This window comes from Sphingomonas sp. CFBP 13714, assembly GCF_014842205.1.
In the GTDB taxonomy this organism is placed as follows: Bacteria; Pseudomonadota; Alphaproteobacteria; order Sphingomonadales; family Sphingomonadaceae; genus Sphingomonas; species Sphingomonas aerolata.
In genome coordinates, this window is sequence record NZ_JACYVG010000006.1 from 1 (window position 1) to 56,542 (window position 56,542).

Below are 56,542 nucleotides of genomic sequence, written 5' to 3' on the forward strand. Positions count from 1 at the left end.
ATCTAAACCTACAATGTCAAATAGCCGACAAAAATACCGACACTCGCATAACCTCCCTCGCGGAAGGCTTGGAGCATCTGGTTGTTTGCGACCGCAGCAACCAGACCGTGTGGCCGTTCGCTGCGGTGACACCCCTCTAGGGCCACTCCCCAATCCCGTCAAACGCAAATTTCACTTTTATGGCAATTTTTGCGCCCTGACGCGTTCTGCGCTCCCAACGGCGCGGAACAGGGTTCGGTCGGCGATAATCGTACGAGCCCGGCCGCAGGAACGACGTGATCCAAGTGCGTTGCCACTGAGCGGGATCAGGATATTCCATAAGTCGAGCGATTCGAACGGTGAGCCGAGCGCATCACATACTTCCCCGGTCATCCCCCGCCGAGGCGTTCTCGTTCCTACTTGATGACCAGCGCCTTATCCGAACATCGCCCCGGCAGCACATCAGGCCCACGCACGTCTTTTGCGACGCGGAGTGCCGCGGCGGATAAGCTCGTCCGGAAGCTGCGCGACCGGCACCCCCTGTCGGTTGCCGAGGAGGTCGCGCTTAACACGTTGCTTGCGGCCAAGGCCGGGCCGATTTCCGGACGAACGGTGTTGCTCGACCGGGGGATGCAGCCAAGCGGGATCCACGTCCTGCTTGACGGCTGGGCGTGCCGCTACACAATGCTCGTCGATGGGCGCCGCCGGATCGTCGCCTTTTATCTCCCGGGCGATGTCTGTGATTTCGACGTCTTCCTGCTGGCGGGGATGGACCAGACGATCGCCGCGATCACCCCTGCACGCGTTGCGGTGGTCGATGCCCCGATGCTGGCCGGGCTTGCCATCGACCACCCGCCCCTGACGCAGGCCCTGTGGTGGGAATCGCTGACCGCCGCCGCGATCCAGCGCGCCTGGACGCTCAATGTCGGGCAACGCAGTGCCAAACAGCGGATCGCACATCTGTTGTGCGAGCTATATCTGCGAATGGACCGGGTTGGGCTCGTACAGAACGGCAGTTGTGCGCTGCCGTTGACCCAGTTTCATCTGGGGGATGCCTGTGCGCTGACGTCCATCCACACCAATCGTACGCTTCAAGAGCTGCGACGTGACGGCTTGCTGTTACTCGAGGCCCGACGCCTGACGATCCACGACTGGCCGGCGCTGGTCCACCTGGCCGCGTTCGACCCCGCCTATCTCCAACTGTCCAAGCAGCCCGGTACCTCGTGATAGTGCGGCCCTTGGCTGAACAGCGGCCCGGGTGGTGGTCTGCTTCTTCATAGACGTCCAGCTAAGGCGGCGTTACCGCTCTAGCGTGCCACGCCACCCCGTTAAGCCATTAACGCCCGCTCGCCACAGAGCCGTCTGCAGACAGGCGGTCTCCGGGCGAGCGAGACTAGACGCGGCCTATTTAACGGCCGCCAGACCTACAGCCGGAAGGACAGCGACGCGACATAGGTCCGCCCGTTCTTGTAGAAGGCCGTGGGCCGATCGGGCGTCGCGTTATACTGGCGATAGGTCTCGTCGAGCAGGTTCTGCGCGTTGAGCGACAACGTAACCTGCTTGGTCAGGTTGAACCCTGCCGACAGATCGAGCTGGTTATACGCGGCGACCATTTCGCGCGAGCCGAGACGGCCAATCGTGCGGAAATACTTCGTCCGGTAATTGTAGCTCAACCGCGCCTGGAACGGTCCGCTTTCGAAATAGGGGATCACGTTGACGGTGTGCTTCGACAGATAGGGAAGGTTGAGATCGACGCCCGACGCGTCGGTCGAGGAGGTCGTGCTGTACTGATAGGTATAATTCGCCTGGAGCCCAAACCCGCCCCATATCTCGCTCTGCCCAGACACGAGTATGCCGTTCACCTTCGCCTTGCCGCCGTTGATCGGCTGCGAAACGCTGTAATTGTTCTCCAGCCGCCCGGTCAGCGAATTGAACAAAGTCACCCCCTCGGTCCGGGTGGTAATGATGTAGTTGCTGATGTCGCGACGGAAGGCCTCGACCGCGAGCAGGCTGCCCGGACGCGGGTAGAATTCCGCGGTCAGCTCGTAATTGGTCGACTCATACGGCTTCAGATTGGGATTGCCGCCACCCGCATCGCGCGTCGTATCGTTTTGCGAGATCGATGCCGCCAGATCCTGATAGCGTGGCCGCGAGATCACCTTGGCGACCGCACCGCGGAAGATGAGCGACGAACTCGCCTCATAGGCGATATTGAAGCTCGGCAGGAACTTAAGATAGTCGGTCGATGTCGTCGTCGGGGTCGGCACGGGGTTGGGGTTGGCCGCGGTCGACAGCGTCAGCGCATAGTCCGAAACGTCCTTGGTATAGACCAGCCGGCCACCGATATTGCCGCGAAAGCCGCTCTGCTCGAAATTGAGCTGCGCATAGCTCGCCGCGACGGTTTCCTTGACCCGGGTCGACGCGCCGATCTTGCGGATCAGCGGCGAATTGATCGCATTCGCCAGGATATCGATCACCGACTGTTCGGACAGGTTCAGATACTGCGTCGCGTTGCCCAACCCGCCGCTGCCGCTGAATGTGCCGTCCGGAGTCGACGCGGTCGGCACGTTGAGCTGCGATGCAAGCTGCGACGTGGTGAGATAGGTGTTGATGCCGCGACCGTCGATGCGGTTGACATGGTCGGTGACGCGTGCGCCGAGCATCAGCTGCGTGAACGGCCCGAACGAAACCGGGATCGTCGCATCATAGCCGCCGAAGATGTCGCGATCGGTCGTCACGCTGTAATCGAGGCCGCCGATCTGCGCGGCGTTCAGCTGCGTGCCGCCGACCAGCACCGGGCTGCCCTCGATCTGTGCGGGATTGTTGTTCGGGTTGGTGAAGTAGTTTGCGGGGTTGGTCGGGTCGCCGGTGAAGTTGACCGTCGCCGTGTCGTTGGTGAAGGCATAGCTGAACGGCAGTCTGGTCTGCACGTTGAACAGATATTCGGGATTGCGCCCGCCCCTTGCCCGGCTCCAGCCACCCGCGAACGACACCTTGGCGCCGTCATCGCCTTCCCAATCCGCGAACAGGTTCAGATTATCGGTTGTCAGCTTGGTCTTGCGGACGAGCGTGTCGAGCTGTGCACTCTGACTCGTGGCAGCACCGAAGGTCGCGGCGTTGACGACCCCGTTGCTGATATTGGCCGACTGCAGCACGTTACCCGTCCAGGCCCCGGGAATGGTGTACATCGACTGGCTGTAATTGTCGTAATTGCCGTTGATGTGCAGGCCGTTGAGCGTCAGCGTCAGCTCCGAGCTGGGGCGGTACTGAACGGTGCCCGATACGCTCTTGCGCTCGCGCGTCTGCTGGAAATAGGCGTAGTTGATGCCGAACGGCGACGCGGCCTTGTAGAGATCCGCAATCGTTCCGCCAGTGATGGTCGCACCCGGACTCTTCAGGCTAAGCGTGCCGTCCTGCGCGCGGTTGACGAACGGGCTGTTATAGGTGCCGTCCGCATTCGCCGCGGCATTGTCATAGCCGAAGAATTCCACGCCGGCGCGCGTCAGGCTCTGCTTGTCATAGGTCGCGGCGACCAGCACACCGAACGTCTCCGCATCATTCTTCCAGCTGTACAGCCCCGAGCCGCGGACATTGCCCTTGTCCGAACGGTCGTTGTACGAATAGCCGCCCGACGCGAAGATCGAATTGGCCTTGAGCTCGAGCGGCCGGCGGGTGCGGACGATGACCGTGCCCCCGAGGCTCCCCTCCTCGATCCGCGGTTCGGGCGACTTGTACACCTCGAGCCGGTCGACGAGTTCGGGCGCGAGCAACGAATAGTTGAAGGTGCGGCTCGACGGGTCATTGTCGTTACCGCCCCAATCCGCCGATGCGAGCGCATGACCGTCGAGCAGCATCCGGTTGAGCGCGGGATCGGTACCAAGGATGGCGACCTTCTCGCCCTCGCCGAAGCGCCGATCGATGCTCACGCCGGGGATGTGCGACAGCGATTCGGCGACGTTGCGGTCAGGAAACTTGCCGATCGCTTCGGCGCTGATCACGTCGACCACGGCATTGGCCTCGCGCTTGACCGCGATCGCGCTGCGCAGGCTGCCGCGGATACCGGTGACGACGATGTCGCTGTCCGCGTCCCCCGAGGGGGCGGCCTGCGTGGGAGGTGTCTGAGCGGATACGGGCTGCTCGGCGGCGGCTGGCGGGGCGGATGACGGCGCGGTTTGTGCGCCCGCAGGCGCGATCAGCCCGGCGATCGCGCTGGCGACCATTGCGGTGGATGCGAGCAACATCTGCTTAGGAAAAACCATTGGTCAAAGCCCCTTTTCATAGGCGCCATCGCGCCATCCCGATGCAGCCCATGCCTGCACCCGTAAATCCCGCGAATCGCCCGGTATTCTTTTGGTAGCCAGGTCGATGTCTAGGCGCCGCTACCTATATCAAATTCATTTTCCGAATCTAATGCGAAAATTACCTTTTTATTACCAATTCTGGGAGGGACGCATTCCAGTCCGGCGGTTGCCCCGTGGCTGCGGACCTGACGCCAGCAAGGCCCGGGCCGAGTTCGTTCGACAAGGCAAGACGCGTCAGCGCATCAATTTGCCAAGGTACTCCACGTTTCGGAAGATGGTGTCAGTCGCGAGCCGAAGACACATTCCTTTGCCCGTCGAGGGACTTGCCCACGCTTACTGACAGGCGCTAGCGCATCATGACCCCGGCAGCTGACGCCAAGATCGACCGCAGCGGATCTAATACTCGCTTAGGCTCGCGAGGCATCCGTTGGCGAACCCCGAATAAGGGCAACACTCCGTACCAATATAGGATGTTTGCGGCGTCCACTGAGCCATGCGGTTTGTGCGCGGCGGGTGTCGCTACCAGCCCCAGCGAAAGCGCTGATCAGGCGAGCGCAAAATATCCTCGTAGCGCAATGCTGCGCGCGGCAGCGCCCTGTCCATGGCGCCGGAGCCCCTGCCCATGGCATAGGGCCTGACCAACCCCATGGTCGCGCAATTCCTCCGTGCGGGGGGCGTGCCTACGATTCCCCCGTACCTGCGCCACTCGCGGGGCAGATCGCTCGCCCTATCGCAGGATCGGCAGTGTTGCGGGCTTCCCGGGGAACCGCTCGCATGACAAGGGGTTTCTGAAATTGGCCGTTTTGGCCGTATCCCGGGAGACGATACACAATGACTGATTTTGCCGATCTTGTAGATGGATACCAGCGGTTTCGGACGTCCGACTGGCGCCGTCAGCATGACCGTTGGGAGAAATTGAAAGTCGGACAGGAACCGCGCGTCATGGTGATCGCCTGTTCGGACAGCCGGGTCGAACCCGCGCAGATCTTCGACACGTTGCCTGGTGAGATGTTCGTCGTCCGCAACGTCGCCAACCTCGTTCCGCCGTTCGAGACGGGCGGCGGCTATCACGGCGTTTCTGCCGCGGTGGAATTTGCGGTCACGCAGCTCAAGGTCGGCGAGATCGTCGTACTCGGCCATGGCCAGTGCGGCGGCTGCAAGGCGGCGCTCGCAGGCACGTTCGACAAGGCAGAGCGCGGCCAGGGTGGCTTCATCAGTGACTGGGTGCATCTGCTCGATGGCGCACGCGAGTCCGTCGCCAAGGATCATGCCGATCTGAAGTCTGAAGAGGCTCGCGAGGCGATGGAGCAGGCTGCCGTTCGGACGTCGATTGAAAATCTGCGGACCTTCCCGTTCGTCCGCGATGCAGAGGCTGCCGGCGATCTCGAGATCCGCGGCGCGGTGTTTGCGATCGACGACGGCATTCTGCGCGTGATGGACGAGGATGGCGGGTTCACGCCGGCTCAGCCCCGCGCGGACTGATGCCGAGGCCGGGCCGGCGAAAGCGTCGTCGGCCCGGCGGATTCTTAGTTTAAACCTCACCTGCTGGTCGTCGCGCCTCCTCGCAAATAGTCACGGGAAACCGAGACTGTACGCGGGTTGCGGCCCGTCAGATTAGGGCGCTATGTTGCTGGCTTCTGACTGGAGGTCCTATGACTCGCCTTGCCTTGGTTATTGCTGCCGGCCTGTTGGCCGCCACGGCGGCATATGCCGCACCCGATCCCGCGCCGAGCGCCGCCCTGGTCGCGGCAACCAAGGCCGGGACGCGAACGCCCGCGACGATCGCGCGCGACGCTTTCCGCCACCCCGCCCAGACGCTCGCGTTTTTCGGTGTGAAGCCCGGTGACACGGTCGTCGAGATCTGGCCCAGCGGCGGCTGGTATACCGAGATCCTCGCGCCCTATCTCGCAGCCCGCGGCACGCTTTATGCCGCTGCGCCGAGCGAGAAGGGTCTCGCAGCTGTCCGCGCCAAGCGCCAGACGATGCCCGAAGCCTATCGCGCGCTGCGCTATGCCATGTTCCCGGCGGTCGCTGGCCAGCCGACCGTGCCCGCAGGCTCGGCGGACGTCGTGCTGACCTTCCGCAACGTGCACAACTGGCGGTTCGGGGCCGCCGATCAGACCCAGGCCGCGTTCGACCAGATGTTCGCGATGCTCAAGCCCGGCGGCACGCTTGGCCTTGTCGAACACCATCTGCCCGAAGCGTCGGGCAAGATCGAGGAAGGCAAGAGCGGCTATATGAAGCGGTCGTCGGTCATCGCCTATGCCACCAACGCAGGATTCAAGCTGGCAGCCGAGAGTGCGGTCAATGCGAACCCGAAGGATACGCATGACTATCCCAAGGGCGTGTGGACCCTGCCGCCCAATTACGCCGAGGGCGATGTTGGCCGCGCGCGCTATGCCGCGATCGGCGAAAGCGACCGGATGACGCTCAAGTTCGTCAAACCCCGTTGATTGCCGCGCAGAGTGTAACCCGCCGCATCCAAGATTTGGAAGCGGCGGGTTACGCTGTTACGACACCCGTGTGACCGCCACCCCACTCCGTTTCCTCGAACGTCTGCCGCTGCTATGGGATCGCCGCGCCATCGCGTACGGCGTTGCGGTCGCCCTCTCCATCGCTGCCTGCGCGATCCGGATCGGCGTCGATCACCTGCTGCCGCCCGGTTTTCCGTTCCTGACCTTCTTCCCGGCGGTCATCATCTCGTCCTTCCTGCTCGGGCGCGGTCCCGGATCGGCGGCTGCGCTGCTGTGCGGCGTGCTGGCCTGGTATTATTTCATCGCGCCACGCCAAGGGTTCACACTCGGCGTCGATACCGCGGTGGCACTGCTCTTCTATGCCGCAGTCGCTGCCGTCGACATCGCGCTGGTCCACTGGATGCAGCAGGCCAATCACCGGCTGCGCGACGAGCGCGAACGCAACGCCGACCTTGCGCTGCGCAGCGGGCTGCTGGCTGATCGGACCGAGGTGCTGTTCCGCGAACTGCAGCACCGCGTATCGAATAACCTCCAGATGATCGGGGCAGTCCTGGCGTTGCAGAAGCGCGGTATCGCCGACCCTGCCGCGGCTCTCGCGCTCGACAATGCAGCGACCAAAATTACGCTGATCGGCCGGATCCAGCGGCAGCTCTACGATACCAGCGGATCGCTGATCGCGCTTGACCAGTTCCTCCACCAACTGACTGCCGACGTGATCGAGGCGGGCGGCAATCCCGGTATCGTCCACTCGGTTTCCGCACCGCCCGGCGTCATGCTCCCCCCTGACGCGCTGATCCCCGTTGCGCTGATCATGGCGGAGGCGATCGCCAACGCGATCGAGCATGGTCTGGTCGGACGCGACCATGGCAGCATCCGGGTCGATCTCGTCCAGACCGCCACCGGGTTGCAGCTCTGCGTGACCGACGACGGCGCCGGATTGCCCGAGGGATTCGATACGCGCGGCTCGACGAGCCTCGGCCTGAAGATCGCCACCACGCTAGCGCGACAGCTCGGTGGCAGCTTCGACGTCAGAAGCGCCGATCCGGTCGGCGCACAAAGCGTGCTGACCATTCCCCATTCCCCCGCAGGACAGCCCCCTACCCCATGATCATCCGCAGCGACGAATTCATCGATATCCCTCGCATCGCCAGCGGCACTCCTTCGGATGATGCCATGCCGTCACCAGGCGGCGTCATGCGCACGCACCTGTTCCGCCCCGCGGTTGAGGGACGCTATCCCGGCGTTCTACTGTTCTCGGAAATCTACCAGGTCACGGATCCGATCCGCCGACTCGCCGCCTATGTCGCCGGCCACGGCTTCTGTGTCGCGGTGCCCGAGGTCTATCATGAGTATGAGCGACCCGGGACGGTTCTGCGCTACGACGCGGCCGGCACCGATCGCGGCAACGCGCTGAAGGTCACGAAACCTGTTCATGCCTTTGACGCGGATGCGGTCGCAGCGCTCGACAGCCTCGCCGCGCACCCCGCCTGTACCGGTCGGCTTGCGACGATGGGCGTCTGCCTGGGGGGCCATCTCGCCTACCGCGCCGCGCTCGATCCCCGCGTCGCAGCGGCCGCGTGCTTCTACGCGACCGACATCCACGGCGGAACGCTCGGTGCGGGCAAGCAGGATGATAGTCTGGCGCGCATGGCAGAGCTGAAGGCGGAAACGCTGTTCATCTGGGGGCGGCAGGACCCGCATGTCCCGTTTGCCGCGCGCGAGACGATCCGCGCGCGACTGGAGGCGGTCGGTGCCACTTATGGCTGGCTCGAGGTCAACGGCCAGCACGCGTTTTTGCGTGACGAGGGACCACGCTATGATCCCGCCCTGTTCGCCCAGACGCTGAACGCGGTCATCGCTCTATTTAACCGCACCCTAGCCGGATGACGGCCCACCGCCGGTCAGCCGGCTAGGCGCCTCGCGGGCTCCGACGCAGGAGGCTCAGCGCGGCCACAACCGCGCTGCGCCGCGCACGCCCGAGGAATCACCCCAACGGGCCGGCACCACCTGCCCCTTCCAGTCGCCACCGAAGCTGTAGCGATCGATCACCGCGGGAAGCCGGGCGTAGATCGCTTCGACATTCGACATGCCGCCGCCGAACACGAAGACGTCCGGGTCGACGATATTGGCGATCATCGCCAGCGCGCGTCCAAGCCGATCGACATAGGCGTCGAGCGATGCGACCGCGTCGGCTTCGCCGTGTCGCGCGGCCTCGACGATCGCGGCGCCGTCGAGCATCTGCCCGGACCGGGCGGCATGATCCTGCCGGAAACCAGTCCCCGATATCAGCATGTCGAGACACCCGCTTTGTCCGCACCAGCATGACGGACCGGGATATTCCGCCGCGGTCATCCACGGAAGCGGGACATGGCCCCATTCGCCCCCCATGCCGTTCGCGCCCTCGACGATGTGGCCGTCGACGACCAGTCCGCCTCCGACGCCGGTCCCGACGATCACCGCAAAGGCGGACCGCGCGCCGGCTGCCGCACCGTCAACCGCTTCGGACAGTGCCATGCAATTCGCGTCATTGGCCATCCGGACCTGACGGCCGAGCGCAGTCTCCAGATCCTCGCGAAAGGCGCGGCCGTTGAGGAAGGTGGCGTTGGAGTTGCGCATCAGCCCGTCGCGCGGACTGATCGATCCGGGCGTACCGACCCCGATCGAGCCCATGGCGCCCGCCTCGCTCTCGGCGCGAGCGATCAGGTCGCCGATCGTCCCGATGGCGTCGCCGTAATTTCCCGGGTTCGGGCTGCGCACGCGGGCAAGGAACTGACCGTCGGCGTCGAGGGCCGCTGCCTCGATCTTCGTGCCGCCGACATCGATACCGATCTGGATCACTGCATCTCTCTCTGACTTTGGTTTGGAGGCACCCTGCCCGCGAGAAAGATAAAGTCAATTTGCTTTAACAATCAGCCCTTAATCAGGATGGCGTCCGACGGCAGGATCCGGTCGAGAAACGGCAGGATCGCAGCGCCCACGGCGGGCGCATCGCGCGACAGTGTGGCGCGCCGGATCGGTGCACGCGCCGGGATCGTCGGCGCCGCCGCGATCAGCTTGCGCGTCGTTTCCGACGCCAGTCGGTCGAGCACCAGGTCGGGGAGACGTCCGCCGATCAGCACCGCGGCCGGGTTGATCAGGCAGTTGACGGCGGTCAGCGCAGGCACGAGGGCGCTCGCGCACTCGTCGACCCATGCATCCAATGTGCTGCCGAACTGCTCGGCAAGCTCCAGCGCCGGGTCGAACGGCGTGGTCAGGCCCGCCTGTTCGAGCCGCGCGGCAAGTGCGGACAAGGACACCACGTCCTGAAGTACCTGTCCCGGCATACCCGTCAGCGGCAGAAAGCCAAGCTCGCCGCTCCGCGCATCGGCACCGCGATAATAGGATCCGTCAATGACGACCCCGCCCCCCAGTCCTGCGCTGACCAGAATGTAGAAAAAGCTCGCATGATCGAGCCCGCCGCCGAACTGCGCCTCGCCGATCGCCGCCGCCGCCGCGTCATTATCGATATGGACCGACCAGGGAACGACACCGGCGAGCAGTGCCTGGAGGTCGACAGCACCCCAGCATTCATAGCCCGCCGGACGATGCGGCAACGCCACCTGCCCCAGATCGTCGGGCAGTGCCACGCCGACGCCGAGGATCCGGTCGGCGCGCAACACGTCCGATCGCCGGATCTCGGCAATCTCCTTGCCGACGATACCAATGATGTCGTCGGGCATCGCGAACGCGATCTGCTGTGTGAACCGGGACCGGACCTGCCCCGCCAGATCGAGCGATACGAGCGTGACGTGATCACGGTCGATGTTCAGCCCGATCGCGAAGCATCCATCGGGGTTGATCCGCAATCGTACCGCCGGCTGGCCACGTCCGCCCTTGCGGCGCCCGGCATCGACGATGAGATCAGCCTCGAACAGGCGCCCCGTGATATTCGCGATCGTCGGCGCGGTGAGGTTGGTCATCGTCGCGATCTCGGTCCGGGTGATGTCCGGATTTCGACGGATGACCTGGAGCACGACGCGCTGGTTATAGTCGCCCGCCCGTTCGAGATTCGTGCCCGACAGGCTCGGGCCGAGCCGCACCGCGCGTTCCTCCGCAGTCACCCCGCCACCGGCATGCGGCTCGAAATCCGAGAAATCCACGGCTTGCTCCCTCCCCGGAACGTCGAGGTGCGCATCGATGTGACTTCGCGCGCCGCCCCGTCAGTCGCGCGTGCCGACGGCCCCAAATGCGATCCTATAGTCCGACATCCACCCCAGCCGGTCAATTGAATATGCCAAGTTGGTTATATCTCCGCACAGGAAACCACTGCGGGTTGGCACGACGCCGTGCACACGGCCGCGAACAAGCCACGTCGCGCGGTTGCAAAGCCTGTGGTATCGCGCCGCAATTCAACCATTTGGAAAGATCGACATCGATGATTACACGGCTCGAAGATCTGGAGCGGGTCCGCGCCGAAAGCCGGTCGCTTGTCACCCGGCGATCCTTGATGTCGGCGGGCGCCGCGGTCGTACCGGTCCCGGGCGTCGACCTGGTCGCGGATGTCGGCCTGTTGACGACCCTGCTGCCGAAGATCAGCGAGATGTTCGAGCTCGATCACGAGCAGGTCCAAAAGCTCGAGCCGCATCTTGCGCAGCAGGTGCTGGTGATGGCGTCGAGCATGGGCAATAACGTGATCGGGCGCATGGTCACCAAGCGGGTCGTCGCGGCGCTGCTGCGGCGGGTCGGCACGCGGATGGCGGCGGGATCGCTTGCCAAATACGTACCGTTCGTCGGTTCTGCCTTCGCAGCCACGATCAGCTTCGGGGCGATGAAGCTGGTCGGCAACGCGCATATCGAGGATTGCTACAAGACGGCACTGGCGTTGCTGCCGGCGTCGGGGCAAATCGCTCCGGTCTCGCCCCCGGCGGGCGGTATCGCACGCTGACCCGGCGCACGCAGCGCTCCACGAAGAGGACCGACACATGGCGAAACAATATTGGGCACAGCTGATCGATTTCGAAGAGGAGATGCAGTCCGCGTGCATCTCCGGCGCGACCGATCACGAGGATGCCGCCGAGACGCTCATCTCCGACTTCGTCGGGCAGATGGGTGGAGAAATCACCAAGGGCGCGGTGCGCGTCTGGGTACAGGGCGAAAACCGCGAGAAGGTCTATGACTGGACCGTCGACCTGATCATCCCAGAGGATGACGGCACGCACGGCGGCGGCGAGGATGACGAGATCGAGGTCGAAGCCGAGATCGAATTGATCGAACGCACCTGACGCCCTCGCGCCAATCAGGCACCCCGTACGCCGTGGCGTACAGAGTGCCCTGGCTTGAGCCGCAACAGATTAGCTCGGGGCGCCCTCGCCGCCGTTGAACCCGCGCTCGAGAATCTGCGCGACCAGCCGATCGCGTGAGCGCGCGGTTCGCTCTCCCAGGACGACGGCAATCAGTCGGCGGTTGCCGCGCTTGGCCGATGCCGCCAGATTGAACCCGGCCTCGACCGTATAGCCGGTCTTGATGCCGTCGAGCCCGTCAAAGGCGCCGAGCATGTGATTGTGGTTCTGCAACTGCCGTCCCGCCCAGCGAAACGACCGGGTGCTGAAATAGGCATAGCGATCCGCATGCTGGTCGATCAGTGCCTTGGACAACATGGCCATGTCGGTCGCGGTCGTGAGATTGGCGCCGGGCAATCCGGTGACGTTGGTGAACGACGTCCGCCGCATGCCGAGCGTTCGCGCCTTTGCGGTCATCCGCCGCGCGAAGCCGGCTTCGCTGCCACCCAGTTTTTCGGAAAGCGCTACCGCCACGTCATTGGCCGAACTCACCGCGATCGCCCGGATGGCTTCGCCGACGGTCAGCCCGGCACCGGGTCGCAGACCGAGCCGTGACGGCGGCTGGTTTGCCGCAGCGCGTGAGAATTTGACGGTGTCGGACAGCTGCAGCTTGTTCGCGTCGAGCGCGTCGAACGCCAGGAACAGCGTCATCATCTTGGTCAGCGACGCGGGTCGACGGACCAGATTAGCCCCTTGCGCATATAATACCCGGCCGTCGCGCGCGTCGATCAGGATGGCCGACACGGTCCGCGCCGCCGCGGGCGATGGCGCGGCGAGCACAGGTTCAGCCAAAGCCGGAACCGCCATCGCCGTCCCGGGAATCGCCGCCAGCGGAACCGGCGCGGCGCGGCTCGCCACCCCGGCGGGCGACGCCGTCGATACCGCAGACGACATGGGCAGAACCAGCGTGGCCAGCGCCGCCAGCACGGCGGGGATACGGCGCTGATAGGCGCCGGTCGGCATCAGCCTCACTGCGGCTCCATCTCGTTCGTGGCGGGCACGTCATCGGTGGGTTCGTTCGCGCTGCTGCCGTCGCGGCGGACGCGCGCAGTCATGCCCGTCGCATCGGCATCGTCCTGCATCTGAACGTCCGGCGCGATTTCCGGAGCGGGCGGGGCCTCGGCTTTCACCTCTGCAGGGGCGGGCGCAGGCGCTTCCTCGGCCACCGCCGGCGCCTCGGCTTCGGCGGGGGCCTCTTCCTCATACGCGCTGTTTTCGGTCACGGGTGCGGTGTCCGGCTCGGACGGGGAACAGCCGCCGAGCGCGGTCGCCAACAGGCTCGCGCCGAGCGCGAAGCGGATCGCATATGCCTTGGTCATCATGGTCATGTCCCTCATCGTGCTGCCATCGCCTGCGCCGCCGACCGCGCCTCGATCTTGGAGGCCAGTGTCGAATCCCAGCTATAGGGATCCGCGCGGAAGTTCATCTGGCCGTTACCACTGGCGAATGCCGTCCAATAGAGCAGATAGACCGACACGGGCTTGCTGAGCCGCGCCCGGACCGTCGCGCCTTTGTCGACCGTCGCCGCGACCATCTCGGGGGTCCATTGCGGATCACCCGCGAGCAGGAGGTTGGCAAGCTCGGCAGGCTTTTCGAGCCGGACGCACCCGTGGCTCGCCAGACGGCTGAAGCTCGCAAACTTCGCGCGTGACGGGGTGTCGTGCAGATACACCGAATAGGGATTGTCGAAATCGAACTTGTACCGCCCCAGCGCGCTCTGCGTACCAGCGGCCTGCTGCAGCCGCGTGCCGCCGATCACCTTGAAGCCGTTGCGCTTCAGGTATCCCGGATTGGCCTTTTCCTTCGGCCACAGCTCGCGCGTCGCGATCGAGGTCGGGACGTTCCAGGGCGGGTTGATCACGACGCTGTGGATCGTCGAGGTCAGCATTGGCGTCTCGTCGCCGGGGCGCCCGGTGACCGCGCGCATCGAAGTGATCGGCCGGTCGCCGTCGAATACCGTCAGGACCGCGGCGGCGATGTTCACCTGGATGCGATCCTTGGGCAGCTCCTGCGGCAGCCAGCGCCAGCGCTCCATGTTCGCCATGATCTGGCGGACGCGATCGGTCGCCGAGACGTTCAGCGCACCCAGCGTCTGCCCCGACACGATCCCGCTTGGATTGAGTCCGTACCGCCGCTGCGCGCGACGTACCCCCTCGAGCAGCGCAGCGTCGAACCGGTCGCCGCCGGCCGATACGTCCTTGTCCTCGATCGCAAGGCGCTGGCGGAGCGCAGTCACACGCGGGCCCGTCGCGCCGATCGTCATATCCGGGCCACTCGCCAGCATGGACCAACCGCCCGCCGCCGCGATCGCGCGATAGCGCTCGAGCCCGGCCTTGAGCCCGTCATACCCTGAATAGGGCGGCGGCAACGCGGCGAACCACGCGGCGATCCGGTCACGCTTCACCGCATCGGCAAAGCCCGGTAGCGGATCGAAGGCGGGCGGGCGCATGCCCCAGTCCCGCTGGAAGTCCGCTTCGGACAAGCGCCCGGCATGGACCGCGCGGGCATGGTCGAGCGCTTCGCGAACCAATGTGTCGTTGTCGACGTCGAGCACAAGTGACGGCCGCGCGAACGCGAGCCCCTGCCCCATCGTATCCGACGCAAGCAGCTTCTGCAGCTGTTTGACCTGGGCAACGGACAGCACCGGCATCCGCACCGTCGGCACCACCGGCGGCGGCGCCATACGTGGCGTCATCGCCTGCGTCGGCAGCGCAGGCTGGCTGGCTGGCGGGTTCGATGGGGCGACGGGCCTTTGCGGCTGGGTCTGGAACAGTTGCGGCGGCACCAGCTGCTCCTGCGGCGCTCGGGCCGAAACGGCGTCGACCGGGAGCAACAGGGCCACCACCGCGGCACCGCTCAGCATCGTGCCGAACCAGGGGGCGTTCGTCTTTGTCTTTGAAAGGCTTTGCATAGCGTCCCTATAGCGATCGCGTCCTGCGTCGCACGGGCAATATCGCCCTAGCCTGAATAAAGCCCGGACGACGCGATATTTCCCGCCGTCTTGCTGACTATCGCAGGGCCCAACGCCCCCTTCGGCCCGGGCGCGGCCGTGCCCGTCATTTGCGCGCCGCCCGAGTCGCGTCGCGCTCCGCTGCGAACGGCTCGGACGCGTTCCAGACCGGCCATGCCGTCCCCTCGGCGACCTCGCGGCCCAGCGCATAGGCGACGCTGCCCTCCTGCGCGGCGCCGGTCATGTCCCAGCGTGCGTCGAATTCGTCGCAGGTCTGGTGATAGCATCGTGCGTTGAACCGATCGCGCATCGCCTCGCCCGCCTTCGCCCCGCCCGTCACCAGATCGCGGCCCGCGCGGAAATACACCCCCGGCACGCCCTTCTGCGCCAGCGCATAATGGTCCGAGCGGTAATACCAGCCCGCCTCGGTATTCTCCTCGGGCACGATCCGCAGCCCCTGCGCCGCCGCAACCCGCTCGAGATCGCGCTCCATTGGCGTTCGCCCGACGCCGATAAGCTCGAGATCGCGCGTCCGCCCCAGCACGACATGCGGATCGAGATTGAACTGTGCGGCGGTCGTCGCGAGCGGCAGGACCGGGTAGTCGGCGTACCAGCTTGCACCAAGCAGCCCCTTCTCTTCCGCAGTCCACAGCGCGAACACGACCGAACGCCGCGGCCGGGCGGCGCCCGCATAAGCGTGCGCGATCTCGAGCAGCGTCGCGGTGCCGGTCCCGTTGTCGATAGCACCGTTGCGGATCCGGTCCGCGGGCGGATCGAACGCGTTCTCCCCATAGGCATCCCAATGCGCGCCATAGAGAATGCTGCCCGCCGCGGGATCGGTGCCCGGAAGAAGGCCGACGACATTGTGGCTCGCGACATGCTCCATCCGCGTTTGAACACGCGCCGACAGGGTCGCCCCCTTCAATATGATCGCAGCGAAATCGGCGCGCTGTGCGGCAGCCTTCGCCGCGGCATAATCCAGCCCCGCCTGCCGCAGCAGGCGGATCCCGATGTCGTTGCGCAGGTTGCCGCGTAGTCCGAACGCCGCAGGCACCGTCCCGGTGTCGAGCGCATAGCCCGGTACCGCGTCGCCGTTTGCGATCTGCAGCCAGGGATAGCTGGCCGGGAACGTCTCGTGGATCGTCAGGAACGCTGCAGCGCCGCGCTTCTGCGCCTCGCTCAGCTTGGTCCGTGCGGCCGGGCTCGAGGCGCGTCCGCCGAATCCCAGGTCGCGTCCCGCCTCGACATCGGGATCGCCGGCCAGGGCGACGACGATCTTGCCGCGCACATCGACGCCGCGATACGGATCATAGCCGAGCTTCGGTTCGACCACGCCATAGCCGACGAAGACGATATCGGCATGATCGAGCGCGGTCGTGCCGACGATCCGCGACGATGCCGCGATCTCGATCCCCGGCCGTAATGGCACCGACTGGTTGCCGAGTTGCAGCGTGAAGGTTGCGGCATCGCGGGTCCAGCGCAGCAGGGGCACACGCTGCCGATAGCTGGCGCCGGCAATGGGCTGCAGCCCGAGTTGCTTGAAGCGTTGCTCAAGGAATTCGAGCGTGACCGCCTCGCCCGCCTGTGTCGGTCCGCGCCCGTGAAACGCATCTGCGCTCAGCGTCTTGACGTCCGCCTTGATCCGGTCGGGCGACAGGATGGGTGGCCGTGGATCAGCGGCGATGGCAGCGGTAGTGGCCGAGACGGTGAGCAGCAGCAGCGGCAGGAGGCGTTTCATCGGCACAACCTGCCCGCGATGTGTCACGTGCACAAGCGAACGAATGAGATCGCACGCTATTCCCGCGCCTTAGGCCGCGATCTTCACCCCGGCAGACGAACGTGAACGCGGCGAAAGCGCGCTTCGACAAAGCTGTAGACGCCGAACAATCCCAGCCCGACGCCCGTCGCGGCCAACAGCCATTTGCCCCCCGGCTGGTCCTGCAGCATCGCCAGCGCGTCGGCCATGCCGCCGGCTTCAGTGGCGTGCGCCTGCCATGCCGCGACCGCAAAGAAGCCGGCGATGATCGTGAAGACGACTGCGCGGGCGCCATAGCCCAGCCGCCCCATCGTGCAGACATAGGAAGGCAGCGAGCCGTCATTGTGCAGGTCCTTGACGAAATCGCCCTTCCAGGCCTTCTTCGCCTGCATCACCGCTGCGGTGAGAATACCGATTGCGACCACGGCAACCAGCACGCGGCCGAACGGCACCGAAAGCAGCCAGCCTGTCCAGTCGCGGGCACTCTCGTCACCCGGGGACTGCCCGCCGCCACCCGTCCTTGGTTGCCAGGCGAGACGTGCCGCGCTCCAGGCAAGGATGAGGTGCGCGATCCCGCTGACGACGTGCCCGATCCGGGTCAGGGCGCCCTTGGCGTCGCGCATGATCTGCTCCGGATCGGCGATCGCTTCGGTCAGCCGCCACACCGCGTAGCCGAGCAGACCCGCGGCAATGACCGCCAGCAGGACGGCACCGAGCTGCTCGTCCGCCAGCGATCCGATCGCACCCTGATTGTCGGCGATCGTCCCGCCGCGCATTGCGGCATCGACCGCAAACCAGGCCACCAGACAATAGACCAGCCCGCGCGCGGCGAAGCCGAGACGTGCGAGTTGCGTCGCACGGACATCCGAGATGGTCACCGCAAATCCCCCTGGATCATATTGATCGTTACGCCGGCTAAACCCGCCGTGCGCAGCGACGTTCCGCCGGCGGTCACGACATCGCCGCGGCGACGCGGATCGGCGCAGCCCGGTACCGCGCCCGGGCCGCACCGGACCGTCAGGCGTGGACCACCTCTGCGGCGTCCGCGAAGGGGACCGGAAGGCGTGCAATCGCGGGACGCGCGATCAGGTAGCCCTGGCACAACCGTACCCCGAGCGCGCGCAACGCCGCCAGTTCGCCCGAAGTCTCGATCCCCTCGGCGATCGGGATGATGCCAAGTTCGTCGCACAATGCGATGACCGCGGCGACGATCGACCGCTTCACGGCGGACCCGTCGATCCCGCGGATCAATGCCATGTCGATTTTGATGACATCGGGATTAAGTTCGGCGAGCAGCCCCAGCCCCGCATAGCCCGCGCCGAAATCGTCGATCGCGGTCACGAACCCTTGCGCACGGTACGCCTCGATGATCCGCCGTACATGCGGGACGTCGCGCATGCGTTCGTTCTCGGTGAATTCGAACATCAGGTTGCGCTTGTCGAAGCCGACCCGCGCCGCTGCCCCCAGCGTCGCCCGGATACAGGCATTGGGTTCATAGACCGCGTTCGGCATGAAATTGATCGACAGCTTCACGTCCTCGCCCGGCGTGAACAGCGCGCCAGCCATCTCCACCGCGCGCACACGGCAAGCCTGATCGAACCAGTAGATCATGTCCCCCGACACCCTGTCGAGGATCGCCCCCGCGCCCGCACCGTCGGTGCCGCGAACCAGCGCTTCATAGGCCCAGACCCGCTCCGTCGCGATGTTGACGATCGGCTGGAACGCCATAGTGAAATCGAACGGGAGCATGCTGCCGGTGCCACAGGCACCGCACGTCACACGGGTCGCCGGCTCGACTGGTGCGATCGCGTCCGCTGGAGCGCGGGCTGCAGCCCGGAATGGGGCGGGGTCGATAAATGTCACTGTCGCTCCTTACCGCGCTCTATAGGGCCGGACGGGCATGAGGACCGGCGCGACGCCACCTCACTCCAAACTCGGTGAGGTCATTGTTAATCTACAACAATTAACAGAATGAGTAGTACTAGTTTATTATCATAGATCAAGTATCTTGTAGATGTGCAAACATGCGTCAATTGGTTGGCGGACGGCGGCGATAGCTCAGCGCTTCCGCGACATGGATACGCGCCACGTGATCGGCGCCGGCCAGATCCGCGATCGTCCGCGCGACGCGCAGTATTCGGGTATAACCCCGCGCGGTCAGCCGCATCGCCTCCGCCGCCTGCACCAGCAGACGCTGTCCCTGCGCATCTGGGGTAGCGACCGACTCGAGCAACGGGCCGTCCGCCTCGGCATTCGTCCGCACGGGATGTTCGCGATAACGCTCGGTCTGCACTCGGCGCGCCACCGCCACTCGAGCCGCCACCGCTGCCGATCCCTCGCCGGCCTGGGGCAGGACGAGATCGGCGGCCGTGACCGCCGCCACGTCGATGTGCAGGTCGATTCGGTCGAGCAGCGGCCCCGACACCTTGGCCTGATAGTCCGCGGCACAGCGCGGTGCCCGTGCACAGGCAAGGCCGGCATCGCCGAGATGACCGCAACGACACGGATTCATCGCCGCGATCAGCTGGACGCGCGCGGGGAAGGTCACATGCGCATTGGCGCGCGCGACGCTGATCGTTCCCGTCTCGAGCGGCTGGCGCAGCGAATCGAGCACCGCCCGCTGGAACTCGGGCAACTCGTCGAGGAACAGCACACCCAGATGCGCCAGGCTGACCTCCCCGGGCTTCACCTTTAAGCCTCCTCCGGTCAGCGCGGCCATCGACGCCGAATGATGCGGGCTGCGGAACGGGCGGGTCCGGGTCAGCCGTCCCCCCGACAGCGTGCCTGCGACGGACTGGACCATCGAAACTTCGAGCGCCTCGGCGGGGTCGAGTGGCGGCAGGATCCCCGGCAGGCACGCCGCCATCAGCGATTTGCCCGACCCCGGCGGACCACACATCAAAAGATTGTGCCCACCCGCCGCAGCGACCTCCAGCGCACGCTTGGCGGTCTCCTGCCCGCGAACCTGCGCAAGGTCAGGCCCGGCCGGCGCGGCATCGACCTCGCCGGGCTGGGGCGCGCGCAGCAGGCCATGGCCTTTGAAATGGTTGATCAGCGCGAGCAGGTCGGGCGCGGCGACCACCTCGATCGACCCGGCCCAGGCCGCTTCAGATCCTTGCGAGGCCGGGCAGATCAGGCCCTTGCCCTCGTTCGACGCATGCAGCGCGGCAAGCAGGACACCGGGCGACGCGGTGATCCGCGCATCGAGGCCGAGCTCGCCGACGACGACATAATCGGCAAGCATTTCGGCATCGATCACCCCCATCGCCGCCAGCAGCGCGAGCGCGACAGGAAGATCGAAATGCGATCCTTCTTTTGGCAGATCGGCCGGCGACAGGTTCACCGCGATCCGTTTCGGCGGCAATGCCAGCCCCATCCCCGCGATCGCGCCACGGACGCGCTCGCGGCTCTCGCCGACCGCCTTGTCCGCCAGCCCGACGAGGTTGAACGCAGGAAGTCCCGGAATCAGCTGGACTTGTACTTCGACGGCGCGCGCTTCCAGCCCGAGATACGCCACCGTCGACACGATCGCCGCCATGAAAATCCCCCGCCGCGTCGCTCGTCATGGCGGATCGCCACCGTCACGCCCTATTCATACCGGATTTGACCATTGGGCAATGGCGAGCGGCACGGTGCCGTCTTGCCAACCTAACACACCGGTCCCAAATGCCTCGCGTGAACGCTGTCCGCTCCTCGACCTATCGTCTCGTCCAGCTGCTGTGCGGCGGGATGATGATCCTTGCCGCCCCCCTGCTGACACCGGTGCCCGGACCGGCGGGCGTCTTCGTGTTTGCCGGCGGCATGGTCCTGGTACTGCGCAACTCGCCACGGGCACGGCGACGCTGGGGCCGGCTCAAGCGCCGCTGGCCGCGGGGCGGCCATTTCGTCGACCGGATGATGCGCCGCCGCAGCGCGTTGCGACGGCACGCGCGCGATCGGGCCGCCGCGGTTTCGCAGCGAGGCGATTCGGCGAAGACGGAGCCCGTGAATTGACTTGTCCCCCTAGTTTGCCTAAGCGCCCACCCATCAAGGCCGTCCCCGTGGCGGCCGTTTTCTATTTGATGACCTAGGGAATGACCAATGAAGCGGACCTTTCAGCCGAGCAACCTGGTACGTGCACGCCGTCACGGCTTCCGCGCACGGATGGCCACGGTCGGCGGCCGGGCAGTGATCCACGCCCGCCGCGCCCGCGGTCGCAAGAAGCTGTCGGCCTGACTGTCGCGGCCGGCGATGCCGGCCTGACGATCATGTCGAAACGCCGCGATTTTCTCGCGGCGAATGCGGGGAAGCGCGCACCGATGCCGGGATTCGTCCTGCTCATGCGCCCCCGCGATGACGGTGACGAGACGATGCGAATCGGCTTCACCGTCACGAAGAAGATTGGCAACGCCGTCGTCCGTAACCGCATGAAACGGCGGTTGCGGGCTTTGGCGCGTGAGCTGTTGGCGGAACGCGGTGTCGCTGGCGCCGATCACGTGCTGATCGGGCGCAACGGCGGCATCGAGCGTGATTACGCGCTGTTGCGAACCGAGCTCGGCAAGGCGTTCCGCAAGGTCACGCCGCAAGCAGCAACTGCTGCTTCAGTGGATACCACCACCCCGGCGAAGGCCGGGGCCCAGGTGGGAAAACCCCTTTAATGCTCCGCAGCCACTTTTCACTAGCGTCCCCCAACTGGGCCCCGGCCTACGCCGGGGTGGTCCGCAGTCTGGAATGGCGCTGTGCCGAAGGCGCGATCTTGCACCGCTTCTTGTTCTCCCGCGAGGGCGGTAGTCCAGTCTCGATCCCCGCCTTCGCGGGGAAACAGTTTTGGGGTGCACTGGTCCCGGCCGCATCGTGCTAGCCCGCCTCCTCATCCTCGTCGCACGCGGCTGGCAACTCGGTCCTTCACTGGTCCTGCCGTCGAGCTGTCGCTACGATCCTTCCTGTTCCGCCTATGCAATCGAGGCCGTTGGGCGCTATGGCGCGCGCAAGGGGGGCTGGTTGGCGGCGAAGCGCATCGCGCGCTGCCATCCTTGGGGCGGGTACGGACCCGACCCAGTCCCAGAGCTGAAGCCTGAGAAATTGAAAGACGCCGCCCTGTGAAAGACGACAAGCAGAATTTCGTGCTGTTCGCGGTTATCGCGGCGCTCATCCTGTTCGGATGGCCGATGATCCAGGGCAAGTTCTTCCCGACGGCCAATCCACCGGTGACGAAAATCGAAGGCGGCAAGACGAAGGCCGTCGCGAACCCCGCCGCCGATCCGGCCGCCGACGGGGCCGCCGCAGTGCGCGATCGCGCCGCGGTCATCGCCGAGACGCCGCGCGTCCGTATTGAAACCCCGCGGGTCTCCGGCTCGATCAACCTGAAGGGTGCGCGGATCGATGATCTCGTTCTCAAGGGCTATGACGAGACCGTCGCGAAGGATTCTCCGCCGATCCGTCTGCTTTCACCGGCCGGTGCACCCGACGCCTATTTCGCGAGCTTCGGCTGGCGCGCGCAGGGGCTTGCTCCGCCTGCCGCTGACGCCGTCTGGACTGCGTCGGGCGCGACGACGCTGACGCCGACGACTCCGGTCACGCTCGATGCGACCAACGCCACGGGCCAGCGCTTCCGCATCCAGATCGCGGTCGACGGCGATTACATGTTCACGGTCCGCCAGACCGTGCTCAACGCTGGCACCGCGCCCGTCCCCGTTGCCACCTATGGCCTCGTCAACCGTGTCGGCATCTCCAAGGATCCGTCGTCGATGACGATCCACGTTGGGCCGATGTCGGTCGACAATGGCGGCGCGCATTACCGTCCGAACTACAAGGACATCGACGAGGCTCCGCAAAAATTTTCGACCACCGGCGGCTGGCTCGGCTTCACCGACAAATACTGGCTGACCGCGCTCGTTCCCGACCAGGGCCAGGCGTTTGACGGCCAGTTCCGCGCGGGCGCCAACAAGGCCTATCAGGCGGATTACGCGCTGCAGCCCAAGCTCATCGCCCCCGGCCAGGCGGTGACCCAGACGTCGCGCTTCTTTGCGGGCGCGAAGGAGGTCAGGCTGCTCGATCGCTATACCGATCAGGCGGGCGGCGTCGCCAAGCTCGATTATGCAATCGACTGGGGCTGGTTCCGGATCGTCGAGAAGCCGATCTTCTATTATCTCGACTGGCTGTACCGTACGGTCGGTAATTTCGGCGTCGCGATCATTTTGCTGACGGTGACGATCCGCGGCCTGCTCTTCCCGATCGCGCAGCGCCAGTTCAAGTCGATGGCCGCAATGCGCGCCGTCCAGCCCAAGACGAAGGCGCTGCAGGAGAAGTACAAGGACGACAAGGTCCGCATGCAGCAGGAGGTCATGGCGCTGTACAAGGCGGAGAAGGTCAACCCGCTCGCGGGTTGCGCGCCGACGCTGCTCCAGATCCCGATCATGTACGCGCTGTACAAGGTGCTGATGCTGACGATTGAAATGCGTCACCAGCCGTTCGTCGCGTGGATCAAGGATCTGTCCGCGCCCGATCCGCTGACGCCGCTTAACCTGTTCGGTCTGTTGCCGTTCACCCCGCCGCACATGATCGCGATCGGCATCGTCCCGATCATCCTCGGCATCAGCATGTACTTCCAGTTCAAGCTGAACCCGACGCCGATGGATGACACGCAGAAGCAGGTCTTCAAGCTGCTGCCCTGGGTGCTGATGTTCGTGATGGCGCCGTTCGCCGTCGGTCTTCAGGTCTACTGGATCACGTCCAACTGCCTGACGATCCTTCAGCAGAAGCTCCTCTACGCCCGACATCCGGGCCTGCAAGCACCGGTGACCAAGTGAACGACCTTCCGAATGCCGGCTCGAACCTCGGTCCCGATCTCGAGCAGACCGACGCGCCGTTCACCGCGGAGCAGCTCGAGAATGCGCGCAAGCTGTTCGCCGGCCATGTCGGCTTCCTGAAGTCGGCGCCAACGCTCGAATTCCTGCCCGATGCTTCGGTGCCGGAGGTGGCGTTTGCCGGGCGGTCGAACGTCGGCAAGTCGTCGCTGCTCAATGCGCTGACAGGGCGCAATTCGATGGCGCGTACATCGAACACGCCTGGACGCACGCAGGAACTGAACTTCTTCGAGGTCGGCGCGCCGCTCGCTTTCCGCCTCGTCGACATGCCCGGCTATGGCTTCGCCAAGGCGCCCAAGGATGTCGTCAAGAAGTGGCGCTTCCTGATCAACGACTTCCTTCGCGGCCGCGACGTGCTCAAGCGCGCGCTCGTGCTGATCGACTCGCGCCACGGCATCAAGGACGTCGATCGCGAGATCCTCGAGATGCTCGACAAGGCTGCGGTCAGCTATCGCATGGTGCTGACCAAGGCGGACAAGATCAAGGCATCGGAACTCGTCGAGGTTACCGAGCGTACCGCGGCCGAGGCCCGCAAGCGCCCCGCCGCGCATCCCGACATCCTCGTGACGTCGAGTGAGTACGGGATGGGCATCCCCGAACTGCGCGCGGCGGTCGTCGAAGCCGTCAGCTGACGCCCGTGCATCCGGCGAGGGCGGCAGAGATTGCCCTCGCCGCTCCCGCCCGCTAGTCCCCGGGCCATGAAACTCGTCATCGGCAACAAGGCCTATTCCTCCTGGTCGCTTCGCGGCTGGCTCGCCTGCAAGCAGTCCGGGCTGCCCTTCGACGAGGTCGTCGTCCCGCTCTACGATGCGGAATGGGAAAAGCGGCGCCAGGGCGATGAGTTCGCCCCCTCGTCGGGCAAGGTGCCGATCCTCTGGGATGGCGAGGCGGTCGTATGGGACAGCCTGGCGATCGTCGACTATCTCGCGGACAAGGTGGGTCGCGACCGCTTCTGGCCCGAAGACGAGGCGGCACGCGCGATGGCCCGCTCGATGGCGGCCGAGATGCATTCGAGCTTTGCCGCGTTACGCAAGAAGCACAGCATGAACGTCCGCCAGATCTTTCCGGCAGAGCGCCCCGACGACGATGTCCTGGTCGATCTCCAGAGGATTATGGAGCTCTGGGCACAGGCACGTGCGCGCTTTGGCGGCGGCGGCGATTTCCTGTTCGGTACGTTCGGCGCGGCCGACATCATGTATGCGCCCGTCGTCACGCGGATCGTCACCTATCAGCTGCCGATCGCCCGGTTCGCGCAGGGCTATATGCAGGCGATGTTCGACCACCCCTTCATGCAGGACTGGATCGCCGGTGCGCAGGAAGAGGATTGGGTGATCGAACAATATGAGCAGCCGGCACCGAGCGCGCTGCGGTGATCGATCCGCTGGCGCTGGCGCAGGCGCTGCTGGCCGAGGACAGCGTAACCCCGGCGCGGGGCCGCGTGTTCGACGTGCTGGAGGCGGCGCTGACTCCGATCGGCTTTGACGTCGACCGCTTCACGATCGGCGAAGCGCCCGACGGTCCGGTGGAAAACATGCTCGCGGTCCGGACCGGATCGGGGCCGCATCTGGCATTTGCAGGGCATCTCGACGTCGTACCCCCGGGCGAGGGCTGGCAGGGCTCGCCCTGGTCGGCCGAGGTTCGCAACGGCCTGCTCTACGGGCGCGGCGCAGTCGACATGAAGGGCGCGATCGCCGCCTTTGCGGCGGCCGCCAGCCGGACCGACGCGGGCACCGTGTCGCTGATCATCACCGGGGACGAGGAAGGTCCTGCGACGTTCGGGACGCGCGCGCTGATCGATCGCATGGCAACACGGGGCATCCATCCCGACCAGTGCATCGTCGGCGAACCGACTTCCACGGCAGCGCTCGGCGACACGATCAAGATCGGCCGGCGCGGCTCGGTCAATATCTGGATCAGCGTCCCCGGGCGGCAGGGTCACGTCGCCTATCCGCACCTTGCCGACAACCCGATCCCACGGCTGGTGGCGATCCTTGCCGAGATCAAGACCGTCGCGCTCGACCAAGGCAATGCGTGGTTCCAGCCGTCCAATATCGAGATCACCGACATCGCGGTCGGCAATCCCGCGCATAACGTTATCCCGGCCGCAGCGTCCGCGCGGCTCAGCATCCGGTTCAACGACACGCATAGCGGCGACGCGCTCATCGCCCGGATCGCCGCGCTGGCGGCACGGCATGATCCAGCAGCGGTCGTCACCGGTCGCGTGTCGGGTGAAGCCTTTCTGACGGAACCCGGGCCGTTGTCGACCTTGGTGTCGGACGCGATCACCGCGGTGACGGGCGTCGTTCCCGACCTGTCGACGACGGGCGGCACGTCCGACGCGCGGTTTCTGGCGAAGCTGTGCCCGGTGGTCGAATTCGGGCTGATTAATGCGACGATGCACAAGGTGGACGAGGCGGTTGCGGTCGAGGACCTGTACCGCCTGACCGACATCTATGCCGATGTCATCGTCCGCGCGGTCGAGCGGGGATAACCCATCGCGTCAGCCGCCCAGTTCGCGGCTGCGGCGCAGGATGATGTAGAGCGCCCCTGCCCCGCCGTGCCGGGGATGCGCGCCGCGTACCGCGACGATCCCGCCGGCATGACGCGAGATCGATAGCCAGTCGATGACCGCCGCACGGATCGCGCCGCGCGCATGCGGCCGTTCGCTCTCGGGGCGCGGCGGCTTGCCCGTCACCAGCAACAGCACGCGGTCGCCGCGGGCGATCGCGCGGGACAGGCCGGTGTCGAGGATCGCGTGCGCGGAGGCGAGCGTGTGGCCGTGAAGGTCGATCGAACTGTCGGGACTGACCGCGCCGCGCAACAGCCTTTTATCCCAGCCACCGTCGAGCGTGTTGGCCGGCGACAAGGTCCGCGCCGCCGTCTTCAACGGCGCGGCGCCAGTTGGGGGTGGGAGCGTTGGCAGGCGGATGCCCTTGGTCGGCTTTACCTTGCGCGTCGTCGCGACAGGCGCGGCTAACGGCACGACCGGGGGCGCCACCTTGGGTACCGCGCGCATTGGTCGCACGGTCTGCATCACGCGCGCCCAGAGATGCGCCTCGTCAGGGTTGAGCGGACGACCCGTCATAGCGCGCCCCGTTCGCAGTTGCGGCGTTGAGCCGTGCGGTGGTGCCGATCGGGAGCAGCAGGAACGCGGTGCCGCGCCCCGCCATGCCGCCCGCGGTCGCTTCGGCAGCGGCGCCAGCACCCCAGAAGGTGTCGAACCGGTTGCTGCCCTTGATCGCGCCGCCGGTATCCTGGACGATCCACAGCCCGGTCGCATCCTGCCGGTCGAGCGACAGGATCACCGGCGCGCCGAGCGGCACGAACTTCACGTCCGCCGCCGCGCTGACCTGCCCGGTCACGGGATAGCCCATCGCACCCTGCGGCGCGCCGTCGAGTTCGCGGAAGAACACGAAGCTCTTGTTCTCGCGCATGATCGCCTGCCCCTCGACGGGGTGATCGTGGAGCCACTGCACGATGCCCTGCATCGACGTCTGGCCGGGCTGCAACAGCCCGCGCGTCTTCATCAGCGCGCCGATGCCGGTATAGTCGCGGCCGTTCTGCGTGTCATAGCCGATCCGCAGGATCGACCCGTCGAGCAGACGAAGACGTCCCGACCCCTGGATCTGCAGGAAGAAGAGCTCGACCGGATCCTTCGCCCAGGCGAGGATCGGCGCGGTATCGGCGAGCGCACCCTGCTCGATCGCGGTGCGGTCATAATAGGGAATGAAGTTCGAGCCCAACACGCGGCCGCGGATCTTCTTGCCCTTCAGCGACGTCGAAAAGGCGCCGAGATCGACGTCGATCAGATCGCGCGGGCGACCATAGACCGGGGCATAGCCGTCGCGGCGCTCGAGCGAGCCGGCGATCTCGGGCTCGTAATAGCCCGTCGCGAAGGCCTTGCCGTCGCCGACCTGGACCGCCTCGAACCACTGGGTGAAGAATGCGCGCGCGCCACCGGGCCCGGTCGCCTGTGCAGCAGCGCAGGCCGGCTGCCAATCGGCACCGCGGGTCAGCCCCGACTGGTCGGAACGACGCTGCAAGCCAGGGCAGCTCGTGACGAAGGCGAGACGTGCGGCCTCGGCCTGCGCATCGCTGATCGGCAGCGTTGCGAGTGACGGCCCCGGCGTCACGCCGGCCGTGACCGCACTGACCGGGGCGAGCGCTCCGGGCAGTGGCGGAGCGACGGGAGAAGCAGCCAGCGGAACCGCCCCGACGATGCGGACGGGTATCTGGATGCCGCGAATGTTGCGAATGTTGTCACTGTTTGGGGTAAATTGACCCCGGGGCGGCTTTCCGGCAGTGGCAGCCGGCGATGCGGTGCCCGGCGAGGACGGGCGGTCGGTCAGTGCCGCGACACCGCCGACGCACCCGGTGAGTGCCAGGGCCAGTGCGAACGAACCGCCAATCCCCCTGATCGCGCGCGTCACGCCTCGTCGGTGTCCGCGAGCTTCCAGTTCGGGCCGGCGCTCTTGAGCGTCCGGACGAACGTCCAGATGTCATGCGTCTCGACCGCGTCGGTGAGCGACCCGGCGATGACTTCGCCCGCCTCGTTGCGCGTGATCGCGGCGATGTCCGCATCGAAGCGCACCGAGATGCGGGCTTCACGGCCCGAGACCGACGCATCGGCGATGACCGCGCGTTCGATCGTCACCAGACGATTGTCGAGCGTCTCGCCGGCCGCCTCGCGCGCCGCGATCGCCTCGACGAAGGCGGTGCGGACATCGTCCTCGGCCAGATCGGCGAGCGTATCGGCATCACCCTTCCAGAAGGCTTCCAGCGTCATGCGATAGGCCGCCTGCGCGCCTTCGAGGAACTGGTTGACGTCGAAGCCGGGCTCGACGGCGATGATCGAGCGCAGGCCGGGTTCGGCGCGCGCGTCGATGTTGCGGTTCGCGATCGTCCGCTGTTCGGCGGCCGCATCGATCGTGCGCGGGATCGTGACGGGTATGGACCGCTCCTCTGCCGCACGCGGCAGGGGCTGCTGTTCATGACCGGTCCGCTTTCCGAGCACGCTATAAAGACGCATCGCCAGGAACCCTGCGACCATCGCGAGAAGTACTACGTAAAACAACCGTGCCTCCGATCTTCGTCCCAACATAGGGCAACGGCGTCTCTTTTCAAACCCGCCTAGGATTCCGTGGGATCCGTAGCCGTTGAAACACCCGTCGGGCACTGCTACGCGCACTGCCTCAAGACACGAACGCGCGACCCGTCCGCTTCGGTCCCACCTCATTTATACGAAGGATTCGCAGATCATGGACGACCAGAACGGCATGTCGATCGCGGATCAGCCGCTTGCCAATGGTGCCGACGAAGCGCCCGCCGCCGGCCTGATCTCGCAATACGTCAAGGATCTCTCGTTCGAGAACCCCAACGCGCCCGCAGTCTACCAGAACCAGACCCCGCCCGCGATCGACGTCCAGTTCAACATCGGCGCGGCGCAGGTCGGCGACGAGGTGCACGAGGTCGTTCTGAAGATCGACGTCCGCGCCGAGACCGACGGCCAGGTCGCCTTCATCGTCGACCTGTCCTTTGCCGGCCTGTTCGGGCTGCGCAACATTCCGGCCGAGCATGTCCAGCCCTTCCTGCTGGGCGAGGCCCCGCGCCTGCTGTTCCCGTTCGCACGCCGCGTGCTGTCGGATGCGGTGCGTGACGGCGGCTTCCCGCCGCTGCTGCTCGAGCCGATCGATTTCGCGCAGCTCTATCTCCAGCAGTCGGAGCAGCAGGGCATCCAGCCGAACGTCGGCGATTTCGGCCAGGCGTGAAGCCCGGACCGGAGGGCGCATAGGTGAACCTGACCAAGGCGCTGGGATCGGTTGGCGGGCTGACGCTCGCCAGCCGCATCCTGGGGCTGGTGCGCGATTCGCTGTTCGCGCGGTTCGTCGGCGCGGGGTTCGCATCGGATGCTTATCTGATCGCGTTTCGCCTCCCGAACATGTTCCGCGCGCTGTTCGCGGAAGGCGCGTTCTCGGCCGCATTCATCCCGATGTTCAACCGCAAGGTCGGCGACAAGGATGGCCGCGGCCTGCCCGACGGCATCGCCTTTGCCGAGGACGCCTTGTCGGTCTTGCTGCCGGTGCTGATCGGCATGACGGTGCTGCTCGAGCTTGCCGCCTGGCCCGTCACCTGGCTGCTGACCTTCGGGTTCAACGGGGCGAGCGCCGAGCGCTTCGCCTATGTCGTCCACCTGTCGCGGATCATGTTGCCCTATCTGCTGCTGATCAGCCTCGTCTCGCTGCTCGGTGGCATCCTCAATTCACTGCATAAGTTCTGGATCAACGCCGCGGCGCCGATCCTGCTCAACGCGACGCTGATCGCCGCGCTGCTGCTGTTCCACGAGCGGCTGCCGCTGATGACCGCACGCAACCAGGCGATCGCGGTGACGGTGTCGGGCGCGCTGCAACTTCTCTGGCTGATCTATGCCTGCCGCAGATCGGGCGTCGTGCTCCGGCTGAAGCGGCCCCAGCTCAATCCCGAGGTGAAGCGGCTGATGTCGCTGATCTGGCCTGCCGCCGCGGGTGCGGGTGCGGTCCAGATCAACCTCGTCGTCTCGACCGCGCTAGCCGCCGCGCTGCTGCCCGCGGGCTCGGTCTCGTACATCTATTTCGCGGACCGGCTGAACCAGCTGCCGCTCGGGCTGATCGGCATCGGTCTCGGCACCGTCCTGCTCCCCACCATCTCGCGCCAGCTCGGCCGCGGCGAGGAGACGGAGGCGATGGCGACGCAGAACCGCGGCATGGAGCTCGCGCTGTTCCTGACGCTGCCCGCGACGGTGGCGCTGATCGTCTGCGGCGTGCCGATCGTCGGCGCATTGTTCCAGCACGGCAAGTTCGCGCTCGACGACAGCATCCTGACCGCGCAGGCGCTCGCCGCCTTCTCGATCGGGCTGCCGTCCTACATCCTCGTGAAGGTGCTCACGCCGGGCTATTATGCGCGGTCCGACACGAAGACGCCGGTGCGCTATGCGACGATGTCGATGGTCGTGAACCTCGTCCTCAACCTCGCCTTCATCAAGCCGCTCGGCCATATGGGCCCGCCGCTCGCCACCGCGATCGCGAGCACGGTGAACGTCGCGATGCTGTATCGGACGCTCGTCCGTCGCGGGCATTTCATCCCCGATGCGCGGCTCGTCCGGCGGACGTGGCGGCTGCTGGTCGCCGCGCTGATCATGGGCGGCGTGATGTATTTCCTCAACGACCTGTTCCAGCCGTTCGTCACGGGCAGCGGGACCGAGCGCTGGGGGGCGATGCTCGTGCTGGTCGCGACCGGCGGGGTCGTCTATGCGATCGCCACCCTGCTCACCGGCGCGTTCCGGCTGGGCGACATCTCCACGCTCCTGCGTCGTTCCAAATAAGGTTTTCCCATGCGCGTCGTCTCCGGCATCAAGCCCACCGGTAATCTCCATCTCGGCAATTACCTGGGGGCGGTGAAGCAATGGGTGACGTTGCAGGACGACGTCGTCGCGCAGGGCGGGGAGTCGATGTTCTTCATCGCCGACCTGCACGCGCCGACCGAATGGATCGCGCCCGCCGAACTGTCGTCACACACCCTCGAGGTTGCCGCGACGATGATCGCGGCGGGCGTCGATCCGGCCAAGTCGATCCTGTTCAACCAGGCGCGCGTGCCCGCGCATAGCGAGATGGCGTGGCTGCTCAACACCGTTGCGCGCGTCGGCTGGCTGAACCGCATGACGCAGTTCAAGGACAAGGCGGGCAAGAACCGCGAGGGCGCGAGCGTCGGGCTGTATGACTATCCGGTGCTGATGGCGGCGGACGTGCTGCTCTACAATGCGACCCACGTGCCGGTCGGCGAGGACCAGAAGCAGCATCTCGAGCTCGCGCGCGATATCGCGACCAAGTTCAACGGCGATTACGGCGTCGACCTGTTCACGCTCCCCGCGCCGCTGATCAGCAAGGCGGCGCCGCGGATCATGTCGTTGCGCGATGCGTCGGCGAAGATGTCCAAGTCGAACCCGTCCGAACAGTCGGTGGTCAAGCTGATCGACAGCGACGACACGATCGCGGACAAGTTCCGCAAGGCGAAGACCGATCCCGACCTACTGCCCGCGACCGTCGACGAGCTCGGCGATCGGGCGGAGGCGCGCAACCTGCTGACGATCTATGCCGCGCTGGCGGACAGCGACGTCGCGACCGTGCTGGGCGAATATGGCGGCAAGGGGTTCGGCGCGTTCAAGCCGGCGCTCGCGGATCTCGCGGTCGCCAAGCTCGGGCCGATTCGTGACGAGATGGTGCGGCTGCTCGACGATCGCAGCGCGGTGACCGCGGTGCTGCGCGATGGCGCGGAGAAGGCGCGCGCGCTGGCGGCGCCGGTGCTGAAGCGGACGCAGGATGCGATGGGGTTGCAGGTCTAGGCTGCCCCTCTTCCCGTCATACTGACGCCTCTCCCGTCATCCTGACGCCCCCTCCCGTAATCCTGACGAACGTCAGGACCCAGGGTAACAGGCGTCGTGGTTTGTGGCTCGGGGTCCTGACTTTCGTCAGGATGACGGGGGAATGGAACGACGGGATGAGGCGGGAAGGCCTCAGCCCTCCAGTTCGCGCATCAGCACACGGACGGCGGCGTCGATGTCGCGGTCCTGGTCGCGCAGTTCGGTGATCTTGCGGACTGCGTGGATCACCGTCGAGTGATCGCGGCCACCGAACTTGCGGCCGATCTCGGGCAGCGACCGCGTCGTCAGGCGCTTGGCGAGATACATCGCGATCTGCCGCGGCCGCGCGACCGCACGCGCGCGGCGTGCCGAGATCATGTCGAGCGGCTTCAGCTCGAAATGCGCCGTCACCAGCTTCTGGATCTCGTCGATCGTCACGCGCTTCTGCGCGCCGCGCAGCACTTCGCCGAGCGTCGCGATCGCGAACTCGAGGTCGATCGTCTCCCCGGTCAGCTGCGCATAGGCGATGACGCGGTTGAGCGCGCCCTCCAGCTCGCGGATATTGGCGTGGATCCGGCTCGCGATCAGGTCGAGCACGTCGGTCGGCACGCGCAGGTCGGGCAGGTCGACGAGCTTGCGGTCGAGGATCGTGCGGCGCAGCAGCAGGTCGGGCGCCTTGATGTCGGCGACCAGCCCGACCGCCATGCGGCTGATGATCCGCGATTCGACGCCCTCGAGCGCCTGCGGGCAGCGATCGGCGGAGATCACCAGCCGCTTGCCGGCCGTCATGATCTCGTTGATCGTGTGGAAAAATTCCTCCTGCGTCGCGTCCTTGCCGGCGATGAACTGGAGATCGTCGATCAGCAGCAGGTCGGCGCCGCGCAGCCGGCGCTTGAACGCGTGCGTGTCGCGCGCGCGCATTGCCGCGACGAAATCATACATGAACCGTTCGGCCGACATGCACAGCACGACCGCGTGCGGGTTGGCGGCGAGGAACGTGTGGCCGATCGCATGCATCAGATGCGTCTTGCCCTGCCCCGTGTTGCTGTGGAGGAACAGCGGGCTGAACCGGACGGGTCCGGGCTCGGCGAGCACCTTGGCGGCGTTGAACGCGACCTTGTTCGACGCATCGACGACGAAACGGTCGAATGTGTAGCGCGGATCGAGCGGCGGGCGCTCGGGGATGATGGTATCATAGGCGGGCGCGGGCTGCGCCGCGGGGGCGGGCTTCAGCGACGGGTCGACGCCGAATTTGACCGGGACCTGCGCGGGTTCCACGGCCGCAGCCGCGGTGGTGCGGTCCGGGACCTCCGCAGGGGTCGGCATCACCAGCAGCACGGGCTTTGGACCGGGCCTGCGCGTCTCGATCTGGACGGTGCGGACCTGCGGCAGGATCTGCCGGAATTCTAGCGCGAGCCGGTCCGCATAATGGTTGCGGACCCAGTTGGTCATGAAGGCGGACGGCAAGGCGAGGCGAATCGACTCCTCGTCGTCGCTCGGGATCAGCTCGATCGGCTTCAGCCACTGCTCGAACAGGCGCGCGCCGGCAGACTCGCGCAGGGACGAGCGCACGCGATCCCAGGCCTTTTCGGCCTCCGAAGCGTGCACGGTCGATCCTTGCCAATTCGTCACGCGCACACTTCTCCGACCCCGCGCGACAGCCGCGCTGGTGATATAGTCCCGACAGAAAATGATCCCCCGTGACGACCCATAGGGTCGCCCGGCATCTTCGCCCTGTTGCTTGCGCAGTGGTGATTCACGTCCGTGATTCACCGCCGCCGTTCGCTCAGTTATGAAGCGATCGGCGAGTCTAGCAAGGCCCGAGCACGTCACATTTTCGAAATAAAGCGGGTTGACTTGATCAAGCCCCGGAAATGCGTCGATATTTTTATAAGTGGCTGTGTTTGGCCAATTTTTACGATTTCGGAGCCGGTGCGGCATGATCCGGCTTCACTCGAATCGCGGGGAATCCGTCGGTTGCGCGAGCGCGCCTTCGGTTCCCTTTGCAGACGCAAAAAACCCGCCGGGAAGATCCCGGCGGGCAATCCGCTCCGGCCATGTCGGGTCGCTCAGGCGAGCCCGGTCACGGCCTTGGTCAGACGCGCGAACTTGCGGCTCGCGGTGTTCTTGTGCAGCACGCCCTTGGCGACGCCACGCTGCAGCTCAGGCTGTGCCGCGGCCAGTGCGGTGGTCGCTGCGCCCTTGTCGCCCGACGCCAGTGCGGCCTCGACCTTCTTGATGAAGGTACGGATACGGCCAACGCGGTTGCCGTTCACTTCCGCGCGACGGTCGTTGCGACGGATACGCTTTTTCGCCTGCGGCGTGTTCGCCATGAAGCCCTCTGGATGTTCGAATGATAAAAAGGGGCGCCGGATTGCTCCTACGCCCTCTCGAAGCGCGGCTCCTACCCACTCCGCACCGAATCGTCAACCGCGTTCCGTCATGCCTTTTGGCAACGCGCACACCAGAAGGTCGAACGCCCGCCCTCCGTCCTGCGGCGGACCAGCGCGCCGCACGAACAGGGCTCGCCCTCGCGACCATAGACACGCCATTGTTTCGAGAAATAGCCGAGCTCGCCGTCCGGTCGCGCATAGTCGCGCAGACTCGATCCGCCCGCGAGGATCGCGGCGGTCAGCACCGCGCGGATCGCCTCGACCAGCCGTTCGAGTCGCGGCAGCGCGATCCGCCCCGCCGCACGGCTCGGCGCGATCTTCGCCATGTGCAGCGCCTCGCACACATAGATGTTGCCGAGGCCTGCGACGATCCGCTGGTCGAGCAGCATCGCCTTGATCGACGCGCCACGCCCCTCGAGCGCCGACAGGAGATAGGCCGCGGTCAGATCAGGACCGAGCGGTTCTGGCCCCATGGCGAGGAACGGCGGATACTGCGCGATCGCGTCGCTGGACCAGAGATCGAGAAAGCCGAAGCGCCGCGGGTCGTTGAGCGCGACCGTCCGCCCCGCCGCGGTGCCGATGAGCAGATGGTCGTGCGGCATGATCGCGCTGGGATCGACCCGCCAGCGTCCCGACATGCCGAGGTGGAAGACGAGCGTATCGCCGCGATCTGTGTCGATGAGGCCATATTTGGCGCGCCGCGACAGCCGCGTGACGGTCGCGCCGGTCATGCGCTGCCGCAAGTCGACGGGAATCGCCTTGCGCAGGTCCGCACGGCGCGGTTCGACCGAGGCCAGGCGCTGGCCGAGCAGCACGGGTTCGAGCCCGCGCACGGTGGTTTCGACTTCGGGAAGTTCTGGCACGTTTTCCAGCTAGGTTGCGTTTGCCCGCGCCACAAGGCGCCGCTAGAGCACGGGGCATGAATGACATCGCGCCCGCCCCCGCTCTCATCCCCGACCCCGCCCCGAAGGCCGACACCGTCTCGTTCGGTTACGAGGACATTCCCGCCACCGAGAAGACCGCGCGCGTCGGCGGCGTGTTTTCGAACGTCGCGAGCAAATATGACCTGATGAACGACGCGATGTCGGGCGGCATGCACCGGCTGTGGAAGGACCGCTTCGTGCGCCGCGTGAAGCCGCGCGAGGGCGAGCAGATTCTCGACATGGCGGGCGGCACCGGCGACATCGCGTTCCGCATGGAGCCGTCGGGCGCGTCGATCACGGTCGCCGACATCAATCCGCAGATGCTCGAGGTCGGCATGGAACGCGCGCACAAGCGCGGGCTCGACGGGCTGGTCTGGACCGAGGCGAATGCCGAGACGCTGACCTTCCCCGACAGGTTCTTCGACGCGTACACGATCGCGTTCGGGATCCGGAACGTGACTGACATTCCCAAGGCGCTGCGCGAGGCCCACCGCGTGCTGCGGCGCGGCGGGCGGTTTTACTGCCTCGAATTCTCGACCACCGTGTGGCCGGGCTTTGCCGAGGTGTACGACGCCTATTCGCACAAGATGGTGCCGAAGCTCGGGCAACTGCTCGCGCAGGATGCCGACAGCTATCGCTATCTGATCGAGTCGATCCGTCGGTTCCCGGACATGCCCAAGTTCAAGGGCATGATCGCGGATGCTGGTTTCGTGCAGACGAAGGTCGAGCCGCTACTGGGTGGGCTGGTTGCGATTCATTCGGGTTGGAAGATTTAGTGATCACGCGAAGGCGCGAAGGCGCGAAGAGGGGTTCACGCGGAGACGCGGAGACGCGGAGCGTCAGCGTGGCATCCGCGCGGCAGCGCATCGCTCCAGTTTCGCCTATGATGAAAGGCCGCAGTCGCGGCAAGGCGCACCCCCTCCGCGCCTCCGCGCCTCCGCGCGAACCATTTTTTCCCTCTCTTTGCGCATTCGCGCCTTCGCGTGAACAAATCTCGCTTTCTGCAGTGAACGGCCTGTGACCGCCTCGACCACCCATGTCTGGCGGCTCCTCAAATGGGGTCGCATCCTCGCCCGGCACGGCGCGCTGCGCGGGATCGAGCGGGACCCCAATACGCCGGCCGCCGTGCGTCGCCTCGCGCGGATCGCCCGGTTCGGTGCGCGCGTGCCCAAGGTGCCGCGCTATGCCGATGCGTTCCAGGCGATCGGCCCCGCCGCGATCAAGCTCGGCCAGACGCTCGCCACCCGCCCCGATCTGGTCGGCGAAGACGCCGCGCAGGATCTGCTGCGGCTGCAGGACCAGCTGTCGCCCGTCCCTTACGAGACGATCGAGGCGGCGATGCTGGCGAGCTTCGGCAAGCCGCTCGAAACGCTGTTCTCGCGGATCGAGCAGGTCCCGGTCGGTGCCGCGTCGATCGCGCAGGTCCACCGCGCGACGACCACCGATGGCCGCCAGGTCGCGGTCAAGGTGCTGCGCCCCGGCGTCGAGGATGATTTCGCGCGGGCGATCGACACCTATAGCTGGGCGGCGGCGCAACTCGAGGCGCTGAGCCCCGAGGCGATGCGTCTGCGCCCGCGCCTGACGATCGAGACGTTCAAGCGCTGGACGCTGCGCGAGTTGAATTTCCGCCGCGAGGCCGCCTCGGCGTCCGAGCTCGCGGACGGCATGACCGCCGAGCCCGATTTCGTCATACCCGCGATCGACTGGGCACGATCGACCGCCAAGGTCATGACGATCGAGTGGATCAACGGCATCAAGCTGTCGGATCGTCCCGCGCTGGTGGCGGCGGGCTACGACCTGCCCGGCCTCGCGCAGACCTTGGTCCGCGCGTTCCTGCGGCAGGCGATCGCCGACGGGTTCTTCCACGCCGACATGCACCAGGGAAACCTGTTCGCGCTGCCGGGCAACCGGATCGCGGCGATCGATTTCGGCATCATGGGCCGGATCGACCGGCGCGCCCGCGTCTGGCTCGCCGAGATCCTCTACGGGCTGATCACCGGCAACTATAAACGCGTCGCCGAGATCCATTTCGAGGCGGGCTATGTCCCCGCGCATCACGACGTCGCCGAATTCGCGACCGCCTTGCGTGCGGTCGGCGAGCCGATGCGCGGGTTGCCGGTCAAGGACATGTCGATCGGCATGATGCTCGACAGCCTGTTCTCGATCACGCGCGATTTCGACATGGTGACGCAGCCGCATTTGCTGCTGCTGCAGAAGACGATGGTGATGGTCGAGGGCGTGGCGACCAGCCTCGATCCCGACATCAACCTGTGGGAGAGCGCGGAGCCGTTCGTGCGTGACTGGATCCGCGGCGAACTCGGCCCCGAGGCGGCGATCGCCGACCGGATCATCGAGGACGTGCGTACGCTGACCCGGCTGCCCGAACTGGTCCGCCGGATCGAGGCGCATTACCCGCCACCCGGCGGCGCACCGCCGACGATGCCACTGCGCGAGATCGAGGTCATCCGGATCGGCGGCGGCTGGCGCTATGGCCTCGTCGCGGTGATCGCGGCGATTGCCGGGGTTGCCGCCACGCTGGTCTTCGGATGAGCCTGCACGTCGGATGAGGACGCGGCGGGGCGCCCCCCTGTGGCTGGTCGGCCCGAGCCGGTTCGCCGGCATGTCCCGGTCGCAGGCGCGGCTGGGGCTTGCGCTGTTCGCGATGCTGCTGCTCGCGTGCCTGACCGCGACCAGCGCGCCCGGACCACGCCCGGGCGAGGCGGGCGTGGCGTCCGCGCCGCTGGGCCAGACCGAGCTGCTGCTCTATCAGAGCGTCGTCGCAAACGTGCGCAGCGGCACGCCCTATTATGTCGCGGCGGCAGAGGCGCACCGCGTCGCGCACGCGCCGCTCAAGCCCTATACGACGGTCCGCCTGCCGACGCTGGCGGTGGTGCAGGCCGCGGTGCCGCCGCTGCTCGTCACCGCGCTGTTGCCGCTCCTCTGCATTGGCGCGATGGGCGCGTGGATCGTCCGGCTGCGCCCGGCGATGACCGGGCCGATCCCCGTGGGGATCGCGGGGCTGCTGATCCTGACGGGGCTCTACGTGCATCTCGAGCCGCCGCTGGTCGTCTTCCCCGAAGTCTGGGCGGGGGCTTTGATCGCGCTTTCGCTCGCGTTGCGGCGCCCCGGTGAGTGGGTCCCCGCGGTCGCGCTCGGGCTGTCGGCGATGCTGATCCGCGAGACCGCGCTGATCTATGTCGTGATCATGGCGGTGATCGCGTGGATCGAGGGCGAGCGCCGCGAGGCGGCGGCATGGGTCGGCGCGACGCTCGTCTTCTTCGTCGCGCTCGCCGCGCATGCGCATGCGGTGACGCTGGTCACCGGTCCGCTGGACCGGAGTGCGCAGGGGCTGAGCGGTCTGGAGGGGTTCGGCTTCTATGTGCAGCTCGTGACGCTGTCGTCGGGCCTCGCGCTGCTGCCGGACTGGCTGGCGGCGGTCCTGATCGCGACCGCGCTGTTCGGGTGGCTGGCGTGGCGCGATCCCGCCGCCGTCCGCGCGCTCGCCACGCTGCTGGGCTATGCGGCGGTAATCGCGCTGGGCGTGCGCAGCGACGACTTCCCCTGGGCGCTGATCACCACCCCCGTCCTGCTGGTCGGGATCGTCTTCGCGGTCGACGGCCTGCGCGACATGATCGTCGCGGCGCGCGATACACGACGGATTACGGTGACGCGCGTGATCCGCTAGGACTCGCGGCATGAAGCGTATTCTCCTGATCGTCGGGGGCGGCATCGCCGCCTACAAGGCGAGCGAACTCGTCCGACTCCTGCGCAAGCGCGGCCATGCGGTCCGCTGCGTGCTGACCGAGGCGGGGCAGCATTTCGTCACGCCGATGACGCTCGCCGCACTCAGCGAGGACAAGGTCTATACCACCCTGTGGGACCTGAAGGACGAGGCGGAGATGGGGCATATCCAGCTCAGCCGTCAGGCCGACCTGATTGTCGTCGCGCCCGCGACCGCGGACCTGATCGCGCGGATGGCGGGCGGGCTCGCCAACGACCTTGCGACGACATTGCTGCTCGCGACCGACAAGCCGGTGCTCGCGGCGCCGGCGATGAACGTGCGGATGTGGCTGCACCCCGCGACGATGCGCAACGTCGCGCAGCTGCGTGCGGACGGGATCACCGTCATGGCGCCCGACGAGGGTCCGATGGCGTGCGGCGAGTTCGGACCGGGGCGGCTGCCCGAGCCCGACCGGATCGCCGACGCGATCGATGCCGCGCTCGAGGCCGAGCCGCAGCGTCTCGCGGGCCGGCACATTCTCGTCACCGCAGGGCCGACGCACGAGCCTATCGATCCCGTCCGCTATATCGCCAACCGGTCGTCGGGGCGGCAGGGCTTCGCGATCGCGGGCGCGCTGGCGGCACTTGGCGCGCGGGTGACGCTGGTGGCGGGGCCGGTGACGCTGCCGACCCCTGCGGGCACGACGCGGATCGACGTCGAGACGGCGCGCGAGATGGCCGATGCGGTCGACCACGCCCTGCCCGTCGATGCCGCAATCATGGTCGCGGCGGTCGCCGACTGGCACGTCGACGCCGCGGTGCAGAAGATCAAGAAGGGCGACGCGACGCCGACGCTCGCGCTGTCCGAGAACCCCGACATCCTCGCGACACTCGCACGCAGCCCGCAGCGACCCGCGCTGCTGATCGGCTTCGCGGCCGAGACCGAACGCGTCGTCGAGCATGCGACCGCCAAGCGTGCGCGCAAGGACGTCGACTGGATCGTCGCCAACGACGTGTCGGGCGACGTGATGGGCGGCAACAGCAACAGCGTCCACATCGTCACGAAGGACGGCGTCGAGAGCTGGCCGCGGCAGGGCAAGGATGCAGTCGCGGCGCAGCTGGCACGGCGCGTCGCCGATGCGCTGGAACCCGCACAGCCGATGCGCTAAACCGCGCCGCATGACGATCCGTATAGACCTCAAGAGATTGCCGCATGGCGATGGCCTCCCCCTGCCCGCCTATGCAACCGCAGGTGCCGCGGGCATGGACGTGGTGGCGGCCGAGCCGCTGACGCTTGCCCCGGGCGCCCGCGCGGCGGTCGCGACCGGCTTTGCGATCGCGATTCCTGAAGGATACGAGGTCCAGGTGCGGCCACGCTCGGGGCTTGCGCTCAAGCACGGCGTCACCTGCCTCAACACGCCCGGGACGATCGATTCGGATTATCGCGGCGAGGTGAAGGTCATCCTCGCCAATCTCGGCGATGCCCCCTTCGACATCGCCCGCGGCGACCGGATCGCGCAGCTCGTTCCTGCAGCGGTGGTGCGTGCGAGCGTCGGCGAGGTCGAGACGCTCGACGACACGGTGCGCGGGCATGGAGGATTCGGGTCGACCGGACGATGATCGCGCTGCTTCTTCTGGCAGCGTCGCTGGGCGCCGTGCAGGCGCCGGCCGCCGATGTGCAGACCGCACCGGCGCTGCCCGTGCCGCGAATCGTCCCCCCGCCCGTCGTTCCGACCCTGCCCCCCGCGCCTGCGCCGTCCGCGCCGCCTCAGGTGACGGGTGGCGTCCCGCTGCCGCCACAGGACTGGAGCGCGCTGCCGGTGTTGCGGCTGCGGCGCGGGGTTGCCCCGTCGCTGGATGCCAGCACGTTCGTCCAGCGCGAGGTGCTGGCCGGGCGGTGCGGTGGCGCGACGCGGACGCCGCAAGGCTGGGTCCTGAACCTCGACCTCGCGCTGCTCGCCGCGGCGGATGGCCGGGTGCGACGGGTCACGCCGCGCGCGATCGATTGTCCGACGGTCGAGCAGTTCGCCGCCGGCCTGCTGCTGGGCGCGGCGCGCAACAATGTCGATCTGCGCGGCGCCGCCACCGACAGCTGGTACCGCACGACGATGGTGTTCGCGTGGAAGGCATGACGCTCTCCGACGACGAACTCGCGCGCTATGCCCGGCACATCGTTCTTCGCGAATTCGGCGGCACCGGTCAGCTGCGGCTGAAGGCGGCGACGGCGGTGGTGATCGGGGCCGGCGGCATCGGCTCGCCGGCGATCCAGTATCTCGCGGCCGCCGGGATCGGGCGCCTCGTGCTGATCGACGACGACGCGGTCGAGACGTCGAACCTGCAGCGTCAGACGATCTTCCGCACCGAAGACCAGGGTCTCGCCAAGGTCGAGGCCGCCGCCGCCGCGCTGCGCCGGATCAATCCGAACGTCACGGTCGACACGCACCGCCTGAGGGTGGACCAGAGCAATATCGGCGCGCTGATCGCGGGCGCGGACGTGGTGCTCGACGGCTGCGACAATTTCGCAACGCGGTTCGTCGTCGCCGATGCGGCGCACGCGGCGCGGATTCCGCTGGTCTCGGCGGCGGTCGGCCAGTTCGAAGGCCAGCTCGGCGTCTATCGCGGCTGGGAGCCCGACCGGCCCTGCTATCGCTGTTTCGTCGGCGAGAATCCCGAGCGTGCCGAGACGAGCTGTGCGGAGGACGGCATCCTCGGCCCCGTCACGGGCGTGGTCGGCAGCCTGGCCGCGCTGGAAGTGATTCGTGCGGTCGCGCCGTTCGGCGACGATGTGGCGGGCCAGCTGTTGCTGATCGACCTGCTGTCGCTCCGCTTCCGGACGATCCGGCTGCCCAAGGATCCCGGCTGCCCCTGCTGCGGCAGCGGCTGATCCGCAAGAGTGCGGGGCGGATGGGCTGAACCCACCCGCCCCGCATCTTGCAGATCGTTCAGCCCAGCAGCGTCTTGGCGAACGCGCGGACGACCGGTCCGATATCGTCGCGTGCGAGCGCGAGCGCGAGGTTGGCCTGGATATAGCCCGCCTTGTCGCCGCAGTCGTAGCGCTGGCCATCGAAGGTGAAGCCGTGGAACGGCTGGTTGCCGATCAGCTGCGCCATCGCGTCGGTCAGCTGGATCTCGCCGCCGGCACCCTTTTCCTGCCCTTCGAGGATGCGCATCACCTCGGGCTGGAGGATGTAGCGGCCCGGGATCATCAGGTTCGACGGCGAGGTGCCCTTGGCGGGCTTCTCGATCAGCGCGGTGACCTCGGTCAGGCGACCGTCGGTCGCGCCGGGCGAGATGATGCCGTATTTGTCGGTTTCCGAATCGGCGACCTCGAGCGCGCCGATGACGTTGCCGCCGACCTTGTTATACGCCTCGACCATCTGCTTCATGAAGCCGGGCTTGCCGACCATCAGCTCGTCGGGGAGCAGCACCGCGAACGGCTCGTCGCCGACGATCTCGCGCGCGCACCAGACCGCATGGCCGAGACCCAGCGGCTCCTGCTGACGGACATAGACGGGCGAGCCGGGCCGCTGGCGGATGCCGTCGAGGACGGTCAGCGACTTGCCGCGCGCGCGCATCGTCGCCTCGAGCTCGTAGGAGATGTCGAAATGATCCTCGAGCGCGCCCTTGCCGCGGCCGGTGACGAAGATGATCTGCTCGATCCCCGCTTCCAGTGCCTCTTCGACGGCATATTGGATCAGCGGCTTGTCGACGACGGTCAGCATCTCCTTGGGCATCGACTTGGTCGCCGGAAGGAATCGCGTGCCAAGCCCAGCAACGGGGAATACGGCCTTGCGCAGCGGTTTGATCGTCATTCAGTAGTCCCTTGTATCGTTGCGGGTGCAGATCGTTGCGGGTGCATAATGCCGCCGAACGGACTCGGCAAATCAACTGCGGCGGTTAGCGCGTCATTAAAGACGTGGGGTGTAGGCGGGTTCCATGTCAAAAATACTCGTCATCTTCGGGACGCGCCCCGAAGCGATCAAACTCTTCCCGGTCATCCGGGCGTTGCAGACGCAGCCGGGGCTGGTCGTCAGGACCTGCGTGACGGCACAGCATCGCGGACTGCTCGACCAGGTGCTCGCGATCGCGGGCCTGTCCCCCGATATCGATCTCGACCTGATGGAGCCGGGCCAGACGCTTGATCGGCTGACCGCCCGGCTGCTGGTCGGGCTGGGCGATGTGATGGACGCCGAGCAGCCCGACATGGTCGTCGTCCAGGGCGACACCGCCACTGCAATGACCGGCGCGCTCGCCGCCTATTACCGCAAGGTCCCGGTCGCGCATGTCGAGGCCGGGCTGCGCTCGGGCGACATCCATCATCCCTGGCCCGAGGAAGTGAACCGGCGGATCGTCGCGCCGATCGCCGCGCTCCACTTCGCGCCGACCCAGACTGCGGCGGACGCGCTGCTGCGCGAGAATGTCGCCCCCTCGACGATCCACGTCACGGGCAACACGGTGATCGACGCGCTGCACTGGACCCATGCGCGGGTGGCCGCGGATCCGGCGCTCGGCGCCGCGCTCGACCCGGTCGTGGCGGATACTGCGGGCAAGCGGATCATCCTCGTCACGACGCACCGGCGCGAAAATTTCGGCGACGCGATGGCCGGGATCGCGCGGGCGATCGCGCGGATCGCGGCGCGCGATGACGTCGCGGTGGTCTTTCCCGTGCATCCCAACCCGAATGTCGTCTCAGTAATGGACCGCATCCTCGGCGATCAGCCCGATATCGCGCGGATCGCGCCGCTCGATTACCCGAGCTTCGTCCGCGCGCTGGGGCTGGCCGAGATCGTCCTGACCGATTCGGGCGGCGTGCAGGAGGAAGCGCCCGCGCTCGGCAAGCCGGTGCTGGTGATGCGCGAGACGACCGAGCGCCCCGAGGGCGTCGAGGCGGGTACCGCAAAGCTGGTCGGGACGTCGGAGGACCGCATCGTTTCCGAAATCTTCACGCTGCTCGACGACAAAGCCGCCTATTCCGCGATGGCGCGCGCGCACAATCCGTTCGGCGACGGCCACGCCGCGGCCCGGATCGCCGAAACCATCGCGCAGACCATGGCCCAGGCGGTCGCCAGCCCATCAGCCCATCGTTGAGGATCATCCGTCATGCTTTCCGATACTGAACTGAACGTCGTCGTCATGGGGCTGGGCTATATCGGCCTGCCCACCGCGGCGATCATCGCGCGGACCGGCGCGCGCGTGCTCGGCGTCGACGTAACCGAACGCGTCGTCGAGACGATCAATTCGGGGCGCGTGCATATCGAGGAGGTCGATCTCGACGGTCTGGTCTCGGGCGTGGTCGCGCGCGGTACGCTGCGCGCGGCGGTGACGGTCGAGCCCGCCGACGTCTTCGTGATCGCGGTCCCGACCCCGTTCGACGCCGCGCATGCACCCGACATCAGCTATGTCCTGGGTGCCGCGACGACGATCGCGCCGGTGCTGAAGCCCGGCGATACCGTCATCCTCGAATCGACCTCCCCCGTCGGGACGACCGAAAAGGTCCGCGACCTGCTGGCGACCTTGCGCCCCGATCTGCGCGTGCCCGGGCGGACCCGCGACCAGGCCGATATCGCGATCGCCTATTGCCCCGAACGCGTGCTGCCGGGACGCATCCTGGTCGAGCTGATCGACAATGACCGCGTCATCGGCGGGATCACCCCGCGCTGTGCGCGCAAGGCGCTGACCTTCTACCGCCGGTTCGTCCGCGGCGCGTGCGTCACCACCACCGCGCGCGCCGCGGAGATGACCAAGCTGACCGAGAATGCGTTTCGCGACGTCAACATCGCGTTCGCCAACGAGCTGTCGCTGATCGCCGACACGATGAACGTCGATGTCTGGGAGGTCATCCGGCTCGCCAACCGCCACCCGCGCGTCAACATCCTGCAGCCCGGGCCCGGCGTCGGCGGGCATTGCATCGCGGTCGACCCCTGGTTTCTCGTCCATGCCGCGCCCGACCAGACGCCGCTGATCCGCACCGCACGCGAGGTGAATGACGGCAAGACCGATCACGTCATCGCGCAAGTGGCTGCGATGATCGCTGCGGATCCGACCGCGCCGGTCGCGTGCCTGGGCCTCGCGTTCAAGGCCAATATCGACGATTTCCGTGAGAGCCCGGCGATGAAGGTCGCGCTGGCGGTCGCGAATCGCTTCGGGGATCGGGTCCGGATCGTCGAGCCCTATGCCGCGGCGCTGCCACCGGCCTTCGACGGCACGGGTGCGACCCTGATCGACGTCGACACCGCGATCGAGACCTGCCCGATCATGGTCGTGCTGGTCGATCACGACGTCTTCCGTTCGATCCCGCTCGAGGAGCGCAGCGAGAAGACGGTGCTCGATACGCGCGGGATCTGGCCCGACCAGCCGCGCAGCCCCGCACAGCCGGCGGCTCGGATCGCCAACTAGCGGAGCGGCTGGGTCCGCAGCGCGAGGACGTCGGCGGGCAGGATCGGCCGTTCGGGGCGGCGGGCAATGTCCTGGACGACGGCGTCGAGCGCGGTCGCCCGCGCCTTGGACGAGGCGTGGGTGCGGCTGCGGAACAGGCCGCCGTCGATCGTGCCCCCCTTCTCGCGCCAGAATTGCGGTGCCGAGCGCGGATCATAGCCGGCATTGGCGAGCAGATAGACGCTGAGCCGGTCCGCCTCGTCCTCGGTCTGGCGGATCAGCCGGCCGTTGCGGCCGAGTTCGGCCATCAGCCCGCGACTGATCTTCGCCGCATCGAGCCGGTCGCGGTGGCGCAGGATGTTGTGCGCCAGCTCGTGCGCGACGATCACCGCGATCTCCGCGTCGCTATAGCCTTCGAAATATTTCTCGCCGATCTGGACGACCGCGCCGTCCGCGCTCGCATCGAGGCCGCTGCCGAGCAGGATCTCGAATCGCGAGCGGCATCCCGCGACAGCCGGGATCGAGACGGTGACCGCGCGCCCGTCGCGCAGGACCGTCATCGCGATCGGTGCGCCGGGCGGCTGCGCGGCGATCAGCGCCTCGGCGGCGTCGCGGTCGGCGGGGGTTTCCGCGGTGTCCGCGGCACCGATCCCGGGTTGCCGCTTGCCCGCGAGCAGCTGGATCGAGTCTCCCGACCGGACGCCCGCGCGCGCGGCCGGCCCGTCGGCGACCACCGCCTCGACCCCCAGCCGCGTTTCGAACCCGAACACGCCGATCGCATTCGGCCTGGCCTCCGCACTATATTGGTTGAGCGCATGGATCGGCATGCCGATCTGCGGCTGCAGCCGGTCGCACAACGCCGCATTGGCGGAGGTCAGCCGGTATCCGATCGTCGCAAGCCGCAGGTCCGCGGCGCGCAACGCCTCGAAGAACGCCCTGGGCGGGGCCTGCGCGGGTGCCGCAGCCGGAGCGGTGGTAGTGCCGGCGAGGGAGACGGAAACGGAGACGGACGGCGGCGGAACCGCGGAGGCCGCACCTGCGCTTAGCAGGACTGCGGGCAGGATACGCATGACGATCGACATGCGGCCCTGATAGACGGCTTTCAGCCGCACGCCATCCACCCTCGCGCAGGAGTCGACGAACCGCGCCGCGTTGCGACGGCGCGCCCGAGCCTCTATGTGCGGTGCCAACGGATATAGACTTTATGATTTCAAGATTCTTTCGGTCCAAGGCCCCGCGATCCGCGGGCCGGTCCTGCTCGATCCCCGAAGGCCGGCGCGTCTATGCGGTCGGCGACATCCATGGCTGTGCCGATCTGCTCGACGACCTGATCGCGCAGATCGACGCGGACGATGCGGCGCGCGGCGCGGCGGAGACGACGGTCATCTTCCTGGGCGATATCGTCGATCGGGGCCCGGCCTCGGCCGCGGTGATCGATCGGCTGATCGGCTATGCCGCGGCGCGCGCCGACGTGCGGTTCCTGCAGGGCAATCACGAGGAGATCTTCCTCGGCGCGCTCGACGGCGAGCCCAAGGCGCTGCGGCTGTTCTGCCGGATCGGCGGTCGCGAGACGGTGCTGAGCTACGGGATGGACGCGGCCGAATATGAGCGGCTCGATTACGAGGAACTGGTGCAGCGTCTCGCGCAGCTCGTGCCCGAGGGACATCGCGCGTTCCTGTCGGGCTTCGAGGATCTGATCACGATCGGCGACTATGCGTTCGTGCATGCGGGCGTCCGTCCGGGAACGCCGCTCGCGGACCAGCGCAGTTCGGATCTGCGCTGGATCCGCGACCCGTTTCTCGATCATCGCAGCCCGCTCGACAAGATGATCGTCCATGGCCACACGGTGATCGAAGAGGTCCAGACGATGGCGCATCGTATCGGCATAGATACGGGCGCCTATGCGACCGGTCGGCTGACTGCGCTCGGAATCGAGGGCGATCGTACATGGACGTTGCAGACGGCACCCCGCCCCGGTTCGTCGGAAAATTCTCTCGAATCCTGAAAACTATGCCTTCTCGTCTTACTACAATAGGGTATACCCCCAGGGCGATCAGGGCATGTTGCCCGCTCGCAACAGTATGGAACTCTTCCGTACCGTTCCAGTTACCTCGGTTGCGCAAGGTCGGGTTTCGTGCCAAAGACCTACGCGACGAGCACAAAGGGAGTTCATCATGCGTCTTGGGAAGTATCTCCTGACCGCAGCAGCAGCCACGATGGCAGTTGCTCCGGCCATGGCAGCACCGGTTAATTCGGCAGCAAGCCTTTCGGTTTCGAAGTCGGCTCGCGCCGGTTCGGTTACCGCAAAGAAGAACAAGGTTGCAGGCGGCGGCGTTATCGTTGCAGTCCTCGCAGCAGCAGCCGTTGTCGGCGGCATCGTTATCGTTGCCGATAACGACGACGACAGCGACAGCAACTAAGCCTAGGCTCAGTTCTGGAAAATAGCGGTCTTCGGGCCGCTATTTTTTTGCCTGCTGCAGATGGGTCCGGGGCGGATGCGGCGATGTTCCAGCGCCCCTCCCCGCCTCGCACCGCTGCGCAAGCACCGCGTGCCACCGGGGTCGACGATCCATTGCGACGATCGGCGGGACTGAGGCCTGAACACGAACTCCAGTGGTTAAACGCGATATGCGATGCCGCTGTAATGCCGGATGGTGTTTGACCCCTGACGCGGCGCGCCCACCCTTGGCCAAGGCAGGCGGGCGCGAGATGACCCGAGGCGTCACCGGGCGCGTCGGCCGAACCCTGCATGATCCGCGTCACGCCGACATAACAAGGCCGCCCGCGACGATCAGTCGCGGACGGCCCTGTATCGTGATGCCGAGTCCGGCGGGGCGGGCGGCGAACCGCCCGACGAGGCGATCAGCGCGGCTGCGGCACCGCGCCGCCGGCGCCGGGCGCACCCTGCTGCATCTGCATCTGCATCTGCTGCTGCGCCTGCATCTGCTGGACGACGCTTTGCGGCAGGAAGTCGAGCAGCTCGACGTCGAACACGAGCGTCGAGTTGGCCGGGATCGGTCCGCTGGCCTTGTCGCCATAGCCGAGCGAGGGCTTCAGCCAGAAACGGTACTTGCCGCCCTTTGGCATCAGCTTGAGCGCTTCGGAGAAGCCGGGAACGACGCCCGTGACGGGCAGCGGCGTCGGCTGCTGCGACTTGTCGAAGGTGGTGCCGTTGAGGAGCTTGCCCTCGTAGTTCACCAGCGCGACGTCGGCATCGGTCGGCTTGGCGGCACCGGGCTTGCCCGGCGTCAGGATCTTGTACTGGAGGCCCGACGCGGTCGTGACGACGCCCTTGGCGCGCCCGTTGCGGGTCAGCGGATCGTCACCCTGGCGCGCGAGCGCGACGGCGCCGATCAGCGCGAGCGCGATGCCCAGCCACAGATAGATGAGATAGCTGCGCTTGGTCGGCTGCAGCGGAACGGCGGTGACGGTCGACATCGGACAAACCCCGGGTCATCTGGTCACGCCGGAGCGCCGCGCGTGCCGTAGAATTCGTAATCGGAGCCGCGGTGACGCGGCCCCCAAAACCCTGGCTGCGCGTGCAGCCGAGGGTTCCTACTGCAGGCGAAGCTTAGCGTGCGCCGTCGCGCTCGGCGCGCTTGCGCTCGAGCTTGCGCGAACGACGGATCGCAGCCGCACGCTCGCGAGCGCGCTTTTCCGACGGCTTCTCGTAGTGGCGGCGCAACTTCATCTCGCGATACACGCCTTCACGCTGCAGCTTCTTCTTGAGCGCGCGAAGGGCCTGGTCGACGTTGTTGTCGCGGACGATGATTTGCATAAACCCGTTAAGCTCCGGTCGAATAGATACGAATGGATAGTGCCGTCGCGAACAAGTCCGCGCCGCATGAACGGGAGCCCCTAACAGCGTGTGCCCGCTGTTTCAAGCCAAACCCGCCCGGTCCGTGTCGGGGTTCACGTCGGGAGGCGGTTTGCGGGCCTGCCAAGCCAGCGCTAAGAGCCGCGCATGACCACGCATGCCCTGACCCTGTATAACAGCCTGACGCGCCGGCTCGAGCCGTTTGCGCCGATCGATCCCGCCAATGTCGGGCTCTATTCCTGCGGACCGACCGTCTACAATTATGCGCATATCGGCAATCTGCGGGCCTATGTCTTCACCGACACGCTGTCGCGGACGCTGACGTGGAAGGGCTTTGGCCTCACGCACATCGTCAACATCACCGATGTCGGCCACCTGACGTCAGATGCCGATGCGGGCGACGACAAGATGGAGGCCGCCGCGCGCGCCAGCGGGCAGGATATCTGGTCAATCGCAAGACATTACACCGAAGCCTTCAAACGCAACCTGATCGACCTCCACATCCGCACGCCGACCCGCTTCCCGCTCGCGACCGACCATATCGGGGAGATGATCGCCTTTGCCGAGGCCATCGCGCCGGAGCATTGCTACCTGCTCGAGGACGGCCTGTATTTTGATACCAGCACGGTCCCGGACTATGGCCGGCTTGCCCGGTCGAACGACGATGCCGGCGAGAGCCGGATCGATCCGGTCGCGGGCAAGCGCCACCCGCAGGATTTCGCGATCTGGCGGACATCGGCCCCGGGCGAGATGCGCCAGATGGAATGGGAGTCGCCCTGGGGACGCGGTGCACCCGGCTGGCATCTCGAATGCTCGGTGATGAGCCAGAAATATCTGGGGCCGCAGTTCGACATCCACACCGGCGGCATCGACCACCGCGAGATCCACCACCCGAACGAGATCGCGCAGAATCAGGCGCGTTGCGGGTGTGCGGACACCGGGGCGAACCTCTGGATGCACAACAACTTTCTCGTCGAACGCTCGGGAAAGATGTCGAAATCCGGCGGCGAGTTTACGACGCTCCAGACTCTCGTCGATCGCGGCTTCCACCCGCTCGCTTATCGGCTGATGTGCCTCCAGGCGCAGTATCGCAGCGAGCTCGAATTCTCCTGGGACAATCTGGCGGCCGCGACGACGCGGCTGAAGCGGCTGGCGCTCACCGTGCAGGCGTTGCGCGACCGTGCGGCCCCAGGCAATTCGGCGAGCGATCCCGCCATACCCGCGACCGACGCCATCCGCGCCCTGCTCGCCGGCTACCGCGATCGACTCGACATCGCCGTCTGTGACGACCTTGCGACGCCGCGCGCCCTGCCGGTCCTCGACGAACTGCTCGCGGACAAGCGGCTGTCGCCCGCCGACCGACTCGGCGCGCTGGCCGATTTCGATGCGGTGCTGGGACTCGATCTCGCAGCCCTGCGCCGCGAGGATCTGCGCGTCCGTCCGGCCTCGGCCACGCTCGATGCCAAAGCCGTCGACGAACGCCTTGCCGAACGCCGCGCCGCGCGCGCCGCCAAGGACTTCCCGCGGTCGGACGCGATCCGCGACGACCTCGCCAGCGCCGGGGTCGAGGTAATGGACGGCGATCCGCTCGGCTGGGACTGGCGGATCGGCTGATTGGCGGCGGAGACGACTCCGCGCTTTGGCGTCGCACCCGAAGCGCGGTACAGAGGCGGGGATGAAAGCCGTCCTCCCCGCCGCCGCCCGCCCGCTGCTCGAACCGCATCTGCCGTCCGATCTCGACGTTGAATGGTTTGCAACGCCAAGCGAGGCGAATGCGGCGATCGGCGATGCGGACATCGCCTGGGTCGACATGCAGCCGACTCACCTGGTGGCGGACGCGATTCGCGCCGCCGGGCCGCAGCTGAAATGGGTGTCGACCATCTATGCGGGACTCGACGCCTTCCCGCTTGCATGGCTGCACGACCGGGGCGTGATCCTGACCAACGGTGCGGGCATCAACGCGGTCGCGGTCGCGGAATATGCGGTGATGGGGATACTCGTCGCCGCCAAGCGCCTCGACACTGTCCTCCGCGCGCAGGCCGAACATGTCTGGCTGAAGGACGCGCCCGGCAAGATCGAGCTTGCCGACACGCGCGCGCTGGTCATTGGCTATGGCACGATCGGCGCGATGATCGGCGATCGGCTCGCGGCCTTTGGCGTCGACGTGACCGGCGTGACCCGGACCGGGCGCGACGCGACGCTCACGCCCGATGCCTGGCGCACCCGTCTCGGGGAGTTCGACTGGGTGGTGCTTGCCGCGCCCTCGACCGATGCGACCAAGACGCTGATCGGCAGCGGCGAGCTTGCCGCGATGAAGGACAGCGCATGGCTGATCAACATCGCGCGCGGCGACATGATCGATGACGAGGCGTTGCTCGCAGCCTTGCGTTCGGGACAGATTGGCGGGGCGTTCCTTGATCCGACGCACCCCGAACCGTTGCCGGCCGATCACCCCTTATGGTCCGCGCCGAACACGATCCTGACGATGCATCTGTCGGGTCGCAGCCAGACCAGGATGTTCAAACGCGGAGCGGCGATGTTCCTCGACAATCTGCAGGCGTATCGCGCGGGGTCCGCGATGCGGAACGTCGCTGATCTTGCAGCAGGCTATTGAACGATAGCGTCGGTGGCAGGCACCGGCGGTCGCACGATCAGCTGCGCGCGGTGCCGTTGTTCGGGCTGTTATAGTCCTTGATCCCGCGACGACGGCGCTTGTCGCGACGGCGGCGCTTCATCGTCATGATCAGCACGGGCACGCCGATCGCGACACCGACGCCAACGATCGAAAATGCAATGATAATTCGCAAGGGAAGATCCATCGTCGCCCTGTGCCAAACCTGCCCGACATTGAGAAGCGCTTTCTCTACAATCTCGGGCAACCCCTGACCGTCCGGATCGCTGCGATCAGTCACATTGCATCCGGTACTCGTCCGCCTGCAAGCTTTACTTGATTGCGCCAAAAGCCGATTCGGCGCATGGCCGCGCCTCGAATTCACCAATCGGACGAACAATTATGGCCGCGAACTGGGCCCCCGACAGCTGGACCACGCACGAAGCCCGCCAGCTCCCCTCGTATCCCGACGCCGGCGCGCTCGACGCCGCGACCGCACAGCTTGCGACGTTTCCGCCGCTCGTCTTCGCAGGCGAGGCGCGCAACCTGACCGCGAGCCTCGCCGAGGTTGCGGCGGGCAAGGCGTTCCTGCTCCAGGGCGGCGACTGCGCCGAGAGCTTTGCCGAGCACAGCGCGAACAACATCCGCGATACCTTCCGCGTCATCCTGCAGATGGCGGTCGTGCTGACCTTCGCGTCCAAGCTGCCGGTCGTGAAGCTCGGCCGCATGGCGGGCCAGTTCGCCAAGCCGCGCTCGGCCAATACCGAGACGATCGGCGGCGTCGAGCTGCCGAGCTATCGCGGCGACAACGTCAACGACATCGCCTTCACCGCCGAGTCGCGCGCGCCCGATCCGCAGCGGATGATCCGCGCGTATTCGCAGTCGGCGGCGACGCTCAACCTGCTCCGCGCCTTCGCGCAGGGTGGCTATGCGAATCTGCATCAGGTGCATCGCTGGACGCACGACTTCATGGGACGCAGCCCCTGGTCGAAGAAATATGCCGAGACGGCGGACCGGATCGGCGAGGCGCTCGAGTTCATGGCGGCCTGCGGGATCGATCCCGAAACCGTGCCGCAGCTCGCCCAGACCAATTTCTACACCAGCCACGAGGCGCTGCTGCTGCAATATGAGCAGGCGCTGACCCGGCAGGATTCGCTGACCGGCGATTGGTACGACACGAGCGCACATTTCCTGTGGATCGGCGACCGGACGCGATTCGAGGGGTCGAGCCATGTCGAATATCTGCGCGGCATCGGCAATCCGATCGGCATCAAATGCGGCCCGAGCCTCGAGCCGGATGCGTTGCTGCGGATGCTCGACACGCTCAATCCCGCGCGCATCCCCGGCCGGATGACGCTGATCACGCGCTATGGCTATGATTCGATCGAGGCCGCGCTGCCCAAGCTCGTCCGTGCGGTGACCCGCGCAGGCCACCCCGTCGTCTGGTCGTGCGACCCGATGCACGGGAACGTCGTGAAGGCGGCCAATGGCTACAAGACCCGCCCGTTCGAGCGCATCCTTGCCGAGGTCCGCGGCTTCTTCGCGGTGCACCGCGCCGAGGGCACGCATGCCGGCGGCATCCATATCGAGATGACCGGGCAGAACGTCACCGAATGCACCGGCGGTGCGGTCGACGTCACCGAGCAGAGCCTGGCGGACCGGTATCACACGCATTGCGATCCGCGCCTGAACGCCAGCCAAAGCCTTGAGATGGCGTTTCTTCTCGCCGAAATGCTCAACGCCGAAATGGCCGAGCGCAAGAAGGTCGCCGCCTGACGACGACGACCGCCGAGGCGGTCCGGCGGCAAAACGTGCACGTGGCGCGATTTTGCCGCCGCACCGCCTTGACGCCCGCGCCCCGCTTCCGTAGGAGCGCGGCTCGACTACACGGCCCCTTCGTCTAGCGGTTAGGACGACGCCCTCTCACGGCGTAAGCACGAGTTCGATTCTCGTAGGGGTCACCAAGTCTACCCATTCTGACATCGCTGGGACGTAGTACACTGCGGCATTCGTGTGCGCGGCAACCGTGTCGCTACGTGTTTCCCGACGGTGCAGCGACGGGCGAGCGGGCGCTACCCGGGGCCGTCCTCATTTTCGAGGGCGTGCACCCCGTGGAAGGATGCCAGCATGGCCGATGCCGCCCGCAACACCGATTCGCCAGATACCCTCCCCGCGCCGGCCACCGACTGGAGCGCGGATCTGACGACCCGGACCGGCTACGCGTTTCACGTCCGCCCGATCACGCCGGATGACGAGGCGGCGCTGGCTGACTTCTTCACGCATGTCGGCAAGGAGGATCTGCGCTTCCGCTTCCTCAGTGCGATCGACCATGTCGGGCACGAACAGCTGCTCGCGCTGCTGCGCGTCGATCACGAGAATAGCGAGCATTTCCTCGCGTGCGAGATCGGCAGCGGCCGGATCCTCGCGACCGCGATGCTGGTCGGTGATGACGACGGGCTGCGCGCGGAGGTCGCGGTCGCGATCCGCAGCGACTTCAAGCGACGCGGGATCAGCTGGGTCCTGCTCGATCACGTCGCGATGTTCGCGCGCGCAAAGGGCCTCCGCACGCTCGAATCGATCGAGAGCCGCGACAATCACCAGGCGATCGACATGGAGCGCGAGCGCGGCTGGACGGCAGCCCCCTGCCCTGGCGATCCCTCCGCGATGATCCTGCGACTGACGCTGGCAGCGCCGGCCGTCTGACCCGGTCGGACACTGGGGTGCGCGATCGAGCGGCGGTGGCCGGTGCGGCGGTTCTGGTCTATCATGCAGGCCGGCTCCGTACCGGCAACCAGGACCTTGGCCGCCGGCGTATCGGACCCGACCGCCGGACAAGGCCCAGAGCCCGATGAACCGCACGCGCCCAGCCCGACCAGTCGCCTTGCCCGCATGATCTCGCATCCGTCCGACATGGGCGACGCGGCTGCCGGACGTCCCGCCGTGCTGGCGGAGGAACTCGGCCTGCTGATCGACGCGGCGACGACCTATGCGATCTACATGCTCGACCCGCAGGGGCGCGTGACGATCTGGAACCGGGGCGCCGAGCGGATCAAGGGATGGACCGAGGCCGAGATCATCGGCCGCGATGCCGCGATCTTCTACCCGGCCGAAGACGTCGCGGCGGGCAAGCCGCGCGCCGATCTCGAACGCGCGCATGCCGGTGGCCGGATCGAGGAGGAAAGCTGGCGGGTCCGCAAGGACGGATCGGAATTTCTGGCGAGCGTGACGATCACCGCGCTGCACGACGACGCGGGCGCGTTGCGCGGCTTCGGCAAGGTGATCCGCGACATCACCGACGAAAAGGCGGCGGAGGCCGCGATCCTGCGACGCGAACATCATCTGCGCTCGATCCTGAACACCGTCCCCGATGCGATGATCGTGATGAACGAACACGGCGTCATCGTATCGTTCAGCGCCGCCGCCGCGCTCGTCTTCGGCTATGAGACGGACGAGGTGATCGGCCGCAACGTCGCGATGCTGATGCCGCCCGCGAATGCCGCTGCGCATGACGCGCATCTGCACACCTACCGGCGGACCGGGGTGCGGCACGTCATCGGCAATGTCCGGCTCGAACACGCGCTGCGCAAGAATGGCGAGATCTTTCCGATCGAGCTCGCGGTCGGCGAGGCGTCGATCGCGGGCGAGCGGATCTTCACCGGCTTCATCCGCGACATCAGCCAGCGCCAGGCGACCGAGCACCGGCTGAAGGAACTGCAGGCCGAGCTGGTTCACGTCTCGCGGGTCAGCGCGATGGGCACGATGGCATCGACGCTCGCGCATGAGATCAACCAGCCGCTGACCGCGATCGCCAATTATCTGGAGGCGACGCGGGACATGATCGGCGACGCGCCGTCCCCGCTGCTGGCGGAGATCGCCGAGGCGCTCGAGCTCGCGGCGGCGCAGTCGCTGCGCGCCGGCACGATCGTTCGGCGGCTGCGCGCGTTCGTCGAGGGCGGCGACACCGCGCTTCGCGTCGAACCGCTCGCCGCGCTCGTCGAGGAGGCGATCAGCCTGGGGCTGCTCGGCGCGCACGAGGCGGGGATCACGGTCACCACCGATATCCGCCAGGGCGCCGATCTGGTGCGCGTCGACCGCATCCAGATCCAGCAGGTCCTGGTCAATCTGATCCGCAACGCCATCCAGTCGATGGCCTGCGCACCCGACAAGCGGCTGACGATCGCGACGCTGGCGGATCGCGACGGCTGGGTGCGGATCAGCGTGGCCGATACCGGTGCGGGCATCGATCCGGCGATCCGCGAGCGCCTGTTCGACGCGTTCTCAACGACCAAGAGCGACGGCATGGGCCTTGGCCTGTCGATCTGTCGGACGATCGTCGAGGCGCATGGCGGCCGGATCTGGGTCGAACCGACATGCCCCGCCGGTACCGCCTTCCACTTCACGATACCGCTCGCCACACAGGATGTTGCCGATGGATGAGACCAGCCGAGTCGTGCATGTCGTCGACGACGATCCCGCGATCCGCCAGTCGGTCGGCTTCCTGCTGCGCAAGGCGGGCTATGCGGTCGAGACGCATGTGTCGGGCACGCATTTCCTCAAGCACGTCACGCGCGAGGCGCGTGGCTGTGTCCTGCTCGACGTGCGGATGCCCGATATCGATGGGCTCGAGGTGCAGGCGACGCTGGCGCAGCGCGGCATCGCCCTGCCCGTGATCATGCTGACCGGGCACG

At 66.7% G+C, this 56,542-nt stretch carries 56 protein-coding genes and 1 tRNA gene (1 of these 57 cut by a window edge); 36 read left to right on the forward strand and 21 right to left on the reverse strand.

Annotation, left to right across the window (positions count from 1 at the left end; genetic code table 11):
* Positions 1-402: 402 nt before the first annotated feature.
* The gene (locus IFT54_RS13985) at positions 403-1,206 is read left to right on the forward strand and encodes a Crp/Fnr family transcriptional regulator (RefSeq protein ID WP_192071126.1); all 804 of its coding nucleotides are present in this window, start codon (positions 403-405) and stop codon (positions 1,204-1,206) included.
* Positions 1,207-1,403: 197 nt separating this feature from the next.
* On the opposite strand, the gene IFT54_RS13990 is transcribed toward IFT54_RS13985, so the two are convergent.
* Positions 1,404-4,220, reverse strand: coding sequence for a TonB-dependent receptor (locus IFT54_RS13990; RefSeq protein WP_192071127.1), 2,817 nt, complete (start codon positions 4,218-4,220; stop codon positions 1,404-1,406).
* A gap of 891 nt (positions 4,221-5,111) precedes the next feature.
* On the opposite strand from IFT54_RS13990, the gene IFT54_RS13995 reads away from it, so the two are divergent.
* From IFT54_RS13995 to IFT54_RS14010, 4 genes are all read left to right on the forward strand, one after another.
* A complete protein-coding gene (locus IFT54_RS13995; RefSeq protein ID WP_031394264.1) occupies positions 5,112-5,762 on the forward strand; it encodes a carbonic anhydrase in 651 nt (216 codons plus the stop codon).
* A 170-nt stretch (positions 5,763-5,932) separates the two neighbouring features.
* Entirely contained in the window at positions 5,933-6,733 is an 801-nt protein-coding gene (locus IFT54_RS14000; protein ID WP_192071128.1) for a class I SAM-dependent methyltransferase, read from the forward strand.
* 70 nt (positions 6,734-6,803) lie between these two features.
* Entirely contained in the window at positions 6,804-7,862 is a 1,059-nt protein-coding gene (locus IFT54_RS14005; RefSeq protein ID WP_107929492.1) for a sensor histidine kinase, read from the forward strand.
* Between the two features lie 86 nt (positions 7,863-7,948).
* Complete coding sequence (locus IFT54_RS14010) at positions 7,949-8,641, forward strand: dienelactone hydrolase family protein (protein ID WP_244649047.1); 693 nt, start codon at positions 7,949-7,951, stop codon at positions 8,639-8,641.
* Between the two features lie 54 nt (positions 8,642-8,695).
* On the opposite strand, the gene IFT54_RS14015 is transcribed toward IFT54_RS14010, so the two are convergent.
* Together IFT54_RS14015 and IFT54_RS14020 are read right to left on the reverse strand one after the other, a co-directional pair.
* Complete coding sequence (locus IFT54_RS14015) at positions 8,696-9,592, reverse strand: ROK family protein (protein WP_192071130.1); 897 nt, start codon at positions 9,590-9,592, stop codon at positions 8,696-8,698.
* A gap of 71 nt (positions 9,593-9,663) precedes the next feature.
* Positions 9,664-10,893 carry an ROK family protein gene (locus IFT54_RS14020; protein WP_192071131.1) on the reverse strand — a complete coding sequence of 410 codons (1,230 nt, stop codon included), beginning with the start codon at positions 10,891-10,893 and terminating at the stop codon, positions 9,664-9,666.
* A 275-nt stretch (positions 10,894-11,168) separates the two neighbouring features.
* Here IFT54_RS14020 and IFT54_RS14025 point away from each other — a divergent pair, with 275 nt between their 5' ends.
* Entirely contained in the window at positions 11,169-11,678 is a 510-nt protein-coding gene (locus IFT54_RS14025; protein ID WP_192071132.1) for a hypothetical protein, read from the forward strand.
* A gap of 37 nt (positions 11,679-11,715) precedes the next feature.
* Positions 11,716-12,015 carry a hypothetical protein gene (locus tag IFT54_RS14030; protein WP_192071133.1) on the forward strand — a complete coding sequence of 100 codons (300 nt, stop codon included), beginning with the start codon at positions 11,716-11,718 and terminating at the stop codon, positions 12,013-12,015.
* 69 nt (positions 12,016-12,084) lie between these two features.
* On the opposite strand, the gene IFT54_RS14035 is transcribed toward IFT54_RS14030, so the two are convergent.
* From IFT54_RS14035 to IFT54_RS14065, 7 genes are all read right to left on the reverse strand, one after another.
* Positions 12,085-13,035, reverse strand: a complete 951-nt coding sequence (locus tag IFT54_RS14035; protein WP_244649069.1) for a D-alanyl-D-alanine carboxypeptidase family protein — start codon at positions 13,033-13,035, stop codon at positions 12,085-12,087.
* 5 nt (positions 13,036-13,040) lie between these two features.
* Positions 13,041-13,394 carry a hypothetical protein gene (locus tag IFT54_RS14040; RefSeq protein WP_192071134.1) on the reverse strand — a complete coding sequence of 118 codons (354 nt, stop codon included), beginning with the start codon at positions 13,392-13,394 and terminating at the stop codon, positions 13,041-13,043.
* An 11-nt stretch (positions 13,395-13,405) separates the two neighbouring features.
* Complete coding sequence (locus IFT54_RS14045) at positions 13,406-14,983, reverse strand: L,D-transpeptidase family protein (protein WP_244649049.1); 1,578 nt, start codon at positions 14,981-14,983, stop codon at positions 13,406-13,408.
* Positions 14,984-15,128: 145 nt separating this feature from the next.
* Positions 15,129-16,760, reverse strand: a complete 1,632-nt coding sequence (locus tag IFT54_RS14050) for a M28 family peptidase (protein WP_192071135.1) — start codon at positions 16,758-16,760, stop codon at positions 15,129-15,131.
* Between the two features lie 83 nt (positions 16,761-16,843).
* Complete coding sequence (locus tag IFT54_RS14055; RefSeq protein ID WP_192071136.1) at positions 16,844-17,656, reverse strand: DUF1206 domain-containing protein; 813 nt, start codon at positions 17,654-17,656, stop codon at positions 16,844-16,846.
* Between the two features lie 139 nt (positions 17,657-17,795).
* Complete coding sequence (locus tag IFT54_RS14060; protein WP_342354835.1) at positions 17,796-18,641, reverse strand: EAL domain-containing protein; 846 nt, start codon at positions 18,639-18,641, stop codon at positions 17,796-17,798.
* Positions 18,642-18,807: 166 nt separating this feature from the next.
* A complete protein-coding gene (locus IFT54_RS14065; RefSeq protein WP_192071137.1) occupies positions 18,808-20,316 on the reverse strand; it encodes a YifB family Mg chelatase-like AAA ATPase in 1,509 nt (502 codons plus the stop codon).
* A 137-nt stretch (positions 20,317-20,453) separates the two neighbouring features.
* Between IFT54_RS14065 and IFT54_RS14070 the strand changes: the two genes are divergently transcribed.
* The 8 genes from IFT54_RS14070 (at position 20,454) to dapE (ending at position 26,114) form a co-directional block, all read left to right on the forward strand.
* Entirely contained in the window at positions 20,454-20,771 is a 318-nt protein-coding gene (locus IFT54_RS14070) for a hypothetical protein (RefSeq protein ID WP_342354836.1), read from the forward strand.
* Positions 20,772-20,858: 87 nt separating this feature from the next.
* A complete protein-coding gene (gene rpmH, locus IFT54_RS14075; protein ID WP_031393806.1) occupies positions 20,859-20,993 on the forward strand; it encodes a 50S ribosomal protein L34 in 135 nt (44 codons plus the stop codon).
* Positions 20,994-21,025: 32 nt separating this feature from the next.
* Positions 21,026-21,415 (forward strand): ribonuclease P protein component, encoded by a 390-nt coding sequence (gene rnpA, locus IFT54_RS14080; RefSeq protein ID WP_192071139.1) that lies wholly within the window; start codon positions 21,026-21,028, stop codon positions 21,413-21,415.
* A 196-nt stretch (positions 21,416-21,611) separates the two neighbouring features.
* Positions 21,612-21,860 (forward strand): membrane protein insertion efficiency factor YidD, encoded by a 249-nt coding sequence (yidD, locus tag IFT54_RS14085; RefSeq protein ID WP_081874402.1) that lies wholly within the window; start codon positions 21,612-21,614, stop codon positions 21,858-21,860.
* Positions 21,857-23,566 (forward strand): membrane protein insertase YidC, encoded by a 1,710-nt coding sequence (gene yidC / locus IFT54_RS14090; RefSeq protein WP_056406343.1) that lies wholly within the window; start codon positions 21,857-21,859, stop codon positions 23,564-23,566. The genes yidD and yidC overlap by 4 nt, the downstream gene beginning before the upstream one ends.
* Positions 23,567-23,658: 92 nt before the next feature.
* On the forward strand, positions 23,659-24,255 hold the full coding sequence (yihA, locus tag IFT54_RS14095; RefSeq protein ID WP_213014532.1) for a ribosome biogenesis GTP-binding protein YihA/YsxC: 597 nt from the start codon (positions 23,659-23,661) through the stop codon (positions 24,253-24,255).
* A 66-nt stretch (positions 24,256-24,321) separates the two neighbouring features.
* Positions 24,322-24,996, forward strand: a complete 675-nt coding sequence (locus tag IFT54_RS14100) for a glutathione S-transferase (protein ID WP_192071141.1) — start codon at positions 24,322-24,324, stop codon at positions 24,994-24,996.
* The gene (gene dapE / locus IFT54_RS14105; protein ID WP_192071142.1) at positions 24,993-26,114 is read left to right on the forward strand and encodes a succinyl-diaminopimelate desuccinylase; all 1,122 of its coding nucleotides are present in this window, start codon (positions 24,993-24,995) and stop codon (positions 26,112-26,114) included. The genes IFT54_RS14100 and dapE overlap by 4 nt, the downstream gene beginning before the upstream one ends.
* Positions 26,115-26,123: 9 nt before the next feature.
* On the opposite strand, the gene IFT54_RS14110 is transcribed toward dapE, so the two are convergent.
* The 3 genes from IFT54_RS14110 to IFT54_RS14120 are packed head-to-tail and all read right to left on the reverse strand — an operon-like array spanning position 26,124 to position 28,697.
* Positions 26,124-26,708, reverse strand: a complete 585-nt coding sequence (locus IFT54_RS14110) for a Smr/MutS family protein (RefSeq protein ID WP_192071143.1) — start codon at positions 26,706-26,708, stop codon at positions 26,124-26,126.
* Entirely contained in the window at positions 26,683-28,053 is a 1,371-nt protein-coding gene (gene mltA / locus IFT54_RS14115; protein WP_342354837.1) for a murein transglycosylase A, read from the reverse strand. Before mltA ends, IFT54_RS14110 begins: the two co-directional genes overlap by 26 nt.
* Positions 28,050-28,697 (reverse strand): Tim44/TimA family putative adaptor protein, encoded by a 648-nt coding sequence (locus IFT54_RS14120; RefSeq protein ID WP_156360333.1) that lies wholly within the window; start codon positions 28,695-28,697, stop codon positions 28,050-28,052. Before IFT54_RS14120 ends, mltA begins: the two co-directional genes overlap by 4 nt.
* Before the next feature lie 184 nt (positions 28,698-28,881).
* Here IFT54_RS14120 and secB point away from each other — a divergent pair, with 184 nt between their 5' ends.
* The 3 genes from secB to trpS are packed head-to-tail and all read left to right on the forward strand — an operon-like array spanning position 28,882 to position 31,997.
* Complete coding sequence (gene secB / locus IFT54_RS14125; protein WP_031394740.1) at positions 28,882-29,391, forward strand: protein-export chaperone SecB; 510 nt, start codon at positions 28,882-28,884, stop codon at positions 29,389-29,391.
* Between the two features lie 23 nt (positions 29,392-29,414).
* Positions 29,415-30,980, forward strand: coding sequence for a murein biosynthesis integral membrane protein MurJ (gene murJ / locus IFT54_RS14130; protein WP_183936218.1), 1,566 nt, complete (start codon positions 29,415-29,417; stop codon positions 30,978-30,980).
* Positions 30,981-30,989: 9 nt separating this feature from the next.
* Entirely contained in the window at positions 30,990-31,997 is a 1,008-nt protein-coding gene (gene trpS / locus IFT54_RS14135) for a tryptophan--tRNA ligase (RefSeq protein WP_031394738.1), read from the forward strand.
* Positions 31,998-32,168: 171 nt separating this feature from the next.
* Here the strand turns inward: trpS and dnaA are convergent, their stop codons facing one another.
* The 3 genes from dnaA to mutM all read right to left on the reverse strand — a co-directional run bounded on the left by dnaA (position 32,169) and on the right by mutM (position 35,271).
* Entirely contained in the window at positions 32,169-33,647 is a 1,479-nt protein-coding gene (gene dnaA, locus IFT54_RS14140; protein ID WP_192071144.1) for a chromosomal replication initiator protein DnaA, read from the reverse strand.
* Between the two features lie 437 nt (positions 33,648-34,084).
* On the reverse strand, positions 34,085-34,348 hold the full coding sequence (rpsT, locus tag IFT54_RS14145) for a 30S ribosomal protein S20 (RefSeq protein ID WP_031394736.1): 264 nt from the start codon (positions 34,346-34,348) through the stop codon (positions 34,085-34,087).
* 107 nt (positions 34,349-34,455) lie between these two features.
* Positions 34,456-35,271, reverse strand: coding sequence for a bifunctional DNA-formamidopyrimidine glycosylase/DNA-(apurinic or apyrimidinic site) lyase (gene mutM, locus IFT54_RS14150; RefSeq protein ID WP_192071145.1), 816 nt, complete (start codon positions 35,269-35,271; stop codon positions 34,456-34,458).
* Positions 35,272-35,327: 56 nt separating this feature from the next.
* Here mutM and IFT54_RS14155 point away from each other — a divergent pair, with 56 nt between their 5' ends.
* The 7 genes from IFT54_RS14155 (at position 35,328) to IFT54_RS14185 (ending at position 41,935) form a co-directional block, all read left to right on the forward strand.
* The gene (locus tag IFT54_RS14155; RefSeq protein ID WP_192071146.1) at positions 35,328-36,107 is read left to right on the forward strand and encodes a class I SAM-dependent methyltransferase; all 780 of its coding nucleotides are present in this window, start codon (positions 35,328-35,330) and stop codon (positions 36,105-36,107) included.
* Between the two features lie 241 nt (positions 36,108-36,348).
* Positions 36,349-37,881: a 2-polyprenylphenol 6-hydroxylase gene (gene ubiB, locus IFT54_RS14160; protein ID WP_192071147.1), complete on the forward strand. Its 1,533-nt coding sequence runs from the start codon at positions 36,349-36,351 to the stop codon at positions 37,879-37,881.
* Between the two features lie 13 nt (positions 37,882-37,894).
* Positions 37,895-39,016 (forward strand): hypothetical protein, encoded by a 1,122-nt coding sequence (locus tag IFT54_RS14165; protein ID WP_192071148.1) that lies wholly within the window; start codon positions 37,895-37,897, stop codon positions 39,014-39,016.
* Between the two features lie 10 nt (positions 39,017-39,026).
* Positions 39,027-40,220, forward strand: a complete 1,194-nt coding sequence (gene coaBC, locus IFT54_RS14170) for a bifunctional phosphopantothenoylcysteine decarboxylase/phosphopantothenate--cysteine ligase CoaBC (protein WP_192071149.1) — start codon at positions 39,027-39,029, stop codon at positions 40,218-40,220.
* A 10-nt stretch (positions 40,221-40,230) separates the two neighbouring features.
* Positions 40,231-40,671 carry a dUTP diphosphatase gene (gene dut / locus IFT54_RS14175; protein WP_183936224.1) on the forward strand — a complete coding sequence of 147 codons (441 nt, stop codon included), beginning with the start codon at positions 40,231-40,233 and terminating at the stop codon, positions 40,669-40,671.
* Complete coding sequence (locus IFT54_RS14180; protein WP_192071150.1) at positions 40,668-41,183, forward strand: hypothetical protein; 516 nt, start codon at positions 40,668-40,670, stop codon at positions 41,181-41,183. The genes dut and IFT54_RS14180 overlap by 4 nt, the downstream gene beginning before the upstream one ends.
* Positions 41,180-41,935: a HesA/MoeB/ThiF family protein gene (locus IFT54_RS14185; RefSeq protein WP_192071151.1), complete on the forward strand. Its 756-nt coding sequence runs from the start codon at positions 41,180-41,182 to the stop codon at positions 41,933-41,935. Before IFT54_RS14180 ends, IFT54_RS14185 begins: the two co-directional genes overlap by 4 nt.
* A 58-nt stretch (positions 41,936-41,993) precedes the next feature.
* Here IFT54_RS14185 and galU read toward each other — a convergent pair whose 3' ends face one another.
* Positions 41,994-42,863, reverse strand: a complete 870-nt coding sequence (gene galU / locus IFT54_RS14190; protein ID WP_031394718.1) for a UTP--glucose-1-phosphate uridylyltransferase GalU — start codon at positions 42,861-42,863, stop codon at positions 41,994-41,996.
* Positions 42,864-42,987: 124 nt separating this feature from the next.
* Here galU and wecB point away from each other — a divergent pair, with 124 nt between their 5' ends.
* Positions 42,988-44,139 (forward strand): non-hydrolyzing UDP-N-acetylglucosamine 2-epimerase, encoded by a 1,152-nt coding sequence (gene wecB, locus IFT54_RS14195; protein WP_192071152.1) that lies wholly within the window; start codon positions 42,988-42,990, stop codon positions 44,137-44,139.
* A gap of 12 nt (positions 44,140-44,151) precedes the next feature.
* The gene (gene wecC, locus IFT54_RS14200; protein WP_192071153.1) at positions 44,152-45,447 is read left to right on the forward strand and encodes a UDP-N-acetyl-D-mannosamine dehydrogenase; all 1,296 of its coding nucleotides are present in this window, start codon (positions 44,152-44,154) and stop codon (positions 45,445-45,447) included.
* Here wecC and IFT54_RS14205 read toward each other — a convergent pair.
* The gene (locus IFT54_RS14205) at positions 45,444-46,538 is read right to left on the reverse strand and encodes a M48 family metallopeptidase (RefSeq protein ID WP_192071154.1); all 1,095 of its coding nucleotides are present in this window, start codon (positions 46,536-46,538) and stop codon (positions 45,444-45,446) included. The two genes, wecC and IFT54_RS14205, sit on opposite strands and share 4 nt — an antisense overlap.
* Before the next feature lie 92 nt (positions 46,539-46,630).
* Here IFT54_RS14205 and IFT54_RS14210 point away from each other — a divergent pair, with 92 nt between their 5' ends.
* Entirely contained in the window at positions 46,631-47,431 is an 801-nt protein-coding gene (locus tag IFT54_RS14210) for a metallophosphoesterase family protein (protein WP_192071155.1), read from the forward strand.
* Between the two features lie 169 nt (positions 47,432-47,600).
* Positions 47,601-47,846, forward strand: coding sequence for a hypothetical protein (locus tag IFT54_RS14215; protein ID WP_031394633.1), 246 nt, complete (start codon positions 47,601-47,603; stop codon positions 47,844-47,846).
* 442 nt (positions 47,847-48,288) lie between these two features.
* Here IFT54_RS14215 and IFT54_RS14220 read toward each other — a convergent pair whose 3' ends face one another.
* Positions 48,289-48,864: an FKBP-type peptidyl-prolyl cis-trans isomerase gene (locus tag IFT54_RS14220; protein ID WP_192071156.1), complete on the reverse strand. Its 576-nt coding sequence runs from the start codon at positions 48,862-48,864 to the stop codon at positions 48,289-48,291.
* A gap of 133 nt (positions 48,865-48,997) precedes the next feature.
* Positions 48,998-49,204 (reverse strand): 30S ribosomal protein S21, encoded by a 207-nt coding sequence (gene rpsU / locus IFT54_RS14225; protein ID WP_031394635.1) that lies wholly within the window; start codon positions 49,202-49,204, stop codon positions 48,998-49,000.
* A gap of 186 nt (positions 49,205-49,390) precedes the next feature.
* Between rpsU and cysS the strand changes: the two genes are divergently transcribed.
* A complete protein-coding gene (gene cysS, locus IFT54_RS14230) occupies positions 49,391-50,857 on the forward strand; it encodes a cysteine--tRNA ligase (RefSeq protein WP_192071157.1) in 1,467 nt (488 codons plus the stop codon).
* Between the two features lie 61 nt (positions 50,858-50,918).
* Positions 50,919-51,857 (forward strand): D-2-hydroxyacid dehydrogenase, encoded by a 939-nt coding sequence (locus IFT54_RS14235; protein ID WP_192071158.1) that lies wholly within the window; start codon positions 50,919-50,921, stop codon positions 51,855-51,857.
* Positions 51,858-51,894: 37 nt separating this feature from the next.
* Here the strand turns inward: IFT54_RS14235 and IFT54_RS14240 are convergent, their stop codons facing one another.
* Positions 51,895-52,050, reverse strand: coding sequence for a hypothetical protein (locus IFT54_RS14240; protein WP_183936458.1), 156 nt, complete (start codon positions 52,048-52,050; stop codon positions 51,895-51,897).
* A 206-nt stretch (positions 52,051-52,256) separates the two neighbouring features.
* On the opposite strand from IFT54_RS14240, the gene IFT54_RS14245 reads away from it, so the two are divergent.
* The 5 genes from IFT54_RS14245 to IFT54_RS14265 form a co-directional block, all read left to right on the forward strand.
* Positions 52,257-53,630, forward strand: a complete 1,374-nt coding sequence (locus IFT54_RS14245) for a class II 3-deoxy-7-phosphoheptulonate synthase (RefSeq protein WP_031441317.1) — start codon at positions 52,257-52,259, stop codon at positions 53,628-53,630.
* Positions 53,631-53,743: 113 nt separating this feature from the next.
* Positions 53,744-53,818: transfer RNA gene (locus tag IFT54_RS14250), tRNA-Glu, on the forward strand.
* A gap of 163 nt (positions 53,819-53,981) precedes the next feature.
* Positions 53,982-54,557 carry a GNAT family N-acetyltransferase gene (locus IFT54_RS14255; RefSeq protein ID WP_192071159.1) on the forward strand — a complete coding sequence of 192 codons (576 nt, stop codon included), beginning with the start codon at positions 53,982-53,984 and terminating at the stop codon, positions 54,555-54,557.
* Between the two features lie 186 nt (positions 54,558-54,743).
* On the forward strand, positions 54,744-56,291 hold the full coding sequence (locus IFT54_RS14260) for a PAS domain-containing sensor histidine kinase (protein WP_244649053.1): 1,548 nt from the start codon (positions 54,744-54,746) through the stop codon (positions 56,289-56,291).
* Positions 56,284-56,542: the 5' portion of a response regulator transcription factor gene (locus tag IFT54_RS14265; protein WP_192071160.1), read on the forward strand. It continues 374 nt past the right edge of the window; the window shows 259 of its 633 coding nt (coding positions 1-259); its start codon is at positions 56,284-56,286; the stop codon falls past the right edge of the window. Before IFT54_RS14260 ends, IFT54_RS14265 begins: the two co-directional genes overlap by 8 nt.

What these genes read in the sequence shown, in the direction of transcription:
- IFT54_RS14025 (WP_192071132.1), top strand. Translation starts at nt 11,169, where the DNA reads ATGATTACACGGCTCGAAGATCTGGAGCGGGTCCGCGCCGAAAGCCGG.
- wecC (WP_192071153.1), top strand. Translation starts at nt 44,152, where the DNA reads ATGCTTTCCGATACTGAACTGAACGTCGTCGTCATGGGGCTGGGCTAT.
- IFT54_RS14215 (WP_031394633.1), top strand. Translation starts at nt 47,601, where the DNA reads ATGCGTCTTGGGAAGTATCTCCTGACCGCAGCAGCAGCCACGATGGCA.
- galU (WP_031394718.1), bottom strand. Translation starts at nt 42,863, where the DNA reads ATGACGATCAAACCGCTGCGCAAGGCCGTATTCCCCGTTGCTGGGCTT.
- coaBC (WP_192071149.1), top strand. Translation starts at nt 39,027, where the DNA reads ATGAAGCGTATTCTCCTGATCGTCGGGGGCGGCATCGCCGCCTACAAG.
- IFT54_RS14010 (WP_244649047.1), top strand. Translation starts at nt 7,949, where the DNA reads ATGCGCACGCACCTGTTCCGCCCCGCGGTTGAGGGACGCTATCCCGGC.
- rpmH (WP_031393806.1), top strand. Translation starts at nt 20,859, where the DNA reads ATGAAGCGGACCTTTCAGCCGAGCAACCTGGTACGTGCACGCCGTCAC.
- IFT54_RS14165 (WP_192071148.1), top strand. Translation starts at nt 37,895, where the DNA reads ATGAGGACGCGGCGGGGCGCCCCCCTGTGGCTGGTCGGCCCGAGCCGG.
- IFT54_RS14185 (WP_192071151.1), top strand. Translation starts at nt 41,180, where the DNA reads ATGACGCTCTCCGACGACGAACTCGCGCGCTATGCCCGGCACATCGTT.
- IFT54_RS14030 (WP_192071133.1), top strand. Translation starts at nt 11,716, where the DNA reads ATGGCGAAACAATATTGGGCACAGCTGATCGATTTCGAAGAGGAGATG.
- rpsU (WP_031394635.1), bottom strand. Translation starts at nt 49,204, where the DNA reads ATGCAAATCATCGTCCGCGACAACAACGTCGACCAGGCCCTTCGCGCG.
- dut (WP_183936224.1), top strand. Translation starts at nt 40,231, where the DNA reads ATGACGATCCGTATAGACCTCAAGAGATTGCCGCATGGCGATGGCCTC.
- IFT54_RS14040 (WP_192071134.1), bottom strand. Translation starts at nt 13,394, where the DNA reads ATGATGACCAAGGCATATGCGATCCGCTTCGCGCTCGGCGCGAGCCTG.
- IFT54_RS13990 (WP_192071127.1), bottom strand. Translation starts at nt 4,220, where the DNA reads ATGTTGCTCGCATCCACCGCAATGGTCGCCAGCGCGATCGCCGGGCTG.
- IFT54_RS14045 (WP_244649049.1), bottom strand. Translation starts at nt 14,983, where the DNA reads ATGCAAAGCCTTTCAAAGACAAAGACGAACGCCCCCTGGTTCGGCACG.
- IFT54_RS14235 (WP_192071158.1), top strand. Translation starts at nt 50,919, where the DNA reads ATGAAAGCCGTCCTCCCCGCCGCCGCCCGCCCGCTGCTCGAACCGCAT.
- IFT54_RS14210 (WP_192071155.1), top strand. Translation starts at nt 46,631, where the DNA reads ATGATTTCAAGATTCTTTCGGTCCAAGGCCCCGCGATCCGCGGGCCGG.
- IFT54_RS14000 (WP_192071128.1), top strand. Translation starts at nt 5,933, where the DNA reads ATGACTCGCCTTGCCTTGGTTATTGCTGCCGGCCTGTTGGCCGCCACG.
- IFT54_RS14155 (WP_192071146.1), top strand. Translation starts at nt 35,328, where the DNA reads ATGAATGACATCGCGCCCGCCCCCGCTCTCATCCCCGACCCCGCCCCG.
- IFT54_RS14260 (WP_244649053.1), top strand. Translation starts at nt 54,744, where the DNA reads ATGATCTCGCATCCGTCCGACATGGGCGACGCGGCTGCCGGACGTCCC.
- rpsT (WP_031394736.1), bottom strand. Translation starts at nt 34,348, where the DNA reads ATGGCGAACACGCCGCAGGCGAAAAAGCGTATCCGTCGCAACGACCGT.
- IFT54_RS14245 (WP_031441317.1), top strand. Translation starts at nt 52,257, where the DNA reads ATGGCCGCGAACTGGGCCCCCGACAGCTGGACCACGCACGAAGCCCGC.
- trpS (WP_031394738.1), top strand. Translation starts at nt 30,990, where the DNA reads ATGCGCGTCGTCTCCGGCATCAAGCCCACCGGTAATCTCCATCTCGGC.
- IFT54_RS14065 (WP_192071137.1), bottom strand. Translation starts at nt 20,316, where the DNA reads ATGGCGGCGATCGTGTCGACGGTGGCGTATCTCGGGCTGGAAGCGCGC.
- secB (WP_031394740.1), top strand. Translation starts at nt 28,882, where the DNA reads ATGGACGACCAGAACGGCATGTCGATCGCGGATCAGCCGCTTGCCAAT.
- rnpA (WP_192071139.1), top strand. Translation starts at nt 21,026, where the DNA reads ATGTCGAAACGCCGCGATTTTCTCGCGGCGAATGCGGGGAAGCGCGCA.
- IFT54_RS13985 (WP_192071126.1), top strand. Translation starts at nt 403, where the DNA reads ATGACCAGCGCCTTATCCGAACATCGCCCCGGCAGCACATCAGGCCCA.
- IFT54_RS14035 (WP_244649069.1), bottom strand. Translation starts at nt 13,035, where the DNA reads ATGCCGACCGGCGCCTATCAGCGCCGTATCCCCGCCGTGCTGGCGGCG.
- IFT54_RS13995 (WP_031394264.1), top strand. Translation starts at nt 5,112, where the DNA reads ATGACTGATTTTGCCGATCTTGTAGATGGATACCAGCGGTTTCGGACG.
- cysS (WP_192071157.1), top strand. Translation starts at nt 49,391, where the DNA reads ATGACCACGCATGCCCTGACCCTGTATAACAGCCTGACGCGCCGGCTC.
- IFT54_RS14180 (WP_192071150.1), top strand. Translation starts at nt 40,668, where the DNA reads ATGATCGCGCTGCTTCTTCTGGCAGCGTCGCTGGGCGCCGTGCAGGCG.
- IFT54_RS14050 (WP_192071135.1), bottom strand. Translation starts at nt 16,760, where the DNA reads ATGAAACGCCTCCTGCCGCTGCTGCTGCTCACCGTCTCGGCCACTACC.
- IFT54_RS14255 (WP_192071159.1), top strand. Translation starts at nt 53,982, where the DNA reads ATGGCCGATGCCGCCCGCAACACCGATTCGCCAGATACCCTCCCCGCG.
- wecB (WP_192071152.1), top strand. Translation starts at nt 42,988, where the DNA reads ATGTCAAAAATACTCGTCATCTTCGGGACGCGCCCCGAAGCGATCAAA.
- IFT54_RS14100 (WP_192071141.1), top strand. Translation starts at nt 24,322, where the DNA reads ATGAAACTCGTCATCGGCAACAAGGCCTATTCCTCCTGGTCGCTTCGC.
- IFT54_RS14110 (WP_192071143.1), bottom strand. Translation starts at nt 26,708, where the DNA reads ATGACGGGTCGTCCGCTCAACCCTGACGAGGCGCATCTCTGGGCGCGC.
- IFT54_RS14220 (WP_192071156.1), bottom strand. Translation starts at nt 48,864, where the DNA reads ATGTCGACCGTCACCGCCGTTCCGCTGCAGCCGACCAAGCGCAGCTAT.